A 54,646-nucleotide genomic window follows, 5' to 3' on the forward strand; every position below is an offset into this window, starting at 1 on the left:
CGTCCGAACCGGCGGTCAACGCAGAAGCCGTGGTGGACGAGGAAGCGGAGAATGCCGCCGGTGCCACGAACACGGCGGGCACGGCCGAGGCGTCCGCGGCATCGGACCCGGTCTGCGCCGCGGCGGGCGTTTCGAACAGATGGTTGAATTCCACGGCGCGCGACTGGATCTTCTGCGCGTAGGCCATCGACCCGCCATAGCTCTTCATGGCAGCGGTCAGGTCGCCGCCGGCTGCCCGCTTGTAGCCGTAGAGAATCGACGAACCGATGTCGATGTTCACGTCGGGCTTCGTGAGGTCCTTTACGTTGTGCAGCAGATTGCGATGCGCCGACGGCACCACCTGCATCAGACCTGTCGCGCCGTTGGCGCCATGCGCCTTCTCGCGAAAGCGCGATTCGATCGAGATGATGGCGAGGAGAACCGCCGGGGGGAGCGAATATTTTTCGGCAGCCGTCGTGACCGCCATGGAGATCGTGCTCGCCTTTTCCTTCGCCACGCCGAAGCGCTGCATGAGATACGCGGAGATCGTGTCGTTGCCCGCAGGGGCGTTCGCGGCGACCGGGGGGCTTTGCTGGGCCCACGCCTGCGCATGCAGGCCCGGCAGCAGGACGATCAGGCAGAGTAATCGCCTCATGGCCAGTGCGTGTCGAGAAAAGGGGAAGGGGCAAGTATAACCGCACGGGCGGCGGTGCACGCAGTTGCGTATGCAGGCACTTTGCTGCAGTGCAAGGCGAGAGCGGGGCGCGGGCGGAACCGGAAGCTCTGGCGGCCCCTGCATGCCCCCCGGCGCATGCCGTGCCGAAGCAACGCCGGAGCCACCTGCCTCATCAGCCCGTCAAACCTTCTGAACCGACGCCTTCCAGATCTCGTCGATGCTCCCGGCGAGCGCGGCATCGAATTCGGCGTCCGTCATCGACTGCGTGAGATCGTTGATGAGCGCCCGCGAAAAGCTCGCGATCATGCCGTGGTCGTGAGCCAGACGCTCGCAGGCGTCGCTGCGCGAGTAACCGCCCGAAAGCGCCACCACCCGCACCACGCGCGGGTGCTCGATGAGCGGAAGGTAGAAGTCGGGCGTCGTGGGGATCGAGAGCTTGATCATGACGTCGCGCGAGGCGGGCAGTGCGTTTAGGCCCTTGAGCAGTTCGTCGCGCAGCAGGGCTTCGGCTTCGGCCTTGTCGGGGATCTTGATCGAGACTTCGGGTTCGAGAATCGGCACGAGACCGTGGGCGCCGATCTGTTCGCCCACTTCGAACTGCTGGGCCACGATCGCCGCAATGCCCGTGGGCGAGGCGTGCTCGATCACCGAACGCATTTTGGTGCCGAAGATGCCGGCCTTGACCGCGCGGGCGAGCAGGGCGTCGAGACCCGGAATCGGCTTCATGAGGCGCACGCCGTCCGCTTCGGCTTCGAGCCCCTTGTCCACCTTCAGGAACGGCACCACGCCCCGGTCGTTCCACAGGAAGGCCGGCACGGGCTTGCCTTGCGCGGTGCCGTCCATGGTGGCTTCGAAGAGGATCGCGCCGATCACCTTCTCGCCCGTGAACGCCGGAGCGGTGATGATGCGCACGCGCATTTCGTGCATGAGCCGGAACATTTCCGCGTCGCCGTGGTAGGCGCTCTCTGGGATGCCGTACTGGCGCAGCGCGCCCGGCGTCGAACCGCCGCTCTGGTCCAGCGCGGCGATGAAGCCGGGTTTCGAGCGCATTTGCGCGAGCATCGTTTCGTTCGGCATGACCGTTCCTCCGTAAATGGGCGCCGGGTGGCGCGATCGGGTGGGCCCCATGCGGGCCGATATCGACGAGTTTACTTGCGTCCGTGGCCGTCGTCTTTTCCGTGGCGCACGGTGCGTGCGGCGGGGCACCCAGGGCGGCGCCCAAGGTGACGCCGAAGCCGATCGGCCGCCGCCCGATTCTGCATAACAGAATATAATTCCAGCAGCGCTGGCTGCCCGGTGAAGACGTTCGCGGACAGCCTGGAAGGCGGCGCCGCAGGGAGGCGCCATTCGAACGCACATTCTCTATTCATGATGGCTGACATCGAGCACAAAACAGACCGGCCCACGGCCCACAAGGAAGACCGGCATTTCGTGACTGCGCTGGCACGGGGGCTCGAAGTGCTGGCGTGTTTCCGCGGCGGCGACACGGCGCTGACCAATCAGGAAATCGCGCAGCGCTGCAAGCTGCCGCGCTCCACCGTCTCGCGTCTCACCATGACGCTCACGAAGCTCGGCTACCTGATTCATCTGGAGGATAGCGGCCGCTATCGTCTTGGCACGGCGTGTCTCGCACTTGGCAGTTCGATCCTCGCGCGTCTGGACGTGCGCAAGATGGCGCGTCCGCTCATGCAGGAACTGGCCGAGTTCTCGGGCGGCACCGTTTCGCTCGGCATGCGCGACCGCCTGTCCATGCTCTACATCGAAAGCTGCCGCGGGCCGGGCGCGCTCGCGCTCACGCTCGACGTGGGCTCGCGCATTCCGCTCGCCACCTCGGCGATCGGGCGCGCGTGGCTCGCGCTGGCGAGCGCGCGCGAACGGCTCGACGCGATGGAGCAAGTGCGCGAACTCGACGACGTGGCCTGGCCGCAGATCCGGCGCGGTATCGAAGAAGGCATCGAAGATCACCGCGCGCTCGGCGTGACCTGCTCGTTCGGCGACTGGCAAAAGGACGTCAACGGCATGGCGCGCGCGTTCCAGCCCGGCGGCGGCCTGCCCGTCATGGCGATCAACGTAGGCGGTCCGTCGTCGTCGCTCTCGAAGGAATTTCTGCTCGAAGAGGTGAAGCCGCGCCTGTTGCGCGTGGTCGCGCAACTCGAAGAGGGCAACGTTTCGCTGCGCTGAGGCGCGGGACCGGGGCCCGCCGTCCTGGGTCTTCCTTCAATCCGCAAGCGGCAGGAACGTGCCGCTCGCGTGCAGCACCTCGCGCTCGCCCACCCTCAGCGAACATTGAGCAAACACGATGCGCCGCCCGTTGCGGCGCACGCTCGCATGAGCCTCCAGCCAGTCGCCCACGCGTGCGGCCGCCAGGAATTCGCTCGTGAGCGTGGTCGTCACCGTCGCTTGCGTGCCGCTCGCGGTGGCGCGCAGGAGGTTCAGGTTGATGCCCATCGCGCCGTCGGCGAGCGTCATCAGCATGCCGCCATGGGCGATGCCGAGCGAGTTCGCATGGGCCTCCCTCACCCGCACCGCGACGATCAGGCCGCCGTCGGCGGCCGGCCGCGCATAGAGCGGACCGAGCGCGCGGAAGTACGGACCGCCGCGCTCGATGGGCGCATAGCCTTCCGGCACTCCGTTCTCCGCTTCGTGGCCGCTTGTCGGGAGGGCATCGCAGAGCAGGTCGGGTTTCTTCATGACTTGTCGTTCGTTCTAGAACCAGTCGGGCGCCATGGCGAGCGCCGTATCGTCGAGCCGGCGCAGCAGCGCGTGCTGCACGTTCGTGCGCGGCAGTTCGTGGCGGAAGAACCAGCGGCAGGTTTGCAGCTTGCCGCGATAGAACGCCACGTCGCCGGTCGCCGGCGATCCGGCCAGCGCGCGCGTCGCGACCAACGCCTGGCGCAGCCATAACCACGCCATCACCGTATGGCCGAACGCTTCGAGAAACGCATTGGCCAGCGCCAGCGCTCGCGTCGCGTCCTCCTTCAACGCGGGCCGCAAGACGGCGAGCGTCGTCTCCATTTCGCTCCACGCCGCGGTCAGTGCCTGCGCTTCCTCCTCGAGCCCGGTCTGCCCGGCCGCCTGCCGCAGCGTGGCGTCGATCTCGCGCGCGAGCAGCGCGATCGCGCGCCCTTCGTCCATCGTCGCCTTGCGGCCGAGCAGGTCGAGTGCCTGGATGCCGTGCGTGCCCTCGTGAATCAGGTTGAGCCGGTTGTCGCGGTAGAACTGCTCGACCGGATACTCGCGCGTGTAGCCGTAGCCGCCGTGAATCTGGATCGCGAGGCTATTGGCTTCCAGACACCACTGCGAGGGCCAGGACTTCACCACGGGCGTGAGCAGATCGAGCAGCAGGGCGGCATCGGCGCGGGCGGCGGGATCGTCGGCCGTCCGTTGTTCGTCCACGAGGCGCGCCGCGTAGAGGCAGAGCGCATAGCCGCCCTCTACCGAGGCTTTCTGCGCGATCAGCATGCGGCGAATGTCGGCGTGGCCGATCAGTGCGACGGGTGGGGCGTCGGCGCGTTTTTCGGTGGGCGCGCGGCCCTGGCGGCGCTCGCGCGCGTAATCGAGCGAGGCGAGATAGCCGCGATAGCCGAGCATGACCGCACCCATGCCTACACCGATGCGTGCCTCGTTCATCATCTGGAACATGCAGGCGAGGCCGCGGTGCGGCTCGCCCACGATCTCGCCGATGCACGCACCGCGTTCGCCGAACGACAGCATGGCCGACGTGGTGCCGCGCCAGCCCATCTTGTGGATGAGGCCGGCGAGCGCGACGTCGTTGCGCTCGCCGAGGCTGCCGTCGTCGTTCACGTGGAATTTAGGCACGGTGAAGAGCGAGATGCCTTTGACGCCGGGCGGCCCGCCGGGAATTTTCGCCAGCACCAGATGGACGATGTTCTCGCTCAACTCGTGGTCGCCGGCCGAAATGAAGATCTTGCTGCCGGTGAGCGAGTAGGTGCCGTCCGCATTCGGCACCGCCCGCGTGGCGATATCGGCGAGGCTCGAACCGGCCTGGGGCTCCGTGAGCGCCATGGTGCCGAAGAACCGGCCGTCGAGCAGCGCGCGCAGATACTTGCGCTGCTGCGCGGGCGACCCGAACCGCTCGATCACGTTCGCATTGCCGAGCGTGAGCCCGACATAGGACGACGTGGCGATATTCGCGCTCTTGAAGAGCGACTGGCAGGCATGCGCGACCAGCGCGGGCAACTGCATGCCACCTAGTTCGTAATCCTTAGAAGCGGCCAGCATGCCTGCCTCGCAGTATGCGCGCACCGCCGCGCGAACCTCGGGAATGAGGGCGACGCGCTCGCCGTCGAAGCGCGGTTCGTGCTCGTCGCTCAGGCGGTTGTGCGGGGCGAAGCGTTCCTGCGCAATGGTGTGGGCCGTGTCGAGGGCGGCGAGAAAGGTCTCGCGCGTGTGGTCCGCATAGCGGGGGCGCCGGGTGAGGGTCTCGGCCTCGAACAGTTCGAAGAGCTGGAATTCGAGGTCGCGTCGGTTGATCAGCAGCGAGTCGGTCATCGGAAAGTCGAGCTTCGTAATTTGCAGAATTATAGTCTGCATAGTGGAATTAACAATCGCGAAACCCGACACCCGGTTGGCCTCTAGTAGCCAGGAATCCCGACGATGCGGGCTCTCGATGCAATTCCCAGGGTTTTCCCCGTCCAGCGAGATCGTAGTGCCGTTTGCATGTTGAACGACAAGGCGTTAGCATTTCTGCATTGCAGAATAAACATCTGCAAAGTGGAATGATTCATTGGCGGGCAAGGCGAGGGATACGGCAATGGGCATAAGAGAGCGATTCAGGCTGGACGGGCGCGTCGCGCTGGTGACGGGCGGCTCGCGCGGCCTTGGCCTGCAGATGGCCGAGGCGCTGGGCGAGATGGGGTGCAAGGTGGTGATCTCGGCGCGCAAGGCCGACGAACTCGACGAAGCCCAGACGCATCTGAAGCGGCACGGTGTCGAGGCGAAGACGGTCGTAAGCGACCTGCAGCAGATCGAGCGCATTCCCGCACTCGTGGACGACGTGCTCGCCGCGCATGGCCGCATCGACATTCTCGTGAACAACGCGGGTGCGACCTGGGGCGCTCCCACGGAAGATTATCCCGACGCCGCCTGGCACAAGGTCATGAACCTGAACGTGAACGCGCCGTTCTTCCTCACGCGCGAAGTGGGCCGGCGCAGCATGATCCCGCGGCGCGGCGGCAAGATCGTCAATATCGCCTCGATCGCGGGACTGCGCGGCATGGGGCGCGGCGTGCATACGATCGCCTACAACACCTCCAAGGCCGCGATGATCAATTTCACGCGCGCGCTGGCTTCGGAGTGGGGACGTTACGGCATCAACGTCAATGCGATCTGCCCGGGGTTCTTTCCTTCGAAGATGTCGGCCGGGCTGCTCGACACGATCGGCGACGAAGTGATCCGCCGCACGCCGCTGCAACGCCTCGGCGACGACGACGACCTGAAAGGCGCGCTCGTGTACTTCGCCTCGGACGCGTCGCGCCACGTCACGGGCCAGTACCTCGCGGTGGACGGAGGGCGCTCGGCGATATGAAGATCGATTTCCAGAGCAGCTTCAGCGGCACACGCCCCGTGGCCGATGCGCATGCCTTCGACCTCGTGCGCCTCGGCGCATGGATGCGCGTGCATGTGGAGGGTTTCTCGGGGCGCCTGCGCGCCGAGCAGTTCAAGGGCGGTCAGTCCAACCCCACCTTCCTGCTCGAAGCGGACGGGCGCCGCTACGTGCTGCGCCGCAAGCCGCCCGGCACGCTGCTGCCCTCCGCGCACGCGGTGGAGCGCGAGTATCGCGTGATTCGCGCGCTGGCCGGCACGGCGGTGCCCGTGGCGAAGACCTATGCGCTGTGCGAATTCGCGGACGTGCTGGGCACTCCGTTCTACCTCATGGAGTACGTGGAGGGCCGCATTTTCTGGGACCCGGCGCTGCCGGGCATGACGCCCCCGGAGCGCAGCGCGATCTTCGACGAGATGAATCGCGTGCTGGCCGAACTGCATTCGGTCGATCCGGCCGCAATCGGCCTTGCCGACTACGGTAAGCCGGGCAGTTATATCGCGCGCCAGGTGGCGCGCTGGACCAGGCAGTACCGCGCCTCCGAAACCGAGCGCATCGAGGCGGCCGACTGCCTGATCGACTGGCTGCCGAGGCATGTGCCGCCCGGCGACGAAAGCCGGATCGTGCACGGCGATTACCGGCTCGACAACGTCGTGTTCCATCCGTACGAACCGCGCATTCTCGCCGTGCTCGACTGGGAGCTTTCCACGCTCGGCCATCCGCTGGTCGATTTCGCGTATCACTGCATGATCTGGCGCATGACGGCAGGGGAGCGGCGCGGACTCGTCGGTCTCGATCTCGATTCGCTTGGCATTCCTGACGAACGTAATTATCTGCGACGTTATCTGGCGCGCACCGCACGCGGCGCCGGGGCCGATGTTTCGCCCGCGGACTGGGGCTACTACCTCGTTTTCAACATGTTCCGGCTCGTCGGCATCCTGCAGGGCGTCATGGCACGCGCGCTGCAAGGCAATGCGTCGAGTGCGCTCGCGCTCGAAACCGGGCGGCGCACGCGGCCCCTCGCCGAACAGGCCTGGGCGCTCGCACAGCAGGTCGATGCGCTGCGCTAGGCGCGCCGGGGCAAGCGGCGCGCCCGTTCCCACACCCCCCGCACTGCGCCCGCCCGGCGGCCCGGTGCCTTTCTGATAGAAGGAATCACACGATGAACTTCGAGCATTCGGACAAAGTGAAGGACCTGCAGGCGCGTCTTCAGGCGTTCATGAAGCAGCACGTTTATCCGGCCGAGGCGCAGTTCGAGGCCGAAATGGACGCGGCCCGCCGCGCGGGCAACGCCTGGCAGCCGGCGCCGGTGATCGAAGGGCTGAAGGACAAGGCGCGCTCGGCGGACCTGTGGAATCTGTTCCTGCCGGAGTCGCAGTACGGTGCGGGTCTCACGAACCTCGAATACGCGCCGCTGTGCGAGATCATGGGCCGCTCGGGCATCGGTTCGGAGCCGTTCAACTGCTCGGCGCCGGATACCGGCAACATGGAAACACTCGTGCGCTACGGCAGCGCCGCGCAACAGGACGAATGGCTCAAGCCGCTGCTGGAAGGCAAGATTCGTTCGGGCTTCGCGATGACCGAGCCCGCCGTGGCGTCGTCGGACGCCACCAACATCGAGGCCCGCATCGAGCGCGACGGCGACCACTACGTCATCAACGCGCGCAAGTGGTGGACTTCGGGCGCGAACGATCCGCGCTGCAAGATCCTGATCTTCATGGGCAAGACCGATCCCGATCACGCCGATCCGCATCGTCGCCAGTCGATGATTCTCGTGCCCATGGAGACGCCGGGCGTCACGGTCCTGCGCCATCTGCCGGTGTTCGGCTACGACGATGCGCCGCACGGCCACGCCGAAGTGCTGTTCGAAAACGTGCGCGTGCCGGTTTCGAACGTGCTGCTGGGCGAGGGGCGCGGCTTCGAGATCGCGCAGGGGCGTCTCGGGCCGGGCCGCATTCATCACTGCATGCGCCTGATCGGGCGCGCGGAGCGCGCGCTGGAAGCCATGTGCCGGCGCAGCGTGCAGCGCACCGCATTCGGCCGCAAGATCGCCGATCACGGCGTCACGCGCGAGCGCATCGCCAACGCACGCATTCTGATCGACCAGGCGCGTTTCCTCGTGTTGCATGCGGCCTGGAAGATGGATACGCTCGGCAACAAACTCGCGCGCAAGGAGATCGCGATGATCAAGGTAGCTGCGCCTTCGATGGCCTGCCAGGTGATCGACTGGGCCATCCAGGCGCACGGCGGCGGCGGGGTCAGCGACGACTTCGGCCTCGCGCGCGCTTATGCGAGCGCACGCACGCTGCGTCTTGCCGACGGTCCCGACGAAGTGCATCGCAACGCCATCGCGAAGATGGAACTGGGCACGTACCTTTGAACCGGAAAGGAGTACGAAAGTCATGACGGGAACCTCCGACACGGCGCTTGCGCCGTTCGTCAGCTTGCCCGACGAGATCCGCCAGTTGGCCCGCACGCAAGGGGGCCACGCGGCGCTCGTGTGTGACGGCGAGACGGTGAGCTACGCGGCCTTCGACGCGCTCGTCGACCGTTGCGCTGCCGCGCTGCAACGCGACGGTGTGGCGCCGCGCGACGTCGTGGCCATTTGCGCGCAGGGCTCGATCGCCTATGCGGTGGCGTTCGTCGGCGCGCTGCGCGCGGGCGCCGCGGTCGCACCGCTATCGCCCACGGCGCACCCCGATAGCCTCGCGGGCATGATCGCGAATGCCGGTGCCGCCCTCGTGTTCGTCGATGCCGAGGTCCGAAAGGCACTGGCCACGGCTTCGGCGCCGCCTGACGTGCGCACGGTACGGCTCGACGCGCAGACGGGCCCTGAGGCATTCGACACCTGGCTCGCGCCCGCAGGCAGCATGCCGGCGCCTGTCGAGATCCAGCCCGAATGGGCCTTCAACCTCATCTATTCGTCGGGCACCACGGGCATGCCGAAGGGCATCGTGCAGTCGCACGCCATGCGCTTTGCCTACGCACATCGCAGCGTTTCGCGCGGCTACGGGCCGGGGGCCGTGACGCTGATCTCCACGCCGCTTTATTCGAACACCACGCTCGTGAGCTTCTTCCCGACGCTCGGCCTTGGCGGCACGGTGATCCTGATGCCGAAGTTCGACGCCCGGCGCTATCTGCAACTCGCGCAGCAATACCGCGCGACGCACACGATGCTCGTGCCGGTGCAGTACCGGCGCCTGCTCGCCGAGCCCGATTTCGACCGCTACGATCTCACGAGCTTCCAGTCGAAGTCGTGCACGAGCGCGCCGTTTGCCGCCGACCTCAAGGCCGAAGTGGTGCGCCGCTGGCCGGGCACGCTCACCGAGTTCTACGGCATGACCGAGGGCGGGGCGTCGTGCGAGCTGCGCGCCGAAGAACATCCCGGCAAGCTGCACACCGTCGGCCAGCCGATGCCGGGCCACGAGATGCGGCTGATCGATCCCGAAGGGCGCGAACTGCCGCCGGGCAGCATCGGCGAAGTAGTGGGGCGCTCGCCGACCATGATGACGGGCTACTACCGGCAGCCCGGGAAGACCGCCGAAGCCGAGTGGTACGACGCCGCGGGCGAGCGCTTTATCCGCACGGGCGATATCGGCCGCTTCGACGAAGACGGCTTCCTCGTCCTCATGGACCGCAAGAAGGACATGATCATTTCGGGCGGCTTCAACATCTATCCGAGCGATCTGGAACAGGTGATCGTAGATCATCCCGAGGTGATCGAGGCTGCCGTGGTGGGCGTGGCTTCCGGGCGCTGGGGCGAGACGCCGGTGGCCTTCGTCACGCTGCGCGAGGGTGCGGTGCTGGAGCCGACGGCGCTCATGGCTTGGGTCAACGAACGCCTCGGGAAGATGCAGCGGCTGGCCGCGGTAGTCGTTGTCGATGCGTTGCCGCGCAGCGCCATCGGCAAGGTGCTCAAGCGGGACCTGCGCGACCAGTTCGGACAGGTGCTTGCGTAATCGTGTCATTCAGCACTGCAAAGTGACAGGAACGGGGCCGGCTGGCCCCGTTCGCTCAGGGCAGGCCCGCGTGCGGTACCGTTACGCGCGTGAACTGAATGCGGCCGCCCTTGCGCACCATGTTGTCCTCGCCGATACCCGGCGCCGTGCAGAGGAACAGCGTGCGTCCGTCGTCCCCGCCCAGCATGCACGCGTAACAGTTTTGCTCACCTGTGCCGATCGTATCGACGATGCCGTCCGCCTCGGTCACGCGCAGCACGCGGTTGCCGCGCGCGTCGGCCACCCATACGGCACCTTCGGCGTCGAGGCAGAGGCCATCGGGGTAACGACCCGCCAGGTCGGCGAACACGCGGCGGCGCGACAGCGTGCCGCTGGCATCGACATCGAATACGGTGATTCGCTCTCCGAACGTTTCCGCCACGATCAGGCGCCGGCCGTCGGGCGTGAGCGCCATGCCGTTGGGAAAGAGCAGATCGCGGGCGGCCACGCGTACGCTGCCGTCCGGCTCGATGCAGAGCAGGTCGGTGCCGCGGGGTTCCTCTCCGGCGTACAGATTGAAGCCGAAGTTGCCCACCCATGCGCGGCCCGAGCTCTCGACCAGCATGTCGTTGCACGGCCCCGGCACCCACGGCGCGAGGTCGGCATAGGTCTGCAGGTCGCCGCGCCGCGCGCGCAGCACGCGGCAGTCGTTCATCGAAACCACCAGCAGCGAGCCGTCCGGCCGCCAACCCAGGCCGCTGGGATTGGCGGGGACGTCGGCCACCACCTCCACGATGCCGAGCATGTCGGTGCGCAGCACCTGGCGGCGGTAGAAGTCGGAGAACCAGAGCCGGCCCTCGCGCCAGCGCGGCGCTTCGGGAAAGCACAGCCCATCGACCAGAATCTCGAGCGAGGGATACGCGCTCATACGGCACTCCCGTTGAATGGACCGGATGGACTCACTTCGACGCGTTCAGCTCGCTGCCCGGCAGCGGCTTGATGCCGCCGCCTTCCACCACGGCCACCACGGCGCGGCCCATCGTGAAGCCGCCGCGCGCATCGACGCCGGAGAGCCCGTCGGGGTTGTTGTCGGTCGCCAGTGCCTTGATGGCCTGGTCGAACGACTTGCGGATCGCGGCCGCGTCGCTCGTCGTGCCGGCCTGCTTCATGGCCAGCGCCGTGGCCCAGACGGCCGTGTAGTTGAGCGATGCTTCCTGGGTGGGCATGCGGCCGTCGTGCGTCTTTGCGAAGCGGGCGACGAACGACTTCGCCGAGGGCGAGGGATCGTCGGCGATGGGCATCACGCCGATCGCACCTTCGAGCGGGCCGTAGCCGCCTGCGATCTTCGCGACTTCATCGAGCTTCGCCTGGTCCATCACCGCGAAGCCGCCCTTGTAGCCCAGTTCGCGCGCCTGGCGGATGATGAGGCCGGTAGGCTCGGACGGGCCGCCGAGGAAGATCACATTCGGTTTGGCGGCCAGCACGCGGCTCACGCCGCTGTAGAAGTCGGTGGCGCGGTTATACGACATGGGGTTGTCGGCCACGACGGTGCCGCCCGCGGACTGCCACGCCGGCTTGAATGCGGCGACCCAGGCCTTGCCGTAGTCGGTGTCGGTATTGGCGAGTGCGACGGCCTTGCCGTACTTGTCCATCTCGTACTTGACAAACGATCCGGTGTACGAGGTGAATTCGGGCGGGATGCGCAGCGTGAGCGGATTGCCGCGCGCGGCGAGCTGCGGCACGCTCGTATAGGCGAGCAGCAGGAGCTTAAGCTGCTCGTTGATGGTTTGCACTGCATAGCAGCCGCCCGAGTGCGGCACGAGCACCACGGCGGCGCCGTCTTCCTGCACGAGGCGGCGCGCGTTGATGGCGGTCTCGCTCGGGTTGTACTGGTCGTCCAGCGCGACGATATCGAGCTTGACCTTCTTGCCGCCCACCGTGAGCCCGGCCTGGTTGACCTCGTCCACGGCCATCTGCATGCCTTCGAGCACCTCCTTGCCGTACTTCGCAGCGCCGCCCGAAAGCGGGCCGGAGTAGCCGATATGAACGGTATCGTCGGCGAAGGCGGGGTGGGTCACGACGAGGGCGGCAACCAGTGCCAAGGACAACTTACGGAGTGTCATTGTTTGTCTCCTGAACGGGGTGTGGTGATGAGTGGAGCGGTGCCGTGCGCTCAGCCGCCTACGTAGGCGCGCCGTACCGCTTCGTTGCCGGCCAGGCTTTCGTAGGTGCCTTCCAGTACGATGCGCCCGGCTTCTACCACATAGGCGCGGTGCGCGATTTTCAGCGCCGCATGGGCGTTCTGTTCCGCGAGCAGCACGGTGGTGCCGGCGCGGTTGATGCGCGCGATCACTTCGAACATCTGCTTGACCACGAGCGGCGCAAGGCCCAACGAAGGCTCGTCGAGCAGCAGCACGCGTGGCCGGCTCATGAGCGCGCGGCCGATGGCGACCATCTGCTGCTGGCCGCCGGAGAGCGCGCCCGCGGCGTCGTCCTTGCGTTCGGCGAGCGCCGGGAATAGCTCGAACACCTCGTCGAGCCGGGTGCGATTGCCCGTGCGGTCGCCGCGATGGAGGTAGGCGCCGAGCATCAGGTTCTTCAGCACCGACATGCCCGGAAACAGCTTGCGGCCTTCCGGGCAGTGAATCACGCCGGCGCGCACGACATCGGCCGGTTTTTTGCCTGCGAGATCGACGTTCTTCAGGCGGATGTGCCCGGCGCTCGCACGCGTGAGCGCGCTGGCCGCGCGAAAGATCGAGCTCTTGCCGGCGCCGTTCGCGCCCAGCAGCACCACGAGCTCGCCTTCGCCCGCATGCAGAGTGATGCCATGCAGCGCGCGAAAGCTGCCGTAGTCGAGGCTCACGTCATTGAACGTCAGCATGGTCGCTCCCGAGGTAGGCGTCGATCACCGCCTGGTTGGCGCGGACTTCCGCAGGCGTGCCTTCTGCAATCTTTTCGCCGTGGTCGAGCACCATGATCTTGTCGGCGAGATTCATGATCATGTTCATCTTGTGCTCGACGAGGCATACCGTCATGCCCGCACAGGCGATCTTGCGGATCAGTTGGGCGAGGCCATCGGTTTCCTCGGGGTTGACGCCGCCCGCGGGTTCGTCGAGCAGCAGCAGTTCCGGTTCGGTTGCCAGCGCGAGGGCGATCGCCACGCGCTTTTTCTCTTCCTGTGTGATGTCGCCCGCGGCCCGCGCCTCTACGTTTGATAGGCCGACGAAATCGAGCGCCTCGCGCGCCTTCTCGCGGCAGATGTGCTCCTCGGTCTTGCAGCGTTTCGTGCGCAGCAGCACGTCCCAGAGGCCCGAGCGCGTGCGCAGCCGGTGGCCCACGATGAGGTTGTCGAGCACCGTCGCGCCTTCGAAGAGCGCCGTGGCCTGGAAAGTGCGTGCGACGCCGAGGCGCGCCATGCGGTCCGCGCGCAAGCCCGTCACGTCCTCGCCGCGCAGGCGGATCGAGCCGCTCGTCGGTCGGTACATGCCGCTGATCAGGTTGAAGAACGTAGTCTTGCCCGCGCCGTTGGGACCGATGATCGCGTTGACCTTGCCCGGCTCGATCCGCGTGCTGATCCCGCTCACGGCGCACAGGCCGCCAAAGCGCTTGCTGAGGTTGTCGATCTCAAGCATGGCCGTCTCCTCGCGAGGCCTGGTGCACGCCCGCCGGCGGCAGGCGGCGCAGCCAGATGCGTTTGCGTGCACTGTGATAGAGGCCGACGAGGCCGTTGGGCAGGAAGATCAGCAGCACGATCAGAAGCGGCCCGAAAACGAGGAAGCGATAGTCCTGCATGAACTGCAGATACTGCGTGAGCCACGGCAGCGCGAGCGCGCCGATCAGCGGGCCTGCCAGCGTGCCGAGGCCGCCCACCACCACGTACATCGTCATGTCGAAGGTATGGTCGATGCTCGCGAGGTCGGGTCCGAGAAAGCGGACGAAGCCCGCGTAGAGGCCGCCCGCGATGCCTGCATAAAACACAGAAACGAGAAACGCCAGCAGCTTGTTGCGCATGAGATCGATGCCGAGTGCTTGCGCGAGGTTCTCGCTGTTGCGGATCGCGATGAAGGTGTGGCCGAGCAGCGAATCGACGATGCGGTGCATGAGCCACATGCCGACGGCGAGAAAGGCGAGGGTGAGGTAGTAGAGCGAGCGCGGGCTGTCGAAGGTGACGGGGCCGATGCCGGGCGGCGCGGCGATGCCGATGATGCCGACCACGCCGTGCGTGAGGCTGTCCCACTTCTCGATGACGAGGAAGATGATGTAGCCCACGCAGAGCGTGAAGATCGAGAAGTAGTTGCCTTTGAGGCGCAGCGAAAGAATGCCGACGAAGAAGCCCAGCACCACGCACACCACGCCGGCGAGCGCGAAGGCGATCCAGAACGGCACCTGATGATCGACGGTCAGGATACCTACAGTATAGGCGCCGATGGCCATGAAGCCGCCGTGCGCGAGGTTGAACTGGCCCGTGTAGCCCGTGAGGAGGTTCAGGCCCACGGTGGCGAGCGCGAAAATATAGGCCGTGGCCATGACCGTGAGCGTGTAGTCGTTGCGCACGAAGAACGGCAGGGCGAGGCCGAGCGCGAGCGCCGCGAGCCAGCCGAGCGGGCGCGCAGCCAGGGGGCGTGAAGTCTTCATGATGCGCGCGCCTCCCGGGCGAAGAGGCCTTGCGGACGCAGCGAAAGGATCGCGACGAGCAGCACGAAGGCAATGAGATCCTGGTAGTCCGAAGAAACGTAGAAAGCGCCGAAGCTTTCCGCGAGGCCGATGATGAGGCCGCCCACCACGGCGCCGGGCACGCTGCCCATGCCGCCGAGGATGATGATGACGAAGGCCTTGAGGATCACGAGCTGCCCCATCGCCGGATAGATCAGGTTGATGGGCGCGTAGAGCGTGGCGGCGACGGCGGCGAGCGCTCCCGAGATCGCGAACGTGAGCATGCCCACCTTGCGCGTATCGATGCCCATCAGCGCGGCGCCTTCGCGGTTCTGCGCGACGGCCAGTATCGTCGAGCCGGCCACGGTGTGATGCAGGAAAACCTGCAGCACGAGCACGAGGCCGAACGCGCCGCCGATGATCAGAAGCCGCTGGATGGGTGCGATCACGCCGGACCATTCGACCACGCCGCCCCAGGGCGGCGCCATGCGCTGAAAGTCGGTGCCCCAGAGCGCCTGGGCGCCGGCCTGCAGAAACAGCATGAGGCCGATGGCGGCGATCATCGGGGAAAGGCCCGGCGCATTGCGCAGCGGGTGGAAGACGAGCCGTTCGGCCAGCATGGCCAGCACGGCCACGCAGACCGCGGCGGCGGCCATGGCCGCCCAGTAGTTCAGGCCGAAGCGGGTGGAGAAGAAGAACGCGGCGAAGGCGCCCACCATGTAGAACGCGCCGTGCGCGAAATTGGGCACCGCCATGATGCCGTAGACGAGGGTGAGACCCAGGGCGACGAGACTGTACACGCCGCCTAGCGTCAAGCCGTTGAGCACCTGCTGCAAAAACAGATCCACCATGACCCTCCTGAATGCGGGAAACCGGTGTCGTGCCGCGGCCGTCGCCGCGCGATGCGCGCCCGGAAAGCGGCGGCGAAGCGGTAAGACGAGAGCGCGTTTCAGGCCGTAATTTGGCAATGAATTCTGCTATGCAGTCACCCTAGGGGAAATACCGAATGATCGTGCGTTTTATGCGAAAACGCTAAAAACCCGATGCTGTTCGGACTCTTGGGGCCTGCGTGACGAGCCATCGACGAACCACCGGGGCGAACCCCGGGTTGACCCCGCCGGCTCCCTTGGATAGATTCTGCAATGCAGACGTAAATTCTGATTAGTGGAATGATCGTATCGAGGGCGCAGCGGCCGGACTCCCTGCCGTCGCTCCTCCGGAGGCCGGCTCTTGAAAATCTTCGGGCAACTTGGCGAACTGCAGGCCCATGTGGGCGAACCGCTGGGCGTGGGCGAATGGATGACCATCGATCAGCCGCGCATCAACGAGTTCGCACACGCCACCCACGATCATCAATGGATTCATGTTGATCCCGGGCGGGCGGCGGTCGGCCCGTTCGGCGCGACCGTCGCCCACGGCTTTTTGACCTTGAGCCTGTTGCCCGCGCTGTGCGCGACTGCATTTCAGGTGGACGGCACGCGCATGGGCGTCAACTACGGGCTCAATCGCGTGCGCTTTCCGGCGCCCGTTCCTGTCGGCAGCCGCATCCGCGCGGCCTGCCGGCTGCTCGAATACACGCCGCTCGACAGCGGTGCGCAACTGACGATCGAGGCGACCGTCGAGCGCGAGGGTTCGGAAAAGCCCGTCTGCGTGGCGCAGATGGTGTCGCGCCGTTATTGCTGAGCCAAACGCTTTCGAAAAAGGAGAGGCCATGCGCTTTACCGACCGGGTAGCGATCGTGACGGGGGCCGCGAGCGGCATCGGCCGGGCGACGGCAAAGCGCCTCTACGACGAGGGCGCGGCGCTCGCGCTCGTCGACCGCAACGAGGAGGCACTCGCCGCCGTTGCCGATGGCATGGACCGCGCGCGTGTCTGGTACGCGGGCCTCGACGTCGCGTGTGAAGACGATGTGGCGAGTTGCATCGATCGGGTGCTGCAACGCTTCGGCGCCCTCGACGTGTTATGCAACAACGCCGGCATTGCGGGCGGCGACTATTCGCTGGTTTCCGAAACGAAAACCGCGGTCTGGCAGCAGATTCTCGGTGTGAACCTGATGGGCGTCGTGCACTTCACCAAATGGGCTTCGCGCAGCATGATCGAGCGCGGCCGGGGTGCCATCGTCAATACGGCCTCGGTGGCGGGCGTGCGTTCGGGGGCGGGCGGCAATGCGTACAGCGCATCGAAAGCGGCGGTCATCAACCTCACGATGACGAGCGCGTGCGATCTCGCGCCCTGGCATATCCGCGTGAACGCGGTGTGCCCGGGTCTCATCGAAACGGGCATGACGGCGCCTGTGTTTGCGCGTGCGCGCGAGCAGAACAAGGAAGACCGGCTCGGCTATCGCTGCGAGTTGCGCCGCCCGGGGCGCCCCGAGGAAGTGGCCGCGGCGATCGCGTTTCTTGCGAGCGACGACGCGAGTTATGTGACGGGCCAGGCGCTGCCGGTGGATGGCGGCAATACCGCCTCGCTGAATTTGCCGGGGATGAAGGTGTGAGGGCATCGACACTTCGCCCTGACCCGAACGAGACGGTTTCGCACGCAACGGCTTGCGTTTCGCTTTCGGTTCGAGCGGCCGTTTGATTCATCCCGGATAACCGGAAAGAGCGTCCCGAATATTTTGTCGTTTTCGGCTCGCTTGATCTTCCCCTTCAAGGGGCGATTGATTACTCTTGTGCTCGCCAGCCCGGCTGCCGATAAACGATAGCGCGCGAACCGAATCGCCGCGCCGGCTCGTCGAGGCTCTTTTTGCACTCGCCCCATGAAAATCCGATACACCGCATTCGTCCCGGTTCTTGCGCTGGGACTGGCCAGTTACGCGCCTGTGGGTCACTGCTCGAGCGATATCGCTTCGCTGGCCGGTGTCTATAGTTCGGCGCACCCCGTCACGATCGACGGCGTGAGGACGCTGACGCATGGCTATGTCGAAATCGATCGCGACGGGCGCATCACGGCTTTTGAACAAGACGGCGAAGGCCCTGGGTCCATCGGGAGCGGATGCTACCGGATGGCGGACGGAACGGCGACCAACGCGGGACTCCAGCAGCGCATCCTGACACCCGGCGTTTCGCCACGCGGCGACGCCGTTTATCAGACGCTCGCCGGCGAGAGCGATACGTTTGGCATACTGGTCAAGCCCGGCACCAACGGGGCCATGCAATGGTTTTTCCATTGGGGTGCCGCGAACAGCACGGTCACGATCAATGGCAATACCAATGTCGTCAGTTCGCAGCAGGGGGCGTCCTATTCCATCAGCGGGCCTGCGTTAGCCACGCCGACCCCGGAGCAGTTGCGCGGCATGCTGTGCCACCCGGCAACGCCGGATTTACCGCATACCGATTCCGGTCAGGCTGGCCCGGTCCAGGAATCGCATGCCGATGCAGTCCTCGCGGCCCAGAATGTCGCGGCGGCGGCGAGTGGTCCGGTCGCCGCCGGTATCGTCCACCAGCCCTCGCTTCCCGCGAGCGGCGGCATGGATCCGTCTTCTCTCGCGCCAGGCTTGCCGTTCGTTATCGCGAAGGACGTCACGAAGCCGATCGACGCGACCGCACTCGCGAAGTTCGGTGTTTCGCCCGATTCGCCGCAGGAGAGGATATTGAAGGACTGGGCCCAGAAGGTTGTTTCGGATTCCGATATAAAAGGGTATTTTCTCGCCGCTCCGGATCCCGCGTCCGGACCTGCAGTTGGCCTTTCCCGCGCATTGGGCTTGATGGACGGCATGGCGAGAATTTCGCCGCAGGATCGTGAACAGCTGGCCGGCATGACAACCCGCGCTCTTGAGAACGCGCCGCCGGATTGCGGCGGCGCCCGGAGCGTGCAGGCCATCACGTCGCGCTACCTGTCGCTGGGCAGCGAGAGCGACGAATTGCTGGAGGCCCAACTTCAGGCGATATTCGATCTGCTCAAGCAGTCGACCCAGACCGCGCCGCCGCCGCAGATCACGGCAGCCCAGCAGTTGCAGGGGCAACTTGCTCTTTCTTCGTCGATTGCGGAAGCGCTGAAGCATGACCCGTCCGAAGCGGACGATCTCGGGCTATTGCTGACCGGCAAGCAGGCGATGCTTTCTCCAGAAGCCTGGTGCAAGGCCACACGTCTTTATCAGGCCGCCCTCACAAAAGTCCCGCAACCACAACGCGACTGGATCATGCTGGCCGACCTCGAAAAGCAGAGACGTCTTGCATCAGTGTTCGTGGCGGTCATGACGCGTGCGGCTTCGATGCCCCGGACCTCTCCGCAGGCGTCCGGTGCCCCGGTGGTGTTCGACTATGCGGAGAGGGTTCGGCAACGCGTGCGGCCGCTTATCGTCTGGAGCGGAAAAGCGATTCACGGCGAAACCGTAGTCGAAGTGCATTGCAAGTCTTCGGGCAACCTCGAATCAGCGAGGATTGTGCGCTCGAGCGGCGACAAGGAGTGGGACAGTGCGGCCCTGAGTGCGGTCAGACGAGCCGATCCCATGCCGGTCGATGAAAACGGCGAAGCACCCCGGACATTCGAGATCACGTTGAGGCCAGGCATCTGACCGGCAAGCGGACCTCGCAATACCGGAAGTCAGGAGTCCATGAGGCCTCGGGCATGCATCCCTCGCATGCCCGGATACCTGTCTCCGTTCAGAAGGTTTCCCAGTCCGACGATGCGCCGACGCCGGTTTCGATACTGCGCCAGGCGCGGCACTGTGATCAGACAAAATCACGCTGGAATCAAGGTCTTGAAGAGGTATACGGCAGGCCTGCGCGCGACCTCAGCGAAATAAATCGTGGCCGAACGCGTGAGGTCAAACACGCGTGCGATTCGAACGACCGCAAGCCTATGCCGTCGCATACATAGACTTCATGGCGTCTAAGGGATGGGACGCGGCCGCGCGTCTGGCTATCGTTGCGTACAGCCGGTGCGATTCGATCGAAAAGCCGGATACGCCGCAATGACCCCATACGAATCAGGAGACGCGCATGAGCCAGCCACAAGTGGTGACACTGACCCGGTCGAAGTCGCCCGCCATTCCCCGCAACTGCACCTTCGACTCCCGCGACTGGGAGATCCTGAGCCGCTACTGGCACCCCGTCGCCTTTTCGGGCGACTTGCTCGACAAGCCGCTCAGCGTAACGCTGCTCGACGAGCCGCTCGTCGTCTATCGCGCCCACGGCCGCGTGGTCGCCGCGCGCGACGTGTGCCCGCACCGCGGCGCGCCGCTCAGCCGCGGCTGGGTGCTCAACGATCAGCTCGTTTGCCCGTATCACGGCCTCGAATACGAAGCCAACGGACGCTGCAGCCATATTCCTTCGCAGCCCGAAGGACCGATTCCGGAGCGTCTGTGCCTGACCACCTATGCGGCGCAGGAAGCCTATGGTCTCGTGTGGGTGTCGCTCGGCGGCGGCGAAGTGCCGCTGCCCGATTTCCCAGCCTGGAATAGCGAAGGTTTTCAGCAGATACTGCCGCCCTCGATCGATATTCGCGCCTCGGCAGGGCGGCAGACCGAAGGCTTCATCGACGTCGCGCATTTCGCGTGGATCCATCACGAAAGTTTCGCCGACCGCCGCAATCCGGTCGTGCCTCAGTACTCGGTCGAGCGCCGCGAGAACGGCCTGCGCGCCGAATACGTGAGTACGGTCAGCAATTTTCCGAAGTTCATGCAGCACCGCGCGCCCGAAGGTTATCTGTGGCGCCGCGTGTTCGAAGTCGACGTGCCGTTCTTCGCGCGGCTTACGGTGCATTTTCCGGAGCATGGCCGGCTCGCCATTCTCAATGCGGCAAGCCCGGTGTCGGCACGGCACACGCGGCTCTTCGTGCCGATCGCCCGCAACTTCGACCATGACTTGCCGCTCGACGACGTCTATGAGTTCAACCGCCAGGTGTTCGAAGAGGATCGCGCCATCGTCGAACTGCAATGCCCGGAAGACTTGCCGATCGACCGCTCGCTCGAAGCACCGATCCTGGCCGATCGCTCGTCGGGTGCCTACCGGCGCGCGCTGGGCGAGATCGGCCTCGGCCAGTCGTACGTGCGTTGAGCGAACCGCGGGAGACACATCATGAAAATCTGGGAATGCGTGATTTGCGGGTTTCGCTACGACGAGGCCGAAGGTCTGCCGCACGAGGGCATCGCGCCCGGCACGCGCTGGGAGGACGTACCCGAAGGCTGGGTGTGCCCGGACTGTGCCACGGGCAAGCACGACTTCGACATGCAGGTGGTGCCGGCATGAGCGCGCAGACACAAGCTCAGGGTGGCCCGCAACCGCTCGTGATCGTCGGCACGGGGCTCGCGGGATATACGGTCGCTCGCGAGTGGCGCAAGCTCGATAGCGAAACGCCGCTCGTGCTGCTGAGCCGCGACGATGGCCGGTTCTATTCGAAGCCCGCGCTTTCCAACGCGCTGGCGCAGAAGAAGGAACCCGATCAGCTCGCCACCTTCGACGCGGCTGCAATGGCCACGCAATTGCGTGCCCGGATCGTGACGCATTGCGATGTGCGGCGCTTGCTGCCCGAGGCGCATTCGATCGAGCTCGATAGCGGCGAAGTGCTGCGCTACCGCGCGCTCGTTCTCGCCACGGGCGCCGATGCGCGGCGCGTGCCGATAGACGGCGACGGAACGGACGACGTGCTCTCGGTCAACGACCTTGCCGACTATGCGCGCTTTCGCGAAACGCTGCGCACGTGCCGGTCGGTGGCGATCCTCGGCGCAGGGCTCATCGGCTGCGAGTTCGCGAACGATCTGGTAGCGGCGGGGCACGCGGTCACGCTTGTCGATCCGGCCGATGCGCCGCTCTCGCGACTTCTGCCGTCCGAGGCAGCGGAGGTGTTCGGCCGTGCGTTGGCGGCGGCGGGCGTCGTCCTGCGGGCCGGTGTGAGCGTCAATTCGATCGCGCGATGCCAGCGCGGCTACCGGCTGCTGCTCTCGGACGGCACGCGCCTCGATGCCGATGTCGTGCTCTGCGCCATCGGGCTCGCGCCGAGAGTCGCGCTGGCGCGGGAGGCGGGGCTCGAAGTCGCAGACGGCATCGTGACCGACGCCTGGTGCCGCACGAGTGCGCCCGACATTTACGCGCTGGGCGACTGCGCGGCCATCGACGGCCGTGTGCGTCCTTACGTACTGCCAATCATGTATGCGGCGCGTGCGCTCGCGCAGGGTCTGGCCGGCAAGCTCACACGCGTGGAATTCCCGGCCATGCCGGTGATCGTGAAGACGCCCGCGATCCCGGCCGTGGTGGTGACGCCCGCCGCACAGGGACGCTGGTCCACCACGGTCGGCTTGGGAGATGCACCGCGTGCCATACGCGCGATTTGCGAGGATCCGGGAACGGGTCGCATGACCGGCTTCGCGCTGCTCGACGCGGCCACTGCGGAGAGGGCGGCGCTGCTCAAGGCGATGGCTGCTGCATAGGTCAGCGCATCGATCAGCGTATCGATCGACTGAACCCGGCATAAACCGGTGCGCGGATAACATCGTCCGTTCCGCGCATCGCCCCTCGACAGGCAGCTTTTTCGCTGACCGACACCTGTTGCGGATCGATGGCCATGGGGTTCTCCTGTCTTGCTCCATGGATCTCGACCGTTTGCCGCCGCGAGCGAGGGCTCGCGGCTTTTTTTATTCCGCCTTGCCTATTGCCTTGCGTGTCCTGCGAACCATCAAGGCACGAGACTTTTCGCCACGCCCGCCACCAGTCGCCTTAGCCAGACCACGGCCGCGCTGCGATGGGTGCGATCATGCCAAAGCTGATAGTAGGTGAGCGCCCGGGGTTCGCAGGGAATGGGCTCGATGCGCAGCGGCAGCAGGCTGCAGAAATGCGTGGCGAGGGCGCGCGTGGTGGTGAAAAGCAGATTCGAGCGCAGCAGCACATACGGTGCCATGCCGAAGTAGGGCATCGTTGTGGTCACGTTGCGCGAGAGGCCGCCGCGCGCGAGTTCGATGTCGATGGTGCCGAGCCCGGTCTCGTGGTGCGTGGTGACGCCCAGATGATCGGCCTCCTGGTAGATCGCGCGCGTGAGATTGCCGCGCTTGACGGGGTGGTCCTCGCGCATCACGCAGACCAGATCGTCCCGGCACAGCGGCTGGAGATGGAGCAGCTCGGGCGGCGTGCTCCAGTTGCCGATCACGAGATCGAGCGTGCCGCTTTCCAGCGCATGTTCATAGCCGCCTTCCACGGTCATCAGATGCCGGAAGTCGATGCGCGCGCGCGGCGCTTCCTGCTTGAATGCATCGACGATGGCGGGCAGAAAGAACACGTCCAGATAGTCGGGCGAGCCGATGCGAAACGTCCGTTGCGTGGTCGCGGGATCGAAGCTGACGGTGGGGTTCAGGACCGCCGAAATGCCGGCGAGCGCCTGATCGAGCGGCTCGATCAGCGTCATGGCGTGACTGGTGGGCACCATGCGGCTGCCGCTGCGTACGAGCAGGGGATCGCCCGTCATCGCGCGCAGCTTGCGCAGCGCGACGCTGATGGTCGGCTGCGATTGCCCAAGCAGTACGGCCGTGCGCGAAACGCTCGATTCCGTAATCAAGGTATGAAGAATCTTGAGGAGGTGGGAGTCTATGACTTGTCTATGCATGGGGCCGCCATCGGATTGCCGGGGTGTTTCGATGCGTCTTCGAGGCGCTTGTTTTATCGATTTCCACGATGTATACGTAGCGATATTTCGTGCGTCAATCGATGCGCAAAGCGAATGAATGCTGAAAGCCTTGCGATTCAGGCTTTATAACGGACCGAATATCGTGTTCATGTTCGCCGCGCCATGCCGATTGCAGGGCGCATGGCATGATGGCGATTCGCCCGACTGCCTGCATTGCAATCCTGTTTCGCGTGCGCAGTCCACTGGAGACACACGAGACTTTCCCTGTTGCAGACGATGAACATACGAAAACGCGTTGCGGCCGACAATCCGGTATTGCTTGAAATCTGGCATCGCTCCGTGCGCGTGACGCACACATTCCTGAGCGCGCAGGATATCGATGCACTCTATCCGCAGGTCAGGGACCTGTATTTGCCTGCCGTGGAGATCTGGGTGTGCGAGGACGAAGCCGGCCAGATCGCCGGATTTATCGGCACGCACGAAGCGCAGGTCGAAATGCTGTTCGTCGATCCGGCGTGGTTCGGTCGAGGCGCCGGCTCAAAGCTGCTCGATCATGCAAGCGCGCTGCGCGCGAAGCTCACTGTGGACGTCAATGAACAGAATCCGCAAGCGCATGGGTTCTATCGGCACTACGGCTTCGAAGAAGTCGGCCGTTCCCCGGTCGATGCCGCGGGCAGGCCGTTTCCGCTGATACACATGGCGCTGCGCGATTGAACCGGCGCCGCGCAACCTTTATTGCCGCAACGAGGGAGATCCGATGATCCGCTTACCGGCAGTGGCACATTCACACTCGCATTCATACGCGTTGCGTCGTCTTGCGCAGGCCTTGATGCTGGGCGCACTCGTGCAGATCTGGGGCTGTGCGTTGCAGGGGCACAGCGGCCAGGCCGACACCGGCCCGGTTGCACTCGACGCCCGCCCCAACGGTCTTGCGGTTCGTCCGGACGACGGCGCCGTCTACCTGACCGACGACGCAACGAGCAGCGTGCTGCGTTCGTCCGATGGCCGTTCGTTCAGCCGCTACGCGGGGGTTCCCATCGGTGCGGGCCAGGCCGCGAGCCTCAGCCAGATCGCGTTCGATGCCGAAGGGAATCTGCTCGTCGAGCGTTTCGGATTCGGCACGGCGGGGGGCCTCTTCAGCATCGCCGGTGCGGACCACGTGGTGGCCCTGGCCGGTCTGGATCCCACGCGGCGCAGGCTGGGTCTCGCGTCCGCCGGGGCGCACCGCGCGCTTTCGACATGGTTCAAGGGCGGCGGCGAGGGCGCTGCCACCGGTGGCCTGAGCCTCGTGACCTACGACGCGGCCACGGGCGAAGCCCGCGAGCGCGACCTGGTCACGGGACTCGGCAAGCCGGTGGGCGTGGTCGTGCTGGGCGACAAGGTCTTCATTGCCGACCAGGCGCGCAACGCGATCGTCAGCGCTTCGCTGCCGGCGCTCGTCGCCGCGGCGCAGCCGGTTTCGAACCTCGACGTGTTCGCCAGAATCGCGCATCCGGATCTGATGGCAGGCGATCCCGCGACTGGTGCGCTCTATACGCGCTGCAACGCGGCATCGGTTTGCCGGATTGCCGCCGATGGCACGGTCAGCGAGATCGCGAATGGCTTTCACGACGCGCGTGGGGTCGCGTTGAATTCCGCGCGGCGCGTGCTTTACGTGGTGGATCGCGCGGCGTCGGGCGGCACCAGCTATCTGCGCAGCGTGCCGTTGCCCTGACCGTTCGCTCGCACCGGCAGGCGGCAAACTCAGACCTGGATCACGCGTGCCTCGATACGCGCAAGCCGCTTGAGGTGGCGTGGCGCCGGCACGAGATCGGCCCCGGAAAAGAGGACCGGCGCGCCGTTTTCCTCGCTCAGCGTCCTGCCGCCGCATTCGTAGGCGATGATGGCCTGTTGGCCCACGGGCGTGTTGAACAGTTCGTGCCACGAGAACATCACGGCATAGCCGTCGTGGCCGATCGCAACGAAGATCATCCGCTTGAAATCGCCCGGCGTATCGCAGTGCACGCCGGCGTGCTGGATGAGATCGGTGAGCAGGACGCCCCGATAGGGTTCGACGGTGCGAATGAACCGCTGGGTCGTGTAGCAGCGCAGATCGAACGGCGCGCAAGTCACCGCGGGGAACGCCCGGAGCTCGTCGAGCGAGAGCGCAAGGGGGCGCGTCAGGCTGCCCGTGATGTGCAGCGCGACGGCGCGATCCGGGGCGCCGTGCACAGCGGCATGGGCTGCGGGCGGCACTACGGCGGCGGTAGGGGCGGTCTGCGCGGTATCCATCGTCGGGTCTCCTGGCCGGTTGGGCCAGTCTCGGTCGCGATATAGTCATGCGTATATTACGCGGTGTGCGCTCGCCGATCCAGCCTGACCCGAAGCATGTCGGTCATATCGCTGCCGCCATGCCCCGATAACGCTGCAACCGGGTCTTAGGGGGACGGATTGTCTGCGGGACCGTCGGGCGCGGCGGAGACCGCGGAAACCGCCATTTCTCCCGGAACCCTGTCGAACAGTCGCACCAACCGGTTCACAACCTGCGAGACTACGAAGAGGCCCAGCACGCCGATCAGCACGGGGCAGAGCAGAAAGCTCGCCGATCCGGCGCCGCTCAGCATGATCACGAGCGGGTCCGCGCCGGCGGGCGGATGGATCGAGCGGGTGATCTGCATGGCCGCAATCGCGAGGCCGGTGGCGACGGCCATCGCCCATACGCCGTTGCCCGCGAGCCGGAATACGGCCAGGCCCACGGCGGAAGCGATCAGGTGGCCCAGTATCAGGTTCTTCGGCTGAGCGAAGACGCTCGCGGGCGCCGCGAACAGCAGAACGCTCGATGCTCCGAACGGCGCGATCAGAAGCGGCAGTCCGGTGAGCTTCGCGAGCGAGCCGAGGAGGGCGATGGCGGCTGCGCCACCCAGCAGGCCGCGCAAGACCTCCGGGCCAAAGAGGAAGCGCGGCGGGGTGGTCGCCGTTCTATCGAGTTCTCGCATGAAAATATTATGGATGACTAAATGAAAGAAGCCGCGCGCTTCGGGCAGAGGCGCGCGGCGCAGCGACTTATGCCGCCGTGTAGCGGCTCGCTTCTTCCGAGCCTTCCGTTGCGTTGCCGGCGCTATACGAGTGCGCGCCTACGCCGGCCAGCTTGCCGCCGTCCACGATCAGGTACTCGTCGCGAATGGGCTTGCCCGCGAACCAGCATTCGAGAATCTCGCGCGTGCCCGCGGCATAACGCGCCTGCGCCGAAAGCGTCGTGCCGGAGGTGTGCGGCGTCATGCCCTGATGCGGCATGCTGCGCCACGGATGATCGCGCGGCGCCGGCTGCGGGAACCACACGTCGCCGGCGTATCCGGCCAGTTGTCCGCTTTCCAGCGCACTCACGATCGCATCGCGGTCGCAGATCTTGCCGCGCGCCGTATTGATGATGTACGCGCCGCGCTTCATCTTCGAGATCATCTGCTCATTGAAGAGGTGCTCGGTCTCGGGGTGCAGCGGGCAATTGATCGTCACCACGTCGCAGACCTTCACCATCGACTCCACGGTGGGGTGCCACGTGAGGTTCAGTTCGCGTTCGACCTGCTCGGGCAGGCGGTGACGGTCGGTGTAGTGGAGCTTGACGTCGAAGGGCTTGAGACGGCGCAGCACCGCCGTGCCGATGCGGCCCGCAGCCACGGTGCCCACATGCATGCCTTCGAGGTCGTACGCGCGCTCCACGCAGTCGGCGATATTCCAGCCGCCTTTCTTCACCCACTCGTGCGAAGGCAGATAGTTGCGCACCTGCGAGAGGATCATCATCACCACGTGCTCGGCCACGCTGATGCTGTTGCAGTACGTGACCTCGGCCACCGTGATGCCGCGCTCGATCGCCGCCTGCAGATCGACGTGATCGGAGCCGATGCCGGCCGTGAGCGCGAGCTTGAGCTTCGGCGCCCGGGCAATGCGCTCGGCGGTGAGGTAAGCCGGCCAGAACGGCTGCGAGATCACGATTTCGGCGTCGGCGAGCTCTTTCTCGAAGCGCGAGTTGGGGCCGTCCTTGTCGGACGTGACCACGAGCGTGTGGCCTTGCGATTCGAGAAAGCGGCGCAGACCCAGTTCGCCGGAAACGCTGCCCAGCAGCTCGCCCGGCGTGAAGTCGATTGCCTTCGGGGTGGGCGCGGTCTGCCCGTCGTGATAGCGCTCGATGGTGGGAACGGTGTCGCGCGCATAGCGTTTGGGCATGCCGTTGACCGGATCGTCGTACAGCACGCAAAGAACCTTGGCCATGAATCTCACTCCATTTTTGAAAGAGAGGAACGGGGCGGACCGGCGCTGCACAGCGGCGCCATTCTGCCCTTGCTACGATCGTTCGGTACGCGAAGGATCGATGGCCAGAGTGTTGTCGATGACGCGGGGTCGGGTCCAATCGTTTGGAGGGATCGGCTGATAACTGCCGCTTATCAACACGCGCAAATGAGGGCGCGGCGCACCGTGCGTCGGCGTTTCAGGGCGCGCAGAGCAGGGCGTCGAAACGGCCCTGCAGATCGAGGCGCTGCGCCGCTTCCCACAGCGCCGAAACGAGCGGCGGCATCACCGGCGCATTGCGCGTGATGAGGCCGATCTCGCGCGTGAGTTCGGGCTTGAGCAAGGTGGCCGCGAACGGTCCCTGGCCATGCACGCTGCCAAGCAGGCTATGCGGCAGCACGCTGTGCACCTGCACGTGCTGCACGGTGGAGAGCAGCGTGAGCAGCGAGTCGGCCTCTGCAACCACGGTGGGCTGCACGCCCGCGCGCCGGAACGCCGCGTTGATGACCTGGCGGTTCTGCATCGACGCATTGAGCAGGCAGAGCTGCAGGCCGCCCAGATCGGCCCAGCGGTCGATGCCGGTACAGGCGCCTTCGCCGCTGCCGGCGGGCGACATCAGGATATAGCGCTCGCGATAGAGCGGCGAGACCGCGAAGCCGGCCTGCACGTCGTGGTCGAGATAGGTGAAGCCGATGTCGAGCTCGAAGTCGTCGAGCTGGCGCAGGATGTCGTTCGAACTGAGCGAGCGCAGCGAAAAGCGGATATCGGCGTGCTCGGCGCGGCAACTCGCCACCAGCAGGCTCACCACGGGCAGCGTGGTGGGAATCACGCCGATCCTGAGCGTGCCGCTCAGGCGCACGCGCGCCGCGGATGCATCCTGACGCATGTGTTCGAGCGTCGCGAGCGTCTGGCGCGCCCAGCCCAGCACGCGCTCGCCTTCTTCGGTAAAGCCGAGAAAGCGCCTGCCGCGCCGCACGATCACGAGGCCGAGCTCGTTCTCCAGATTGCGGATGGCCGACGAAAGCGCCGGCTGCGAGACGTTGCAGACCTCGGCCGCGCGCGCGAAATGCTGCTCGCGTGCGAGCGTGACCAGATAGCTGAGTTGGCGAATGAACATCGCGGGCGCACGCCGGGCCGATGCGCGAACGCATCTACGCGAGCAGGTCCTCGTAGAACGCGCCGAAGGGCCGCGTAGGGTGGGCGATCTGGATTTCGAGGATCCACAGTCCTGCCGCGGGCGCCGCGTCGAAGTCGCCCAGGTTGCCGGCCTTGTAGATCGCGTGGGGAAAGTCGCTCACGCGATGGCCCTTGATATCGACGTTCAGGCGCCAGCCATGCGCCTCGGCCCGTTCGGCCGCGTAGTCGTAGAGCGCGATGCCGCTGCATCCGGTGGCGCGCCAGTGGGCTTCCACTTCGTCGAACACGGTCTTGGCGGCGCGTGCGCAATCGTGCATCGCCGGATCGCTCCCTGTGACGAAGGTTGCGCCGGCGTCGCCCTCGTGGCCGCCCCAGACCACGCCCAGATCGACGAAGAAGATGTCGTCGTCGCCGAGCACGGGGTCGCCCGCGGAACGCTCCTTGAAGGTACGCAGCGTGTTTTCGCCGAAGCGGACCAGCACCGGGTGCCAGATACGGTCCATGCCCAGCGTCTCCAGGATTGCCTTGCCCTGCAGGCTGGCTTCGGACTCGCGCATGCCGGGCCGCACGGCTTGCGCAATCTGCTCGACCGCTTTCCAGGTCATGGCCCGCGCATGCTCCATGGCGGCGAGCGAGAAGTGCTCGCCCACCGCCTGCTTCGAATGGCTGTTCACCGCGTCGTCCTCCAGTGGGGATTTGTTTTATCGATATATTCTCTCGTATACTTCGATCGGTTGCCATGCTCGCCTGCGACGAGCAGCGCAGCACGGAAGGCAAAGCGGAGCCGGTCGATCGTTGATCCGGCTGCTGGCGTAGCTTTAGTCGGCGGCCAGGTTTGCTTCAACCTCAACTACCGCAAGCCCGGCGTTTTCCTCTGCCTGCGCCTTTGCCGCCCGCGCGGCCGCGGACGGCATCAGCAACACGGCCACCGCCACCGAAATGAGGCAGCCCGCCACTACTTCCTCGATGCGCAGCTTCGCGAGCGGCACGATCGCGAAGCCCAGTTGCCCATACACGAGGCCCACGAGCATCGTGATGAAGAACACGCCGCGCGCATAGGCGTGAAGAATGAAATAGGCCCACCCGAACACCGATAGCGCCATGGCCGCGATGAGGACGCCGGCCGCGTGCGGGAACGCGATCACGAGAAGCGCGCTGACCGCCGCGCCCGCCAGCGTGCCCGCGAGCCGTTTGGCCACGCGCGCAAGCGTGTCTTCGCGCGAGTGGGTGCCGAGGAACACCACGAACGTGCTGATGACCGCCCACATCGAACGGTCTTCCGACAATTCGCTTCCCGCCAGCATGGCCAGCAAGGCAGAGATCGTCGCCAGGGCGGCCGTTCGCCAGGCGAGGTGCCGATGTCCGCGGGTGAGTGTGGCGACGTCGGCCAGCCGGGGCAAACGCAGCCTCGCGCAAAGGCGGCCGGCCCCGCGCGCGGCGGCGCCGGCGCGGGTTCTCGCGCTCGACGCGCCATGGTAGAGCGCCCGCGCGAACGCGCGCCATTCCCCATCGCGCGGCGCCATCGGCAGGACGACGCGTCCCACGACGGCTACCACGAGCGGTGCGCTCGCCATCACACCCAGCATCGCCAGCAGTTTTTCATGCGAAGGGTGCAGGTAAAGACCCAGGTAGAACGCCACCAGCGCAAGCAGCGCGCTGCCTACTGCACGCGGTCCGAGCGGCTGGCAGAGCATGCCGACGAACACCACCAGCAGCAGTCCCGCATAGCGCAGCTCCGGCTGCGACGCGATCAGCGCCGACGCGGCAAACGATGCGCAGGCGCAGCAGTAGAGCAGGAACAGCGAAACGAGCCAGCTCGACAGACGGCTTTCGCGCAGAAAGAGCGGCGCGATCATGGCGAACAGCGTGCCGGGCGCGGCGAGGGTGATGTCCTGATGGTGCTGGAGCGTCCACCACACGTCGAGCGTGGCGGTGACGAGGCAGGCGAGTGTCGAGCGGCCCGCATTGCGCAGACGCGAGAATTCGGGGTCCTGGGCGAGCGCGCGGTCGAGCACGCGGGAACAGGCGGCGGCAATCATCTTCGATGCGATCCGTACAGATCGGCGACCCGGCTTGTGGCCTTGCGCCGAAAACCGGGCATGACGGCCCGGCATTGAATGGACGCCGCGCGCGCGTCCCGGCCGGGATCTCCGGCGAGGCGTGCGTCTGGCGAGGCTTGACACCCGGCCCGGCGGGGCGCGCCAGGGTAAGGGCGCGCGAATCGTGGGCAGGGTTTTCCCGAATGATAGCCGAACAAAATTACGGGAATATCCCAATGCCGGGCTGGCAGGGAGACTTTTCGTGACGAATGCGACTGACTATCCCATCGAAGGCGGCTGCGATTGCCGGTTCGTGCGCTATCGCCTGCTGTCTGCGCCGCTCTTCGTGCATTGCTGCCATTGCCGCTGGTGCCAGCGCGAGACCGGCGCGTCGTTTGCGCTCAATGCGATGATCGAGAGCGACCGCGTCGAGCGGCTGGCCGGCGCGCCGGTGCTCGTCGATACCCCGTCGCAGAGCGGGCGGGGGCAGCGGATTGCCCGCTGCCCGACCTGTTCGGTGGCGCTCTGGAGCCACTACGCGGGCGCGGGGCCAGTGCTCTCGTTCATCCGCGTCGGCACGCTCGACGATCCCGACCGGCTGCCCCCGGACATTCATATTTTTACGGCCTCGAAGCAGCCGTGGGTGGTGCTGCCCGAAACGATGCCCGCCGTGCCGGAGTATTACGACCGCGAGCAGTACTGGCCGCGGGAAAGCCTCGCGCGGCGCGAGGCGCTGCTGCCGCGTATCGAAGCGTGGCGGGTTTCGCAGCGAAATGGCCACTAGAGCGCACGCGGTCGCATCCGGGGTATTTCAGTAATTTTTTATAAATTACTGAAATTTCCACCTGCGCGGTCCCGAGGCGGTCGTTTTTCAGTAAAATTCAAGAAATTACTGAAAACGGCCGGACCATGGAAGGCTTCCCCCTCTATCAGCAGCACGAGCAGGCGTACTGCGTCCAGTTCTCGAACATCGAGCAGGCGGCGGCTGCGCAGGACCGCGTGCTGGTGGGCGCACCGGGGACGATCATCGAGCACAGGCGCGGCAATGCGATCTACTACGCGCGGCAGTTCATGGACGCCGAAGGCAAGCGGCAGCAGGAGAACCTGGGCGGCCCCGAGGGCGATCCCGAGGTAGACGCGCGTGTGGAGAGCATGCAGGCGCGCATCGATCAGGGCAAGGATCTCGTCGGCCGCATCCGCGAACTCGCGAAGCTGGGTTTCCAGGTGGCCGACAACAAGACCTACGCCACCATGGGTGTTCTCTACAATCATGGACTGTTCCAGGCGGGGGCCGTGCTGGTCGGCTCGCACGCCTACGCCGTGCTGCTCAACAGCCTCGGCATCAAGGCGATCGCCTACCAGACCGACGATGTCGATATCGCGCGCGGGCGCCAACTGGCGCTGCAAAACGTGCCCTCGGGCGGCCTGCTCGACATCCTGAAAGAGACGGGCATCGACTTCGTGCCCGTGCCGCCGTTCAACAAGCGCGAGCCTTCGACTTCCTTCAAGCAGGCGGGCAAGACACGCTTTCACGTCGATCTGCTCGTGCCTTCGGAAGACAACGCGTTTCCCACGGTGGCCGTGCCCGAACTCGGCGCGCATGCCACCGGGCTGCCGTATCTCGCCTATCTGCTCGGTCAGTCGCACATGGGCACGCTGATTTCGCGCCACGGCGCCGTGTCCGTGCGCGTTCCCGATCCGGCGCGTTTCGCGATTCACAAGATCCTGGTCTCGCGGCTGCGCACGAACATGCTGCTCAAGTCGCAGAAGGACGTGCAGCAGGCGTGCGTGCTGCTCGCGATGCTGGGCGAACATCGCAGCGGCGATATCGAAGCGGCCTGTGCCGACTTGCCGGCTTCGGCGCGCTCGCTGGTGCGCCGCGCGTTGCCCGAGGTGCGGCGCGTGCTTCACGCGCACGAAGGCGCGCTCGACGAGTTCGAGAGCGGGGTGGGGGCGGGGCGATAAGCGGCTGGGGCCGCAGCGCATCGACTGTTGGGCTTATTGGTCGCCGGTTACCTGCTGCGAGCCGACTCGCATCGATGCCGGCGGCTCCGGCAGCGCAATATCGGCATGCGTGTCCACGAGCTGGCCCCCGTCTTCGATGCCGACCAGCATGATCTGCGCGAGGGCAACGTGCGGCAACAGGACTGAGAGGCTGAAGGCGAGCAGGGCGAGTTTGCGTCTCATGGCGAGGGCGTTCCGCTGAGGGTATCGTCATAGATATCAATTACTCTCTTGGCAAGGGAAAGCGAGCCGGATGATTCGCTCCGGGTACGCGGCGTGCGGTCAGGCCGCAAGGGTCGGCATTCACCCAGCAAACCAGGAGAGTCAAATGGATCAGAGCAGGGAAGACCGCATCAGGGAGCGCGCGTATCGCCTCTGGCAGGACGACGGCTCGCCCGAGGGCCGTGCAGATGAATACTGGGGCCGCGCCGAGGCGCAGATCGACGCCGAGAGCGGCCCGGACGAACCGGAACTGGCCTCCGCACAATCCGACAAGCATCGCTCGGCCGGTGTGCCGCTGGACGAGGGCGACGATGTCCCCGCCACGGAGACGGCGAGAGAGCGCCGGCGTCGATGAGCGTCAAGTGCATCGCCGCGAATGCGCAGAACCTGAAAAGCAAAGCACAAAAAACCGTTTGTCTTCGCGAAAGTGACCGGTTTTAATGGGCGTTTTGCTTTCAGAGAATCGGCATGGCTGATGTCATTTCTCCCCGCAGCAGCTATGTCGCTTCGAAACGCACGCGCGGTGATGTTCCGAAAGCCGTGCTGTACAGGTGGATTTCCTGGGCCGTCCCAGCCGTCGTCCTGGTGCTCTGGGAAGCGGCGGCACGCGCCGGCCTGATTACCCCGCAGGTGCTTCCCGCACCGAGCAGCGTGATCGAGACCGCGTGGAATCTGGCCAGGACCGGCGATTTGTTCGTACACCTTGGCGTTTCGCTCCTCCGGGCGGCCGCTGGCTTCGTCATCGGCGGAACGATCGGGCTCGTGCTGGGCGTCGCGGTGGGGTTCTCGCCGCTCGCGCAGGCACTCGTCGACCGGCCCATCCAGATGGTGCGCGCCGTTCCTTTTCTGGCCATGCTGCCGCTCGTCATCGTCTGGTTCGGCGTGGGCGAAGCGGCAAAGATCTTTCTGGTCGCGCTCGCGGTCCTGTTTCCCATCTATATCAATACCGTGCTCGGTATTCGCCAGATCGATCCGAAGCTGACGGAGCTCGCCCGGGTGATCGGCATGAGCTGGCCCGCGACGGTGAGGCGCATCGTCTTGCCCGGCGCCATGCCGTCGATTCTCACGGGCGTGCGTTACGCCCTCGCGCATGCGTGGCTCGCACTGGTGATCGCCGAAACGCTGGCTACCACCAAAGGGATCGGGTTTCTTGCGATGGATGCCCGCGAATTCCTCCAGACCAACGTTATCGTGCTGACGATCGTCATCTACGCGATCATCGGCGTGGTGGCGGACGCACTGGTGCGCCTGCTGGAGACGCGCCTGTTGTCGTGGCACGCCAACTATGCCAAAGGAGCACAACGGTGAGCGCGACGATTGCCCTGCAGCCGGGTTCGGATCTCGACCACGCGCCACGCAGCGCGGATCGTCACGGTGCGCCAGGGCTCGCTGTGTCGGTGCGCGGCCTGCGCCGCCGTTATGGCGAGCGTGTCGTCATCGATGCCCTGGACCTCGACATACACAAAGGCGAATTCGTCGCGCTGCTGGGCGAGAGCGGCTGCGGAAAGACCACCTTGCTGCGCGCGCTGGCCGGGCTCGATCAACCCGATGCGGGCGAGATCCTCGCACCCGCGCGGCCTTCCGTGGTCTTTCAGGAGCATCGGCTGCTGCCGTGGGCGACGCTGTGGGAGAACGTCGCGCTGGGTTATGAAACCCGCGTGGGCCGTGCGGGCGCGTCGGGCGCGCTCGCCGAAGTGGGGCTCGCCGGCCGCGAGGACGACTGGCCCCGCAATCTCTCGGGCGGCCAGGCACAGCGCGTGGCCCTCGCGCGGGCGCTCGTCCGCGATCCCGCGCTCTTGCTGCTCGACGAACCCTTCGCGGCACTCGATGCGCTCACACGCATCAAGATGCATGGCCTCGTGCGCGAACTCGTGGCGCGCCATCAGCCGGGCGTGCTGATCGTCACGCACGACGTGGACGAAGCGCTCACGCTGGCCGACCGGATTCTCGTCATGCGCGCCGGGCGCATTGCCGCCGCCTTCGAACCGAAGAAGCACGCACCGCAAGCGCTGCGGCTCACCCTGCTCGAGGAACTGGGCGTTCAGTCGCACTGACTGCCTTTCTGCACTATCCCAAGGACTGCATAAGAATGAACGAATCTTCGCTGACCCGCCGCCGGCTGTTGCGCGCGGCGGGCGGTCTGCTTGCCGGCATCGCCGCAGGCAGCCTGCTTCCCGCGCGCGCTGCCGAGCCGCGCAAGCTCATCCGCAATACCGATACCGTGCGGGTAGGCTGGGGCTACGGCGCCCTGCCGGACATCGCCAAACAACGCGGCGTATTCGAGAAAACGCTTGCTGCGAAGAACATCAAGGTGGAATGGGTCGGACCGTTTCCGAATCATGCGCCGTCCCTCCAGGCCGTGGTGGGCGGCAGCGCCGATTTCGGCTTCTGGGGATCGACGACACCGGCCCTTGCCGCCATGCTGGCCGGCTCGCCGCTCGTCTTCACCGGGTTCGACATCTACTCGCCGCGCTCGACGGCGATCATCGTGAAGAAGTCGAGCGGCATCAATTCGGTTGCCGATCTGGTGGGCCGCAAGGTGGCCGTCAACCGCTCCGGGCTGGGCGAGTTCCTGCTCATCGCGGCGCTGGAAAAGCACCACATCGATCGCGACAAGGTCCAGTTCGTCTATCTGAATCCGCCCGACGCGGCGCCGGCCTTTGCGCAGGGCGTGGTCGATGCCTGGTCGATGTGGTCGCCCGCCGTGGACATCGCGCGTTTCTCGAACAATGCGAAGGACATCTTCAACGAAGGGCGCGACCTCGACTTCCTGATCGACTACAGCTCGCTCGTGACACGCCGGAAATTCACGGAAGACAACTCCGAACTGGTGCGGGCGGTGCTCGACGCCTATTACGCCGACGGCGCCTGGCAGTCGTCGCATCCCGCCGAATCGGAACTGCTGGTGCAGAAGGAAGCGCACTATCCGGACGAGGTGCGCGACTACCTGACCAGCCTCAAGCGCGTCAACCAGTTCCACGAACCCGACGACGCGGCGTTCATGGCGCAATTCCAGCGCGCCGCGGACTGGCTCGCACAACGCAAGATCATCAACGCGCGGATCAACGTTGCCGACTATAGCGTGAAGGTTTGAGGAGGTCGGCGATGACTGCGCAATACTCGCCCTTGTCTTCGGCGCTCGGTTTTTCGGGGAGACTCGAAGCGATCGCTTCGACGGCGGCCGAGCGCGAACTGACCGGACGGTTGCCGTACGACGAGATCGCACAACTGAAGGCGCAGGGGTTCGGCGCGCTGCGTCTCGCCGCCGATGCGGGCGGCCGTGGTGTGTCGTTGACGGAACTGTTCACCGTGGCCCGCGACGTGGCCACGGCCGACTCGAACATCGCCCATGCCTTTCGCAACCATCTGTGGCAGGTCGAAGCGGCGCTCAGGCACCGCGAACATCCTTTTCATGCGCACGTCCTGGCATTGACGGCACGGCACAAGACGATCGGCCTGAGCTTTGCGAAAAGCGACGCGGTGGCGGCCGGCGCGCGACCCGGCAAGGTGCTGAGCCGGCTCGAATGGGACGAGGCAGGGCGGACCTACGTTGGCTCCGGCGAAAAGGTCTATGCGACGGGCAACCTCTATAACGATGCGTTCGTCGGCGTCGCCGTCGAAAGCCGGGAAGAGCGGACCGTGCAATATCTGTTCGAGCGCAGCGACGGCGTGGGCAACGAAGACGACTGGCAGGGATTCGGCCAGCGAGCCACCGGCTCGGGGACGGCGAAGTTTCGCGGCGTGAAGGTGAGCGCGGCCAACGTGTATCCGCTCGATGTCCCGCGATCCGGCGAAGCTGCCCCGTGGCGCTACACGTTTCACCAGGTCTATCTGACCAACTGCATTGCCGGCATCGTGCGGCGCGTGGCGATCGACGCCGTGGAGGTGCTGCGCACGCGCGGGCGCAACTTCTATCACGGCGTGGCCGAACATCCCGCAGACGAGCCCGCGCTGCAATCGCTGCTGGGCCGTATCCGGGCATATGCCGCGAGCGTGGAGGCCACTGCGGACCGTGCCATTGGCGCCTTGCAGCGCGCCTCCGATCGCTACGGCAGCGCCGAAGAGTACGAGAGCACGCTTGCGGCGACGCTCGCGGCAGCCGAGGCGAAGGTCGTGATCGACGACCTCGCGCCTCAGATCGCGAACTGGCTGATCGACCTCGGCTCGGGCTCGGTGGTCTCGCGCGCGCGTGCGCTGGACCGGCACTGGCGCAACATCAAGGTCATCGCCTCGCACAATCCACGGCTCTACAAGGAAAGCCTGCTGGGCCAGAATCTGCTGAACGGGCAGCTTCCGCCCACCGGGGCGTTTTTCTGAGCGCGCGTTTCAAGCCGCCAGCAGGCGGCGAACGCGCGGCACGACTTCTTCGGCAAAACGGCGCATATCGGCTTCGAAAGGCTGGAACTGCAGCATGAAGAGTTCGATGCCGCTGCGGTGAAACGCAGCGATGCGCTGTGCCACTGTGTCATAGTCGCCCACCAGACCGGCCGCCGTGCCGCCGTTCGATCCCACGCGCGGCGATTGCGCGAAGGTCTGGATCATCACCACGTTGGGGTCGATGTTGAGCTTCTGCCTCTCGCGCAGCGGCTTGTCGAGTTCGGCGAGTGCAAAGAGATGCGCCAGATGGGCTTCGGCCTGCGCCTGCGTCTCGCGTGCGATCACGAACGCGGATAGGCCGAAACGCAAGGGCTCTTGTCCGGCAGGGCGTGCCCGGGCAGAAACATCCGCGATCAGGCTTGCAACGTCGTCGTGCGGTTGCCCGTTGATGAACCAGACATCGCCGTGCGCGGCAACGAGCGCGCGCGCCGGTTCCGACTCGCCGCCCACATAGATGCGCGGACGCGCGCGAAACGGGTCCGCGGGCCGCAGCTGATAGCCTTCGAGGTGAAAGTTGTCGCCGTCGTGATCGACGGCCTGGCCGCGCAGCAGCGCATCGACCACCTCGATCCATTCGCGGCCATAGGCGTAGCGCGCGTCGTGCTCGGGAAAGCCAATGCCCGCGCGTTCCAGCTCGGGGCGATTCCATGCATTCACGAGATTGATCGCGAAGCGGCCCCCGCTGATGTGCTCGATCTGCTGCGCCATCTTCGCGAGCACGACCGGATGATAGAGGTAAGGCTTGATGGCGGCGATGATCTCGATGCGCGAAGTCAGCGCGGCGAGTGCCGCCGAGGCCGTCCATGCTTCGAGCTGGTCCAGCGCGGGATCGTGCGGATTGATCGTATGTTGCGCGACGAGCACCGAATCGTAGCCTAGTCGCTCGGCTTCGAGCACCAGCGACTTGTTCCGCGCCCACGAGGCGTCATACGGTTCTTCGGGGTCCTGAAGGGCTGCGCGACTGCCGTGCACGAGTGCCCAAACGCCGAAGCGCGGAAAGGTGGCTGCCATTGCGTCGATACTGGGGAGGAGACGAGGGTGCTCATGCTAACGCCGCGCGAGACCCTGCTTTCCAATTTCTCGTCATATGGAAATTCCCGTGCGTGGTATCTACGCCGGCGTTCCTCAGTTTTCCTGCCTGATTGACGCCAGGTATACGATGGATACCATGGAAAACCCCGGAACCATGAGGCTCAGTCCAATGACCCGGCAGCCGGGTTGAATCCGGCCGGACTGGCCAGATCGCGCAAAAGCATGTCCGGCAATGCGAAGCAACGGGGCGTCGCCTCGCGTCAATCTCGCTGAATCAATCGCGCCGAATCAATCGTGCGGCCAGTCCACCGGGGAGCCCGGGCGCACGACGTCGAGGTGCGGCAGCAGTGTCACGCTCTCCTGCTCGTTCGGATCGGTGCGCGCGATCACGGCCACGCAGTTCTCGGTCTCGCTCGCGTTGTAGGGCAGATGCGGCATGTTCGCGGGAATGTAAAGAAACTCTCCCGCGCGCACCGCCAGGTGCTGCGCGAGGCCTTCGCCGTACCACATGCCCGAGCTGCCGCTGAGGATGTAGATCGCGGTCTCGTGCGTCGCGTGCTTGTGGGCGACAGCGCTGGCGCGCGGCGGAATCGTCGCGAGCTGCAGGTGGATACCCTGCGCTCCACAGGTCGCAGCCGAGACGCCGACCTCGTAGAGCAGTTCCTGTTTGCCGGCGTAGCGGTCGCCCGGCCGGACCACGCGGCAGGTCGGAGCGTCGGCGGACGGGGAATCGACTTCCATGCGTTATCTCCTTGGGTAAGGTGACGGGCGTCGCACGTGTGCCTGCGCTGGCGCGCGCCCACTGGCGATAACGTCTGCAAGCGCCGAATATTCCATGACTGCCGCCATCGCGAACGAGCGTTCGCGGGACATCGAGAGTTCAAGTCAGTGTTTGCCCGCTGGAACGTGCCGGGCGTGGCGGCGAGGCGGCGACGGTAGGCGCGGAGTCCGCCCGGGCAAAAGCTTCAATCCGCGCTTGCGCCACCCGCGAAGCGCCGATAAACGAGCCGCGCCACGCTATCGAGCAGGAACCCCAGCGCGCCGATCACCAGAACGACCGCCATCAGTTCGGAGTAGGCCAGCCGGTCGCGCGTATCGAGAATCAGATAGCCGAGCCCCGAACTCACGCCCAGCATCTCCGCCGGCACGAGCACGATCCACAGCACGCCGACGGCCAGCCGCACGCCGGTCAGCACGTGCGCGGCAATGCCCGGCACGTACACATGCCAGAGCATTTCGAGGCGCGTGGCCGCAAGACTCTCGCCCAGTTGCACCCAGCGCCGGTCGATCTGCTGCACACCGGCCGCGGTGCTCATCACGACCGGCCATACGGCCGCGAAGGCCAGCAGGAAGTACACGGGCCGGTCGCCGATGCCGAGCGCCATCACCGCCACCGGCATCCAGGAAAGCGGCGAGATCATGCGCAGGAATTGCAGTGCGGGAGAGAGCGCCGTTTCGACGGCTTTGACGCGGCCGATCGCGAAGCCGAGCGGCACGCCCACCAGCAGCGCGCAGGCGAGCCCCACGCCGATCCGGCGCAGGCTGGCCGCGACATGGACGAAGAGCCCGTCTTCGGTGACGAGCGTGGGCAGCGTGGCCACCGCGGCAAGCGGCGAAAACTGGGCCGCCAGCGCGTTGTGGCGCGCGAGCAGCGCCACGCCGAGCCACCAGAGTGCGACAACGGCCGCGAGTCCGCCTGCGCCGAGCACGACGCGCCCGAGCCAGCCGCGCGTGCCGGCGGTGCGGCCGGACGGCGTGACGGTCTCGCGCTGCGTTTGTGTGGACGGCGAGGGCCGGGCAGGTACGCTAGACAACGATCGTCTCCGTGCGGGCGTAGCTTTCGGAGAGGCCGAAGGTCTTCATCCCTCCGGCCGCCTCGATGCTCTTCTTGACGAAGCGGTCGTCCACGAGGTCGCGCGCGACGAACGCCGGATCGAGGGCATCGAGAAAGCGTGCATTGCCCTCCACCTGGGTGGTCTTGAGGCGCTGGACAAGTGCTTCGGTGTACTCAGGATAGGGGTAGGGCTGGAAGTCGATGCGCTTTTCGTGCCAGTCGGCATGAAGGATCGCGCGGTCGCCCAGGTAGCGCGCTTCGTCGGAGGGCGGCGGCGCCAGCACACGGCCGAGCAGCGCTGCCGCATGCGGCGTGTAGTGGTTCTCGCCGCTCTTCGAAAGCAGTTGCGCGGTTTCCTGCGGGTGCGCGCGCGTCCAGGCCTGCGCTTTCACGATTGCATCGACCACCTTCTGCGACCACGCGGGCCGCTCGTTCAGATCCTGCTCGTGCATGAACACGACGCAGCAGGCGTGATTGCGCCACACGTCGCCGGTGAATCGCAGCACCTTGCCCACGTTCAGCGCTTCGGCCGCGGCGTTGAACGGTTCCGCGACGATATAACCCGCGATCTGCTTCGACGCGAGCGCGGGCGGCATGTCGGCGGGCGCCATCACGACGAGGTGGACCTCGTTCGGCTTCAGCGCGCTGTCTTTCTTGAGCACTGGCGCGAGGCCCTGCGCGCGCAGCATGTCCTGCACGACGACGTTGTGAATCGAATACCAGAACGGCACGGCGACGGACTTGCCGCCCAGGTCGGCCAGCGTGCCGATCTCGGGGGCGACGGTCAGCGCCGATCCGTTTACGTGGTTCCACGCCACGATTTTCGCCGGCGCCTGGCTGCCGTAGCGCGCCCAGATCGTCATCGGCGAAAGCAGGTGCACGACGTTCACCTGGCCCGAGAGAAAGGCCTCCACCACCTGGGCCCAGCTACGCAGCAGCGTTGGTTTTTCGACGGCGAGGCCTGCTTCCTGGAAGTAGCCGTTGTTGTGGGCAACGAGCAGCGGCGTGGCGTCGGTGATCGGCAGATAGCCGATGCGAACCGGCGCATCGGGTTCGCTCGCGGCGCGCGCCGTGCGTGCGCCAAGGAGCGGCGCGGCGCCCGCGAGGGTGAAGAGCGAGGCGAGCTTGAGCCATTCGCGGCGCGTCATCGGAAGCTGGCACATGCGGTGGGGGTTCCGGTTGTTATGAGGGAGTCGGGGCAGTCACGCGCAGGCGGTGGTGGTGGGCGCGCGCGCCATCGACGCATGCAGCGCTTCCACGAGCAGCACGCGCAGCCGGCCGAGTGTTTCGATCTGCGCTTCGCGCGGTGCGCTTACGTTCACCGCGAGCTGCATCGCCAGACGGCCGTCGCGGCCGAGCAGCACGATGCGGTCGGAGACCAGCAACGCCTCGTCGATGTCGTGCGTGACCAGCAGCGTGGCGGCGCGGGTGTCGCGCACGATGCCCACGAGCAGGCGCTGCATGTCGGCGCGCGTCACTTCGTCGAGCGCGCCGAACGGCTCGTCGAGCAGGAGCGTGCGCGGCGCGCGCGCGAGGCAGCGTGCCAGCGCCACGCGCTGCGCCATGCCGCCGGACAGTTGACGCGGTGCGAGTCCGCCCGCGTGCGCGAGACCCACTGCCGCCAGCGCCTGAGCCACGCGGCGCGCGCGCTCGCTGCGCGCCAGCCTCGGCTGACGCGTAAAACCGAGGCCGAACGCGACGTTGCGCTCGACGGAGAGCCAGGGCAGCAGACACGGATCCTGGAACGCAAGCGCGATGTCGGGGCGCGGGCCGGCGAGCGGCGTGCCTTCCACCGTCACCGTGCCGGCATCGGGTTTCTGCAGGCCGGCGACGATGCGCAGCAGCGTGGACTTGCCCGAGCCGCTCGCGCCGAGGATCGAGACCAGCTCGCCGGGCGCAACGTCCAGATCGACGCCGTCGAGCACCGTGCGCTCGCCATAACGCAGGGCGAGCCCGCGCAACGCGACGTGCGGGGCGCTCATGCGGCGTTGCTGCGCCGGTGTGCGGCGAGCTGGTTTTTCAATTGCACGAGGCTTGGTGTGACGATGGGCACGAAGGCCGCTTCGCGTGCCCGGCGCGCCACGCCGCTGTTTGCCTCGGCGCCGCTCGTGCGCAGGTAGCCGCGTCCGCCGCAGGCCTGCACTTCGAGCTGGACGGCGTCCGCCACCACCTCGGCCAGCCCGATGCGCACCTCGAACGACGCCGCGGGGGCCGCGACGAACGCGCCGCTCGTCATGCCGTCGTAGAGGCGCCGGGTCAGCACGTCGAGCCGCTGGGCGGCGGATGTCGCGTCGTCTTCGAGCGCGGCACGCACGGCGGGGCTGCTCGCGCGCACGGCTTCGAGGGCGCGGCGCGCGAGCCCGATCGACATGCCGCATTGCAGGCCGAGAAAAGCGGGCCGCGCGCGCACGAGGAAGGCGCGGGCATCGGCGGCAATCAGCCAGCCGTCGTCGAGCACGACGTTTTCCAGCTCGAGCGCTGCCGTATTGCTCGCACGCAGCGCGATCAGGTCGAGATCGTCGCTGCGCCGAACGCCGGGTGCGTCGTGAGGCACCGCGAAGATCGCAGGCGGCGCACCGTCACTGCGATCGAATGCCGCCGCGACCACGAAGCCTTCGCGTCGCAGGTTCGTGATCCACGGGAGCGCACCGTTCAGTGCGAAGCGCGTGGGCGTGCCGTCGAGCGGCCGCGCGTTCATCTGCAGCGGCTCGATGGCCGAGAGGTACTTCATCGCGTTCGAGAGTCCCGTCGCGCCCGCGTGCTCGCCGGCCAGCAGCGGCGGCAGCCAGCGCGTGCGCAACGCCTCGTTCTCGCTTTGCAGCAGGTACTCGATGAAGGCGCGCTGGCCCCAGAACACGAACGCGGCGGCGAGCGAATGGCGGGCGACGGCGGCGATGGACTCGACGGCGTCCACCGTCGTGCCGCCCGCTCCGCCGAGCGCGGCGGGCACGCCTACGCGCAGGAGGCCCGCGCGGCCGAGTTGCGGCAGCACCGCGGCGGCGGGCTGCGGGGAGGTGTCGATGGCTTCCGCGTTCTCGTCGAGCCATACGGCGAATCCGGCCTCGGGCGCGATTGCCGGCGCGCCCGTCGTCGCGGCGTTCATGCGGCGCGCGCGCCGGCTTCCCAGCGCCACGGCGCCAGTTGCGGATTCAGCTCGTTCTGCGCGAGGTTGTTGGCGAAGTTGCACAGCGTGGCGAGGCTCACGCCCAGCACGACTTCCAGCGCATTCGCCTCGCTGAAGCCGGCTTCGCGGAAAGCGGCAAGCGCGGCGTCGGACACGGCGCCGCGCGTCGCGATCACCTCGCGCGTGAACACGGCCACGGCGTTCAGGCGTGCGTCCGGCACCGTGTGCTGCTCGCGGATCGCTTCGACGAGCGGCTCTTCGAGTTGCGCTTTCTTGAGCGCGACGGCCGTATGGCCGGCGACGCAGAAACCGCAGCCGTGGATGGCCGCCGCCGTGATCTGCACCGTTTCGCGCTCGGCGAGCGTGAGGCCGCTGCGGCCGTTGATTTCGCCGACGGTCAGATAGGTTTCGAGTGCGGTGGGGGCGTTGGCCAGCGACGCGACGAGGTTCGGCAGGAAGCCATTCGCGGCCTGCGAACGTTCGAGGTAGGGGCGGCTCGCGGCGGGGGCACTCTCGGGGGTATGCAGCGGTAGACGGCTCATGGGGTTCTCACATCCTCGCGGGATCACGAAAGGGACACCCCGATTGTGGGTGAAGACCGGAAACGGAACAATGCGGCGGCGTCCGCGAATTCTGCGGATTTGTCTCGCGCGGACCGGTGCCTATAGCGCTGTGGTGACGCCCGTCGCGTGGCGGGCGGCGTGGTGCCTCGCGCGATCGTCCCCGTCGTGGCCCGCTTCGCGTGCGCGGCGCCAGGCGCCCGGCTGCACGCCGGTCACGCGCTTGAACGCCTGCGCGAATGCGGACTCGGACTGGTAGCCCACGCGGTCGGCGGCATCGGGCAGGGTGGCGCCCGAGCGCAGCATGGCCGCGGCCAGTTTCATGCGCACGAGGGTCACGAACTGCGCGGGCGGCTGCCCCGAAAGTTCGACGAACTGTTTGCAAAAGCGCGAACGCGACATGTGGACGAAGTCGGCCATCCGTTCGGTCGTCCAGCGGTCCGCGGGCGTTTCGATGATGGCGGCGACGAGCGGTGCGAACTCGGGGCGGCGCAACAAGGACCAGAACGAGGGCGCGAGGTCTTCGGGCTGGTCGAGCGCGCGCAGGGCATAGACGAACAACAGGCCGGTGAGACGCGCAATCATCGGCGACGGCGCGTGCGTGTCGCGCCGCGCTTCGGCAAGGATCAGGTCGAACAGCGTGCGCGCCGCGCCTTGCGCCGGATGATCGTGCCGCGCGACGACGTGGTCGGGCAACAGGCCCAGCAGCAGGCCGTCGAGCGCGGAGCGAAATTCGAAGAAGCCGCACGCGAGACCGACGCCCTCGGCCGGATCGCCGGCATCGAGCGGGACCATCGCGCCCACGCGCGCGCTTTCGTGGCCGGGCGCGGGCGGTTGCGGGTCGGGCGACAGGCAGTGCGGCAGGTCGGCGAGCAGGAACACCGCGTCGCCCGCGGAAAGCGCCACGCTGCGCGCGGGGCTCCCGGCCTGCGCGGGCAGATGAAGCCAGCACCGGCCCTGCAGGACGACGTGAAAGCTTGCACGCTGATGGCCGGACGTGGAGGCTTGCCACGTTCCGCAGTACCGGCCGACGTGAAACGTGGTGCTCTTCAGTTCGAGGCTGTCGAGCAGCCAGTCGGCAACCTTATCGACGTGGGACGGCATGAGTGGACCAGGACGGATGACAGGTGTGGCGAGCTTCTTACCTTAATCGGTGGCTCGCGCGACGCAAGCAATTTATCGTTGGATGCTTATACGTGTTCACGTATAAGGTGCGCCTTGGCGAACGGGTTTGCGCCTGCGCGCGAGATTTGAATAGCTGAACAAATTGGTTCGCTCCACCCCGCGCCGCGCTCGACAATGGCCGACGGCAGTCCGGCGTGCCGCGCCGGCCCACGAAGGATATCGGACCATGACCACACTGAACGAATACCTCACGCACAAGCGCGCCGCCTGGCTCGCGAAGAAGGAAGCCGCTCGCGCGAACCCCGACCTCAAGGCCACGCCGCTCAAGGCGAACGTGCGGGCGCTCGGCCGCAGCGGCGTGCGCGAAATCCGCATTCGCGACTTTCAGGTGATCAGCGACAGTCCGCCCGACTTCGCCGGCTACAACCTGGGGCCGGCTTCGCCCGAATTGCAGCTGGGCGTGCTGGGCAGCTGCCTCACGCACATCACGTTGATTCAGGCGGCGGAGCGCGGGCTCGCCATCGATGCGATCGAAGTTGAAGTGACCGGCGAGCAGCACCCGCTCGCGCAGCAGCCGGGCTTCGAGCACATTCCGATTTTCCCGCACAATATTCGCTATACGCTCGATATTGTTTCGCCGGAGTCGCCGGAGACGATCCGCGCGCTGCACGAAGCCGTCGAGGCCGTGTGTCCGATCTTCAACCTGCTCAAAGAGCCGCAGACCGTCGAGGGCGAGTTGCGCCATACTGTGCCCGAAACGCGCGACGACGTGGCCGCGGTCACGGCGGCTTGATCTGCGGAACCGGCCGTCGAGCGATAACACAAGAACCGGAGAAGTCTTGCCCATGAATCCCATCGACCGCCGGCGCACGCGGGCCAATCCGGCGCGGCCGCGCGCCCTTTATGTCGCCGCGGCGCTGATCGCGCTTACGGTTGCCGGCTGCACTGCGCCGACGCAGTCGGCGCCGCAGGTCTCGTCCGCGGCCGCAGCTTCGCTCGATGCCGCGATCGACGGTCCGCAGCGCAGCCAGCCGGCGAGGGCGCGCGATGTCTATCGTCATCCGGAACAAACCCTGCAATTCTTCGATCTCGCGCCCACTCAAACGGTGCTGGAGATCGCGCCGGGCGGCGGCTGGTACACGGATATTCTTGCGCCCTGGCTGCACGACTCGGGCCACCTGTACGAAGCCGAGTATCTCGGCCCGACCGGTGCGCCCGATGCCGAAGAGCGCGCGACCGACATTGCCTATCGCCACAAACTCGCCGCTGCGCCGGCCATTTACGGCAACGTCGTGGTCGGCACGTTGCAGGCGGGCACGTTCTCGGGCTTCGATGCGGACGGGCGCTTCGATCACGTGCTTACGTTCCGCAATATCCACAACTGGATCAAGGACGGCCAGCTCGATGCGAATCTGCGCGCGTTCTATCGGGCACTGAAGCCTGGCGGCGAGCTTGGCGTGGAGGAGCATCGCGCCTCGCCGGGCACGTCCTTGCAGCAAATGATCGATACGGGTTACGTGACCGAGGCCTTCGTGATCGAACATGCGCAGGCGGCGGGCTTCGTGCTCGCCGGGCGCAGCGAGATCAACGCGAATCCCCGCGATACGAAAGATTATCCGCATGGCGTCTGGTCGCTGCCGCCGACCTATGCCGGCGGCGACGCCGACCGGGCACGCTATGCCGCGATCGGCGAATCGGATCGCATGACCCTGAAGTTCGTGAAGCGCTGAGCGCCCGGTCGGGATTGCCCGCGGCCTGCACGAAGCTGCGACGCTGCGCAAGCCCGGCGCACTGGAGGACGCGTAGGCGGGGACGGGCGCTTCAGGTCGCCCCAGGTGCAAGACAGGCGCCGGTCGATGAGCCCATGCGGCTGAGCTTGCCGCTACGCCGACTCATTCCCTCTCGTATTTGCGGATTGCCTCCGGGCTGACCGGCGTAAAGAAGTTGACGAGGTTGCCGTCCGGGTCCCGAAACAGCAGCGAGCGATTGCCCCATGGCTGGGTGGTCGGTGTCTGGACGACGTCCTTGAGGCGTGCTTCGAGCTTGCGGTATGTCTCGTCGACATCGTGCACCCGGAATTCGAGAATGAGCGAACGATTGCTTTCCGGTGTCGCCGCGCCTGCACCAAACATCTCCATGGTGCGCTTGCTGCCAATCGCAAGCGTGCAGGTCTCCGTCGATAGTTCGGCGAATTCCTCGGTGTACCAGGTCGCCTGCAGCCCGATGTCTTCATAGAAGCGGACGAGCCGTTTGATGTCGTTGGTGATAATGCGGGCGGAGACGAAGTCCATTCTTGTCCTTGAGTAGTTGAACCAGTAGCCGGGCGGGGCCTTGGCAGCCCGAAACCCGGCGATAGCGTCACCGCCAAAGCGGTAGACACACTTCTGGCATCCTACGAAAGGTCTGCTGCCACCGTGCTGTCAGTAGCGAAGCTCCTTCACGTTCGCCGAACAACAGCACGCTGGCTTGACGTGCACTTCGGTCTGATGCACGCCGAAGCTTGCACCCCTCCGCCTGTTTTTGGGCGGGCGTGACTGATCCCAACGAATCAGGGTTGGCGTTTGCCGCGGCCGCCGGCGGATTTGCCAGCCGGCTTGGGCGAGCCCGCAGCGGGCTTGCTGGCAGGTTGGCTGCGCGGCTTTTGCACGCTGAACGGACTGCCGCTGGACAAGCTCGTGCCTTTACCCGTGGCCACCGCGCGCGGCGCCGCGGGTTTGCCTTTCTTCTCGCCACTTTGCGGCCGCGGTTTTTTGCCGGGCACCGGCGTGCCGCCAGGCGCAGCTTGTGGCACTTTGGGTTTCTTGGGCTTTTTGGGTTTCTTGACGATCTCACCCGTCGCGCTGGTCTGCGGCACGCGGTGTTCGGCTTCAAAACCCGGCTCTTCTTCACGGCGCAGCGTTTGCCGGATCAGCGCTTCAATCGCCGCCAGTTGCGGCGCTTCATCGGCGCACACGAGGGAGACCGCCACGCCGCTGGCGCCCGCGCGGCCGGTGCGGCCAATACGGTGCACATAGTCTTGCGCCACGATCGGCAGATCGACGTTGATCACCAGCGGCAGGTCGTCGATATCGAGTCCGCGCGCCGCCACATCGGTGGCGACCAGCATCTGGACTTCACCCGTCTTGAAGCGCTCCAGCGCACGCAGGCGCGCGGGCTGCGGTTTGTCGCCGTGGATGGTTTCGACCGCGTAGCCCGCCTTGTCCAGCATGGCCGCCAGGTAATCCACGCCGCTGCGGGTCTTGACGAACACCAGCGCGTGCTTCCAGTTGTTTCCGGCCACCAGGTGCATGAAGAGTTCGGGCTTGTTCCTCTTGTCCACCGTCACGACCCACTGCTTGATCTTGCTGGCCGTGGTATTGGGCGGGCTGACGCTGATATTGACCGGGCTGCGCAGAATGCCCGCTGCCATGGCGCGAATATCGTCGGTAAACGTGGCGGAGAACAGCAGGGTCTGGCGCTGCGCGGGCAAGGCGGCAAAAACGGCGTTGAGCTCGCGCGCGAAGCCCAGATCCAGCATGCGGTCGGCTTCGTCCAGCACCAGCGTTTGTACTTGATCGAACTGCACTGCGTTCTGGCGGTTGAGATCCAGCAAGCGGCCTGGCGTCGCAACGAGCACATCCACGCCTTTACGCAACTTCATCATCTGCGGGTTGATGCTCACACCGCCATAGGCGGCGAGAAACCGCAAGTCGAGACCTTTGCCGTAGGCGATGAAGCTCTGCAGCACCTGCTCGGCCAGCTCGCGCGTGGGCACCAGCACCAGAACCCGCGCACGGTTGCTGGATACCGCCGGGCCGTGCTGCACCAGCCGTTGCAGCAGCGGCAGCGCAAAACCCGCCGTCTTGCCCGTGCCGGTCTGCGCCCCAGCCATGACGTCCTTGCCACCGAGCACAGCAGGAATCGCCCTGGCCTGCACCGGAGTAGGTGTCTGGTAGTTGAGGTCCTGCAGATTGCGCAGCAAGGGATCGATCAGGCCGAGCGAGGCAAAAGACATGGGTGTATTCCGGGCCAAAAGTGCAATTCTAGCTGTCCTGTCGACCCGTTGCGGACCTGCGTCGCTTGCGCTTGAGCCGTTGCGGCCCACGTGGACGGCGCGATTCGGATAGGCTTGGCGAAGGTGAGGGCGTTTGCGCAGCACGTCGTCGATGCGCTGGCCGGTGCGGTGCTTCGCCCATGATGAGCCGCATTGGATGGAAACAACGCTCATTCGCGCCCAAACAATGATCGGCCGCCCGCCTCAAACATTCGCCAGTGCATCGGAGCTCGGCTACGACGCCATCACGAATGCGAGCGCACGCGGGAAAGTTGTGGTGGACGTTGCGTGAGGTGGCAGGGCGGCCTTGCTGCTGAGTTGCGTGCCCGGGGTATCGCGCGAGCGAATGGCTGAATCTGGCCCGCTAGCCCTCACGCTTGCATGGCCGCTAACACTGGTTGAACCGCCAGATCGCGCCGGCGTACATCAAAGATCGCGCAGAAACTCGATCAATGCCGCGTTGACGAAATCCGGCGCCTCCTGTTGCAGCCAATGCCCTGCTTGCGGAACGACTCGCGTGGCCGACAGCTTCGGCACGATCTGGGGCATGCCGCCGATAATTTCGTGCATGCCCGGCATAGCCAGACCTGTGTCTCGCTCGCCGACAAGGTACAGGGCGGGAACCTCGACGAGCAGGCCCTCGAAGGCCGACTGCACTTCCCAGTTGCGGTCGAGATTGCGGTAGTAGTTCAATCCGCCGCGAAAGCCGGAAATGCGGAATGCCTGCACAAATTTGTCAAGGTCGGCGGGTGCGAGCCACGCCGGCAACGACGGGGGATCGATCAGCGAGTCGAGGAGTCCACCACTGCGCGGCACAAGTCCAAATGGATTGGGCGTATTCGCGTCGCGGGCCCCAACGTCTCCCGATGCGGAAAAATAGATTTTGCGCAATGTCGTGGCGACGTCTCGCTCAAGTTCGGCTTCGGCCAACCCAGGTTCGGAAAAGTAATGCGTATAGAACCTCGCCTGATCGGTCTGCGGAAAAAGCCGGCTCGGCGCCATCGGCGCGCGGCCCATCATCGGCACCCCGAGCGCAACGACAGCGCGAAAACGGTCGGGCCGAAGCAACGCGGCTTGCCAGGCAATGGTTGCCCCCCAATCGTTTCCGACAACGACTGCGTCGCGTTCTCCGAGAGCGTCAACGAGCGCTACGAGGTCACCGACAACATCTAGTGTCGTGTACTGCCCGATTGCCGCTGGACATTCACTTGATCCGTAGCCGCGCAGATCGGGTGCCATTGCATGGAAGCCGGCGTGCGCAAGTGCCGCCAGCTGATGGCGCCAGGCATGCGAGGTCTCGGGAAAGCCGTGACAAAGCAGCACCAATGGGCCGTCGCCTTGTTCAGCGACGTGCAGGCGAATTCCGTTTGCTTCAATAAAGGTTTGACGGTATGCGGTCATGGTTGCGCAGGCAGAGACGGTTGCACACAAGCAGCGAGAGATAGCGTAACATCAAAAGTTGCGAATTACCACGCTTCCGACCATGCAACGCGACACCCGACTGGCTCGACTTCTGCACGTCCTCATCCACATGCATCTGCGCGGAGGCGCGAGCACCTCGGAGACGATTGCGCTGATGCTGCACACGAACCCCGTCTTTGTTCGCCGAACCATGGCCGCGCTACGCGAATCGGGGTATGTAAAGTCGACGGGGGGGCCAGGCGGAGGCTGGGCGCTCGCCTGTGACCTCAACGATCTTACGGTGAGGGACGTCTACCAGGCCATTGGGCATACCGCGCCGTTTGTGATCGGTCCAGCCGACGACAATCGCACTTGTCCGGTCGAGGCGGCGGTCAATCATCACCTCAACGAGACGTTGGGTTCGGCAGAAAATGCGTTGCTCCAATTACTTGGTGAAAAGCGACTCTCCGAGATCGCGCACGACGTGACGTCGTTAAAGTCGCGCAAAACGATGAAGCGATCTCGCGGAACGACGGAATAGGTCACGATGGAGGCAAGCATCGCGTGCCTGGACGATAGCGATTTGCGGCATGAATGCGTGCAGTTTCCCGCACGCCCGCACGGACCTACCCAGGGCTCAAAGCGGCCGGCCCGTCTACGCCACTCGCAACCCCCACAACACCTCCAGCACGTGCTGCGTAGCACGTTCGACGTACCCCGCACGATGTGCAATACCCAGCCGGCGCCACAACGCCGGACGCAGCGGTCGCATGACAATGCGCGTATCGGGTAGCGGCGTCGTGGCCTCGTGGGGCAACAGCGCCGCGCCGTAACCTGCCGCCACCAGACTCTTGATCGCGTCGTTGTAATTGAGCTGAATGCGCGGCGCGGGGTGGTGCCCGGCGGCCGCGAACCACTCCGCAGTCAGACGCGAGAGACGCGTGGTCGCGTCATTGAGAATGAGCGGCTGCGCAGCGAGCCATTCAGGCGTGACACGCGCCGGGCAGCGCCAATGCGCCGGTACAAAAGCCATCACGGGGTCGCGCCGCCACGGTTTGATGACCAGTCCCGCCACCGGAGGCTGGGGTACGGCGACGAGCCCGACATCGAGCGTCCCGTCCATCAGCCGCGACAGCGTTTCCTGGGAGGTGAGCACGGCAACCTGAAGGTCGATGGCGGGATGATGCTGGCGCAGTACCTCGAGCGCTTGCGGCAACAGGTGCGCGATCGCGCCCGTCGAGGCACCGATCCGCACACGCCCCTCGAGCCCCTGCACCTGGCGCTCGATATCGTCCAGCGCGCGCTCCGCGTCGGCCAGCAACCGGCGGGCGCGCTCCACCAGCACCTCGCCGATCGCCGAGGGCCTGACCTGCCCGCGCTTGCGTGACAGCAGCGGCGCCCCAATGCGCGCCTCGAGCTCGGCAATGTGGAGGCTGACCGTCGGCGGCGCCAGATGCAAGGCACGCGCCGCATCGGCAAACGAGCCGCGGTCGACAATGGCGACCAGGGTGCGCAGGCGGTCCAGGCTGATCTCTCGCATATCGGCGTCCAGATTCAGAAAAACTGAATGTTCAGGTTGTGAAATTCAACTTTCCCTATTCTAGCGGCCGATGGAACATAGGGGCTCGCTTTATCTGTTCCCACCCATATTCCGCGGAGTATTCCCCTATGAGCTCCCCCGTTGTTTTCATCGATGGCGACCAGGGCACCACCGGGCTGCAAATCCACGAGCGGCTGCGCGACCGGACCGATCTCAGGCTCTTTACGCTCGGCGCCACGGACCGCAAAGACCCGCGGCGCCGCGCCGAAGCGATCAACGCCTGCGACATCGCCATCCTCTGCTTGCCCGATGCCGCCGCGCGCGAGGCCGTGAGCGCCATCGTCAATCCTGCCGTCCGCGTTATCGACGCCAGTTCCGCCCATCGCACCCAGCCGGACTGGACCTATGGCTTTCCGGAGATGGCGCCGGGACAGGCCGCGCGCATCGCGAGCGCGCGCCGGGTCACCAATCCCGGTTGCTATCCCACCGGAGCGATTGGCCTGCTGCGCCCCCTGTCGCAGGCCGGGCTGCTGCCTGAGAGCTATCCGCTCGGCATTCACGCCGTCTCCGGCTACTCGGGACGCGGACGTGCCGGCGTGGAGGAGCACGAGGGGCAGGGGGCCGCGAATGCGCCGGCCTACCAGGTCTATGGCCTGGAGCTCGCGCACAAGCACACCCCGGAGATCCAGCAGCATGCCGGGCTCGCGCAGCGTCCTATTTTCGTTCCGGCGTATGGTGCGTTCCGCCAGGGTATCGTGCTGACGGTGCCGCTGGCGTTGCGGCTGCTGCCGTCCGGCGTGGATGGCGCGACGCTGCACGCCTGCCTGGCACGCCACTATGCCGGGGCGGCGCACGTACGCGTCTTGCCGCCGGAAGAATCGGGCGCCATGAAGCAGCTGGATCCGCAAGTGCTGAACGGCACGAACGACATGCACTTGAGCGTCTTTTCCAATGCGGAGCACGGGCATGTTCTGCTGTCCGCCGTTTTCGATAATCTGGGCAAGGGCGCATCCGGCGCCGCGGTTCAAAATCTCGACCTCATGCTCACGCAGCAATAGGCGCCGACGCTCGGCGCAGCCATGGGCATCGGCGTAGATCCGGATCTTGCGATGCTGGCCCGAGACGCTATTCTGCTCGTTACCGGAGGAGGCATAGATGGCAGAAACATGGCAATTCCAGATTCGCATCACCGTCGCACCGGAACTGGCCGATGCGTTGCGCTCGGGCGGGGACGATGAGGGGCGCGATTTGCTCGAGGCTGTTCTGCGTGAGCGCAACGCCGCGTTGAAGTGTCAGTTCGACGCGTTCGCCGACTATGTCGAAGAGGCCGAACGCGTAGGACAAGACCAGTACCCGCTGTATCAATGGACCAGGGATACGATCGGCAACCCGGAGAAGAAGGCGAAGTATCTGAAGTCGTTTACGGTGTACGTGTGCGGCGAACAGGTCTACGAACAGGAGACGGCCGACTGGCTGCATGCGCGGCTCTCGGCCCTCGTCGGCAAGGCTGGCATCGAAAGCGTGAGCCGGTTCGATACGAATCCGGCCAACAATCCGCAGCCGCCTGCGCGGAAGTGAGTTAGCGGGAGCGTTTCTCCAGGGACCGGGTGTGCTGCGTCGCACCATTGCCGCGAATCCGCTGCCGTTGCCAAATAACGCATCCGTGCCCCAGGTTTGCGGCCGCTTTCGTTAGAATCTGTCTTCGTCGAGGCAAAGCAGCCTGTTTGCATTGTTGCAGCGGCATCAAAGCGCAAATACGGCTCACAGTATTCATCTCTTATTGGAGGCGAGCGTGCCAGGTCTTCTTCCCGATGTCGACCGCGAGGGACTCCTCGAATATTCAGTGGTTTACACCGACCGCTCGATCAATCATATGTCGCAGCTCTTTCAGGGCGTCATGCGCGACATTTCCAGCGCCCTGAAAAAAGTCTACAACGCGAAGGCGGTCGCGATCGTGCCGGGCAGCGGGACGTTCGGCATGGAAGCCGTGGCCCGCCAGTTCGCGACGAACAAGAAGTGTCTGGTCATCCGCAACGGCTGGTTCAGTTTCCGCTGGTCGCAGATCTTCGACATGGGCAGCATTCCGTCCGAATCGATCGTGCTGAAGGCGCGTCCGGTCGAACCGGGAAGGCAGGCCGCGTATGCGCCGGCTCCGATCGATGAGGTGGTCGCCGCGATCAAGGAAAACAAGCCGGATCTGGTCTTCGCGCCGCATGTCGAAACCGCCTCCGGCATGATGCTGCCCGATGCGTACCTGCGTGCAGTGGCCGATGCCGTGCACGCCGTCGGCGGCATGTTCGTGCTCGATTGCATCGCCTCCGGGACGATCTGGGTCGACATGGAGGCCACCGGCGTCGACATCCTGATCAGCGCGCCGCAAAAGGGATGGAGTGCGTCGCCGTGCTGCGGGCTTGTGATGCTGAGCCCGCTTGCCCGCGAAAGAATCGACGCCACCACCAGCACGAGTTTTGCCTGCGATCTTCGCAAGTGGCTGCAGATCATGGAAGCCTACGAGAGCGGTGGGTTCGCTTATCACGCCACGATGCCCACGGATGCGCTCGCGACGCTGCGCGACGTGATCAAGGAAACC

Annotated in this window: 57 protein-coding genes (2 of these 57 running past the window's edge); 26 read left to right on the forward strand and 31 right to left on the reverse strand. The window is 65.9% G+C overall.

Annotated features, from left to right (window positions below; all coding sequences use genetic code 11):
- A protein-coding gene (locus U5760_RS12605; protein WP_322012134.1) for a transglycosylase SLT domain-containing protein crosses the window boundary here: on the reverse strand, nt 1–634 show its 5' portion. Its footprint begins 35 nt before the window's first position; 634 of the gene's 669 nt are visible here — the first part of the coding sequence; its start codon is at nt 632–634; its stop codon lies off the left edge, out of view.
- A gap of 201 nt (nt 635–835) precedes the next feature.
- Nucleotides 836–1,732: a fructose bisphosphate aldolase gene (locus tag U5760_RS12610; RefSeq protein WP_322012135.1), complete on the reverse strand. Its 897-nt coding sequence runs from the start codon at nt 1,730–1,732 to the stop codon at nt 836–838.
- A 291-nt stretch (nt 1,733–2,023) separates the two neighbouring features.
- Here U5760_RS12610 and U5760_RS12615 point away from each other — a divergent pair, with 291 nt between their 5' ends.
- Nucleotides 2,024–2,836 carry an IclR family transcriptional regulator gene (locus U5760_RS12615; protein ID WP_322012136.1) on the forward strand — a complete coding sequence of 271 codons (813 nt, stop codon included), beginning with the start codon at nt 2,024–2,026 and terminating at the stop codon, nt 2,834–2,836.
- A gap of 36 nt (nt 2,837–2,872) precedes the next feature.
- Here the strand turns inward: U5760_RS12615 and U5760_RS12620 are convergent, their stop codons facing one another.
- Both U5760_RS12620 and U5760_RS12625 read right to left on the reverse strand, forming a co-directional pair.
- Nucleotides 2,873–3,346 (reverse strand): PaaI family thioesterase, encoded by a 474-nt coding sequence (locus tag U5760_RS12620; protein ID WP_322012137.1) that lies wholly within the window; start codon nt 3,344–3,346, stop codon nt 2,873–2,875.
- A gap of 15 nt (nt 3,347–3,361) precedes the next feature.
- Nucleotides 3,362–5,167 (reverse strand): acyl-CoA dehydrogenase, encoded by a 1,806-nt coding sequence (locus tag U5760_RS12625; RefSeq protein WP_322012138.1) that lies wholly within the window; start codon nt 5,165–5,167, stop codon nt 3,362–3,364.
- Nucleotides 5,168–5,429: 262 nt separating this feature from the next.
- Here U5760_RS12625 and U5760_RS12630 point away from each other — a divergent pair, with 262 nt between their 5' ends.
- The 4 genes from U5760_RS12630 (at nt 5,430) to U5760_RS12645 (ending at nt 10,177) form a co-directional block, all read left to right on the forward strand.
- Nucleotides 5,430–6,203, forward strand: a complete 774-nt coding sequence (locus U5760_RS12630; RefSeq protein WP_322012139.1) for an SDR family oxidoreductase — start codon at nt 5,430–5,432, stop codon at nt 6,201–6,203.
- Nucleotides 6,200–7,288 carry a phosphotransferase gene (locus tag U5760_RS12635; protein ID WP_322012140.1) on the forward strand — a complete coding sequence of 363 codons (1,089 nt, stop codon included), beginning with the start codon at nt 6,200–6,202 and terminating at the stop codon, nt 7,286–7,288. Before U5760_RS12630 ends, U5760_RS12635 begins: the two co-directional genes overlap by 4 nt.
- Nucleotides 7,289–7,380: 92 nt before the next feature.
- Entirely contained in the window at nt 7,381–8,598 is a 1,218-nt protein-coding gene (locus U5760_RS12640) for an acyl-CoA dehydrogenase family protein (protein WP_322012141.1), read from the forward strand.
- A gap of 22 nt (nt 8,599–8,620) precedes the next feature.
- Nucleotides 8,621–10,177: a class I adenylate-forming enzyme family protein gene (locus U5760_RS12645; protein ID WP_322012142.1), complete on the forward strand. Its 1,557-nt coding sequence runs from the start codon at nt 8,621–8,623 to the stop codon at nt 10,175–10,177.
- 55 nt (nt 10,178–10,232) lie between these two features.
- On the opposite strand, the gene U5760_RS12650 is transcribed toward U5760_RS12645, so the two are convergent.
- Genes U5760_RS12650 through U5760_RS12675 form a run of 6 tightly spaced genes read right to left on the reverse strand, consistent with a single transcriptional unit; the run spans nt 10,233 to nt 15,657 of the window.
- Nucleotides 10,233–11,084: an SMP-30/gluconolactonase/LRE family protein gene (locus U5760_RS12650; protein WP_322012143.1), complete on the reverse strand. Its 852-nt coding sequence runs from the start codon at nt 11,082–11,084 to the stop codon at nt 10,233–10,235.
- A 31-nt stretch (nt 11,085–11,115) separates the two neighbouring features.
- On the reverse strand, nt 11,116–12,279 hold the full coding sequence (locus U5760_RS12655) for an ABC transporter substrate-binding protein (protein ID WP_322012144.1): 1,164 nt from the start codon (nt 12,277–12,279) through the stop codon (nt 11,116–11,118).
- Nucleotides 12,280–12,329: 50 nt separating this feature from the next.
- Nucleotides 12,330–13,037 carry an ABC transporter ATP-binding protein gene (locus tag U5760_RS12660; RefSeq protein ID WP_322012146.1) on the reverse strand — a complete coding sequence of 236 codons (708 nt, stop codon included), beginning with the start codon at nt 13,035–13,037 and terminating at the stop codon, nt 12,330–12,332.
- Entirely contained in the window at nt 13,021–13,788 is a 768-nt protein-coding gene (locus tag U5760_RS12665; protein ID WP_322012147.1) for an ABC transporter ATP-binding protein, read from the reverse strand. The genes U5760_RS12660 and U5760_RS12665 overlap by 17 nt, the downstream gene beginning before the upstream one ends.
- Complete coding sequence (locus U5760_RS12670; RefSeq protein WP_322012148.1) at nt 13,781–14,791, reverse strand: branched-chain amino acid ABC transporter permease; 1,011 nt, start codon at nt 14,789–14,791, stop codon at nt 13,781–13,783. The genes U5760_RS12665 and U5760_RS12670 overlap by 8 nt, the downstream gene beginning before the upstream one ends.
- Nucleotides 14,788–15,657 carry a branched-chain amino acid ABC transporter permease gene (locus U5760_RS12675; RefSeq protein ID WP_322012265.1) on the reverse strand — a complete coding sequence of 290 codons (870 nt, stop codon included), beginning with the start codon at nt 15,655–15,657 and terminating at the stop codon, nt 14,788–14,790. The genes U5760_RS12670 and U5760_RS12675 overlap by 4 nt, the downstream gene beginning before the upstream one ends.
- 382 nt (nt 15,658–16,039) lie before the next feature.
- Between U5760_RS12675 and U5760_RS12680 the strand changes: the two genes are divergently transcribed.
- From U5760_RS12680 to U5760_RS12705, 6 genes are all read left to right on the forward strand, one after another.
- Nucleotides 16,040–16,492, forward strand: coding sequence for a MaoC family dehydratase (locus tag U5760_RS12680; RefSeq protein ID WP_322012149.1), 453 nt, complete (start codon nt 16,040–16,042; stop codon nt 16,490–16,492).
- A 28-nt stretch (nt 16,493–16,520) separates the two neighbouring features.
- Nucleotides 16,521–17,303 carry an SDR family NAD(P)-dependent oxidoreductase gene (locus tag U5760_RS12685; protein WP_322012150.1) on the forward strand — a complete coding sequence of 261 codons (783 nt, stop codon included), beginning with the start codon at nt 16,521–16,523 and terminating at the stop codon, nt 17,301–17,303.
- 264 nt (nt 17,304–17,567) lie between these two features.
- Nucleotides 17,568–19,325: an energy transducer TonB gene (locus tag U5760_RS12690; RefSeq protein ID WP_322012152.1), complete on the forward strand. Its 1,758-nt coding sequence runs from the start codon at nt 17,568–17,570 to the stop codon at nt 19,323–19,325.
- Between the two features lie 427 nt (nt 19,326–19,752).
- Entirely contained in the window at nt 19,753–20,808 is a 1,056-nt protein-coding gene (locus U5760_RS12695) for an aromatic ring-hydroxylating dioxygenase subunit alpha (protein ID WP_322012153.1), read from the forward strand.
- Between the two features lie 21 nt (nt 20,809–20,829).
- On the forward strand, nt 20,830–21,000 hold the full coding sequence (locus U5760_RS12700) for a rubredoxin (protein WP_322012154.1): 171 nt from the start codon (nt 20,830–20,832) through the stop codon (nt 20,998–21,000).
- Nucleotides 20,997–22,178, forward strand: a complete 1,182-nt coding sequence (locus tag U5760_RS12705) for an NAD(P)/FAD-dependent oxidoreductase (protein ID WP_322012155.1) — start codon at nt 20,997–20,999, stop codon at nt 22,176–22,178. The genes U5760_RS12700 and U5760_RS12705 overlap by 4 nt, the downstream gene beginning before the upstream one ends.
- A 13-nt stretch (nt 22,179–22,191) precedes the next feature.
- On the opposite strand, the gene U5760_RS12710 is transcribed toward U5760_RS12705, so the two are convergent.
- Nucleotides 22,192–22,314: a hypothetical protein gene (locus U5760_RS12710; protein ID WP_322012157.1), complete on the reverse strand. Its 123-nt coding sequence runs from the start codon at nt 22,312–22,314 to the stop codon at nt 22,192–22,194.
- 109 nt (nt 22,315–22,423) lie between these two features.
- Nucleotides 22,424–23,344: a LysR family transcriptional regulator gene (locus U5760_RS12715; RefSeq protein WP_322012158.1), complete on the reverse strand. Its 921-nt coding sequence runs from the start codon at nt 23,342–23,344 to the stop codon at nt 22,424–22,426.
- A 297-nt stretch (nt 23,345–23,641) separates the two neighbouring features.
- On the opposite strand from U5760_RS12715, the gene U5760_RS12720 reads away from it, so the two are divergent.
- Both U5760_RS12720 and U5760_RS12725 read left to right on the forward strand, forming a co-directional pair.
- Nucleotides 23,642–24,079 carry an acetyltransferase gene (locus U5760_RS12720; protein WP_322012159.1) on the forward strand — a complete coding sequence of 146 codons (438 nt, stop codon included), beginning with the start codon at nt 23,642–23,644 and terminating at the stop codon, nt 24,077–24,079.
- Nucleotides 24,080–24,122: 43 nt separating this feature from the next.
- Entirely contained in the window at nt 24,123–25,079 is a 957-nt protein-coding gene (locus tag U5760_RS12725; RefSeq protein ID WP_322012160.1) for a hypothetical protein, read from the forward strand.
- Between the two features lie 29 nt (nt 25,080–25,108).
- On the opposite strand, the gene U5760_RS12730 is transcribed toward U5760_RS12725, so the two are convergent.
- The 6 genes from U5760_RS12730 to U5760_RS12755 form a co-directional block, all read right to left on the reverse strand.
- Nucleotides 25,109–25,636, reverse strand: a complete 528-nt coding sequence (locus tag U5760_RS12730) for a molybdopterin-dependent oxidoreductase (protein ID WP_322012161.1) — start codon at nt 25,634–25,636, stop codon at nt 25,109–25,111.
- A gap of 146 nt (nt 25,637–25,782) precedes the next feature.
- Complete coding sequence (locus U5760_RS12735; protein WP_322012162.1) at nt 25,783–26,340, reverse strand: HPP family protein; 558 nt, start codon at nt 26,338–26,340, stop codon at nt 25,783–25,785.
- A gap of 67 nt (nt 26,341–26,407) precedes the next feature.
- Nucleotides 26,408–27,610 carry an NAD-dependent formate dehydrogenase gene (locus U5760_RS12740; protein WP_322012163.1) on the reverse strand — a complete coding sequence of 401 codons (1,203 nt, stop codon included), beginning with the start codon at nt 27,608–27,610 and terminating at the stop codon, nt 26,408–26,410.
- Nucleotides 27,611–27,827: 217 nt separating this feature from the next.
- Entirely contained in the window at nt 27,828–28,745 is a 918-nt protein-coding gene (locus U5760_RS12745; protein ID WP_322012164.1) for a LysR family transcriptional regulator, read from the reverse strand.
- A gap of 34 nt (nt 28,746–28,779) precedes the next feature.
- On the reverse strand, nt 28,780–29,439 hold the full coding sequence (locus tag U5760_RS12750; protein ID WP_322012165.1) for a M24 family metallopeptidase: 660 nt from the start codon (nt 29,437–29,439) through the stop codon (nt 28,780–28,782).
- 144 nt (nt 29,440–29,583) lie between these two features.
- Nucleotides 29,584–30,804 (reverse strand): FUSC family protein, encoded by a 1,221-nt coding sequence (locus U5760_RS12755; protein WP_322012166.1) that lies wholly within the window; start codon nt 30,802–30,804, stop codon nt 29,584–29,586.
- A gap of 262 nt (nt 30,805–31,066) precedes the next feature.
- On the opposite strand from U5760_RS12755, the gene U5760_RS12760 reads away from it, so the two are divergent.
- Complete coding sequence (locus tag U5760_RS12760) at nt 31,067–31,588, forward strand: GFA family protein (protein ID WP_322012167.1); 522 nt, start codon at nt 31,067–31,069, stop codon at nt 31,586–31,588.
- A gap of 125 nt (nt 31,589–31,713) precedes the next feature.
- Entirely contained in the window at nt 31,714–32,769 is a 1,056-nt protein-coding gene (locus U5760_RS12765) for a GSU2403 family nucleotidyltransferase fold protein (RefSeq protein ID WP_322012168.1), read from the forward strand.
- Nucleotides 32,770–32,802: 33 nt separating this feature from the next.
- Here U5760_RS12765 and U5760_RS12770 read toward each other — a convergent pair whose 3' ends face one another.
- Nucleotides 32,803–32,991 (reverse strand): hypothetical protein, encoded by a 189-nt coding sequence (locus U5760_RS12770; protein WP_322012170.1) that lies wholly within the window; start codon nt 32,989–32,991, stop codon nt 32,803–32,805.
- Between the two features lie 145 nt (nt 32,992–33,136).
- Between U5760_RS12770 and U5760_RS12775 the strand changes: the two genes are divergently transcribed.
- From U5760_RS12775 to U5760_RS12795, 5 genes are all read left to right on the forward strand, one after another.
- Complete coding sequence (locus tag U5760_RS12775) at nt 33,137–33,385, forward strand: DUF2934 domain-containing protein (protein WP_322012171.1); 249 nt, start codon at nt 33,137–33,139, stop codon at nt 33,383–33,385.
- A gap of 113 nt (nt 33,386–33,498) precedes the next feature.
- Nucleotides 33,499–34,338, forward strand: coding sequence for an ABC transporter permease subunit (locus tag U5760_RS12780; RefSeq protein WP_322012172.1), 840 nt, complete (start codon nt 33,499–33,501; stop codon nt 34,336–34,338).
- Nucleotides 34,339–34,421: 83 nt separating this feature from the next.
- A complete protein-coding gene (locus U5760_RS12785; protein WP_415914098.1) occupies nt 34,422–35,084 on the forward strand; it encodes an ABC transporter ATP-binding protein in 663 nt (220 codons plus the stop codon).
- A gap of 35 nt (nt 35,085–35,119) precedes the next feature.
- Nucleotides 35,120–36,124: an NrtA/SsuA/CpmA family ABC transporter substrate-binding protein gene (locus U5760_RS12790; protein ID WP_322012174.1), complete on the forward strand. Its 1,005-nt coding sequence runs from the start codon at nt 35,120–35,122 to the stop codon at nt 36,122–36,124.
- 11 nt (nt 36,125–36,135) lie between these two features.
- Nucleotides 36,136–37,347 (forward strand): acyl-CoA dehydrogenase family protein, encoded by a 1,212-nt coding sequence (locus tag U5760_RS12795; protein WP_322012175.1) that lies wholly within the window; start codon nt 36,136–36,138, stop codon nt 37,345–37,347.
- A gap of 9 nt (nt 37,348–37,356) precedes the next feature.
- On the opposite strand, the gene U5760_RS12800 is transcribed toward U5760_RS12795, so the two are convergent.
- The 8 genes from U5760_RS12800 to U5760_RS12835 form a co-directional block, all read right to left on the reverse strand.
- Nucleotides 37,357–38,418 (reverse strand): LLM class flavin-dependent oxidoreductase, encoded by a 1,062-nt coding sequence (locus U5760_RS12800; RefSeq protein WP_322012176.1) that lies wholly within the window; start codon nt 38,416–38,418, stop codon nt 37,357–37,359.
- A 309-nt stretch (nt 38,419–38,727) separates the two neighbouring features.
- The gene (locus tag U5760_RS12805; protein WP_322012177.1) at nt 38,728–39,180 is read right to left on the reverse strand and encodes a cupin domain-containing protein; all 453 of its coding nucleotides are present in this window, start codon (nt 39,178–39,180) and stop codon (nt 38,728–38,730) included.
- Between the two features lie 224 nt (nt 39,181–39,404).
- Nucleotides 39,405–40,253, reverse strand: coding sequence for an ABC transporter permease (locus tag U5760_RS12810; protein ID WP_415914090.1), 849 nt, complete (start codon nt 40,251–40,253; stop codon nt 39,405–39,407).
- Nucleotides 40,246–41,436: an ABC transporter substrate-binding protein gene (locus U5760_RS12815; protein ID WP_322012179.1), complete on the reverse strand. Its 1,191-nt coding sequence runs from the start codon at nt 41,434–41,436 to the stop codon at nt 40,246–40,248. The genes U5760_RS12810 and U5760_RS12815 overlap by 8 nt, the downstream gene beginning before the upstream one ends.
- A gap of 39 nt (nt 41,437–41,475) precedes the next feature.
- Nucleotides 41,476–42,255, reverse strand: a complete 780-nt coding sequence (locus tag U5760_RS12820) for an ABC transporter ATP-binding protein (RefSeq protein WP_322012180.1) — start codon at nt 42,253–42,255, stop codon at nt 41,476–41,478.
- Nucleotides 42,252–43,376: an acyl-CoA dehydrogenase family protein gene (locus U5760_RS12825; protein ID WP_322012182.1), complete on the reverse strand. Its 1,125-nt coding sequence runs from the start codon at nt 43,374–43,376 to the stop codon at nt 42,252–42,254. The genes U5760_RS12820 and U5760_RS12825 overlap by 4 nt, the downstream gene beginning before the upstream one ends.
- Complete coding sequence (locus U5760_RS12830) at nt 43,373–43,939, reverse strand: carboxymuconolactone decarboxylase family protein (protein WP_322012183.1); 567 nt, start codon at nt 43,937–43,939, stop codon at nt 43,373–43,375. The genes U5760_RS12825 and U5760_RS12830 overlap by 4 nt, the downstream gene beginning before the upstream one ends.
- A gap of 120 nt (nt 43,940–44,059) precedes the next feature.
- Nucleotides 44,060–45,061, reverse strand: coding sequence for an AraC family transcriptional regulator (locus tag U5760_RS12835; protein ID WP_322012185.1), 1,002 nt, complete (start codon nt 45,059–45,061; stop codon nt 44,060–44,062).
- 247 nt (nt 45,062–45,308) lie between these two features.
- Here U5760_RS12835 and U5760_RS12840 point away from each other — a divergent pair, with 247 nt between their 5' ends.
- The gene (locus U5760_RS12840; RefSeq protein ID WP_322012186.1) at nt 45,309–45,875 is read left to right on the forward strand and encodes an OsmC family protein; all 567 of its coding nucleotides are present in this window, start codon (nt 45,309–45,311) and stop codon (nt 45,873–45,875) included.
- A 52-nt stretch (nt 45,876–45,927) separates the two neighbouring features.
- Nucleotides 45,928–46,812 carry a methyltransferase gene (locus U5760_RS12845; protein WP_322012187.1) on the forward strand — a complete coding sequence of 295 codons (885 nt, stop codon included), beginning with the start codon at nt 45,928–45,930 and terminating at the stop codon, nt 46,810–46,812.
- Between the two features lie 162 nt (nt 46,813–46,974).
- On the opposite strand, the gene U5760_RS12850 is transcribed toward U5760_RS12845, so the two are convergent.
- The 3 genes from U5760_RS12850 to U5760_RS12860 all read right to left on the reverse strand — a co-directional run bounded on the left by U5760_RS12850 (nt 46,975) and on the right by U5760_RS12860 (nt 50,516).
- Nucleotides 46,975–47,373, reverse strand: coding sequence for a VOC family protein (locus tag U5760_RS12850; RefSeq protein ID WP_322012188.1), 399 nt, complete (start codon nt 47,371–47,373; stop codon nt 46,975–46,977).
- Between the two features lie 257 nt (nt 47,374–47,630).
- Nucleotides 47,631–49,076 carry a DEAD/DEAH box helicase gene (locus U5760_RS12855; RefSeq protein ID WP_322012190.1) on the reverse strand — a complete coding sequence of 482 codons (1,446 nt, stop codon included), beginning with the start codon at nt 49,074–49,076 and terminating at the stop codon, nt 47,631–47,633.
- 465 nt (nt 49,077–49,541) lie between these two features.
- Nucleotides 49,542–50,516, reverse strand: a complete 975-nt coding sequence (locus tag U5760_RS12860) for an alpha/beta hydrolase (RefSeq protein WP_322012191.1) — start codon at nt 50,514–50,516, stop codon at nt 49,542–49,544.
- 82 nt (nt 50,517–50,598) lie between these two features.
- Here U5760_RS12860 and U5760_RS12865 point away from each other — a divergent pair, with 82 nt between their 5' ends.
- Nucleotides 50,599–51,057: an Rrf2 family transcriptional regulator gene (locus tag U5760_RS12865; RefSeq protein WP_322012192.1), complete on the forward strand. Its 459-nt coding sequence runs from the start codon at nt 50,599–50,601 to the stop codon at nt 51,055–51,057.
- A 114-nt stretch (nt 51,058–51,171) separates the two neighbouring features.
- Here U5760_RS12865 and U5760_RS12870 read toward each other — a convergent pair whose 3' ends face one another.
- Nucleotides 51,172–52,056, reverse strand: coding sequence for a LysR family transcriptional regulator (locus tag U5760_RS12870; protein WP_322012193.1), 885 nt, complete (start codon nt 52,054–52,056; stop codon nt 51,172–51,174).
- Between the two features lie 128 nt (nt 52,057–52,184).
- Between U5760_RS12870 and argC the strand changes: the two genes are divergently transcribed.
- From argC to U5760_RS12885, 3 genes are all read left to right on the forward strand, one after another.
- Nucleotides 52,185–53,114: an N-acetyl-gamma-glutamyl-phosphate reductase gene (argC, locus tag U5760_RS12875; RefSeq protein ID WP_322012194.1), complete on the forward strand. Its 930-nt coding sequence runs from the start codon at nt 52,185–52,187 to the stop codon at nt 53,112–53,114.
- Nucleotides 53,115–53,211: 97 nt separating this feature from the next.
- The gene (locus tag U5760_RS12880) at nt 53,212–53,634 is read left to right on the forward strand and encodes a hypothetical protein (RefSeq protein WP_322012195.1); all 423 of its coding nucleotides are present in this window, start codon (nt 53,212–53,214) and stop codon (nt 53,632–53,634) included.
- 214 nt (nt 53,635–53,848) lie between these two features.
- On the forward strand, nt 53,849–54,646 hold the 5' portion of the coding sequence (locus tag U5760_RS12885) for an aminotransferase class V-fold PLP-dependent enzyme (RefSeq protein ID WP_322012269.1). Its footprint extends 330 nt past the window's final position; the window shows 798 of its 1,128 coding nt (coding positions 1–798); its start codon is at nt 53,849–53,851; the stop codon falls past the right edge of the window.

The sequence above is a fragment of the Paraburkholderia sp. J12 genome, assembly GCF_905220215.1.
Lineage (GTDB): Bacteria > Pseudomonadota > Gammaproteobacteria > Burkholderiales > Burkholderiaceae > Paraburkholderia.

Bases quoted from the DNA above. Each gene is read 5' to 3' on its own strand.
- U5760_RS12865 (WP_322012192.1), top strand. From the start codon at position 50,599: ATGCAACGCGACACCCGACTGGCTCGACTTCTGCACGTCCTCATCCAC.
- U5760_RS12620 (WP_322012137.1), bottom strand. From the start codon at position 3,346: ATGAAGAAACCCGACCTGCTCTGCGATGCCCTCCCGACAAGCGGCCAC.
- U5760_RS12665 (WP_322012147.1), bottom strand. From the start codon at position 13,788: ATGCTTGAGATCGACAACCTCAGCAAGCGCTTTGGCGGCCTGTGCGCC.
- U5760_RS12815 (WP_322012179.1), bottom strand. From the start codon at position 41,436: ATGTGCCAGCTTCCGATGACGCGCCGCGAATGGCTCAAGCTCGCCTCG.
- U5760_RS12870 (WP_322012193.1), bottom strand. From the start codon at position 52,056: ATGCGAGAGATCAGCCTGGACCGCCTGCGCACCCTGGTCGCCATTGTC.
- U5760_RS12880 (WP_322012195.1), top strand. From the start codon at position 53,212: ATGGCAGAAACATGGCAATTCCAGATTCGCATCACCGTCGCACCGGAA.
- U5760_RS12695 (WP_322012153.1), top strand. From the start codon at position 19,753: ATGAGCCAGCCACAAGTGGTGACACTGACCCGGTCGAAGTCGCCCGCC.
- U5760_RS12820 (WP_322012180.1), bottom strand. From the start codon at position 42,255: ATGAGCGCCCCGCACGTCGCGTTGCGCGGGCTCGCCCTGCGTTATGGC.
- U5760_RS12645 (WP_322012142.1), top strand. From the start codon at position 8,621: ATGACGGGAACCTCCGACACGGCGCTTGCGCCGTTCGTCAGCTTGCCC.
- U5760_RS12690 (WP_322012152.1), top strand. From the start codon at position 17,568: ATGAAAATCCGATACACCGCATTCGTCCCGGTTCTTGCGCTGGGACTG.
- U5760_RS12685 (WP_322012150.1), top strand. From the start codon at position 16,521: ATGCGCTTTACCGACCGGGTAGCGATCGTGACGGGGGCCGCGAGCGGC.
- U5760_RS12855 (WP_322012190.1), bottom strand. From the start codon at position 49,076: ATGTCTTTTGCCTCGCTCGGCCTGATCGATCCCTTGCTGCGCAATCTG.
- U5760_RS12830 (WP_322012183.1), bottom strand. From the start codon at position 43,939: ATGAGCCGTCTACCGCTGCATACCCCCGAGAGTGCCCCCGCCGCGAGC.
- U5760_RS12740 (WP_322012163.1), bottom strand. From the start codon at position 27,610: ATGGCCAAGGTTCTTTGCGTGCTGTACGACGATCCGGTCAACGGCATG.
- U5760_RS12805 (WP_322012177.1), bottom strand. From the start codon at position 39,180: ATGGAAGTCGATTCCCCGTCCGCCGACGCTCCGACCTGCCGCGTGGTC.
- U5760_RS12640 (WP_322012141.1), top strand. From the start codon at position 7,381: ATGAACTTCGAGCATTCGGACAAAGTGAAGGACCTGCAGGCGCGTCTT.
- U5760_RS12775 (WP_322012171.1), top strand. From the start codon at position 33,137: ATGGATCAGAGCAGGGAAGACCGCATCAGGGAGCGCGCGTATCGCCTC.
- U5760_RS12720 (WP_322012159.1), top strand. From the start codon at position 23,642: ATGAACATACGAAAACGCGTTGCGGCCGACAATCCGGTATTGCTTGAA.
- U5760_RS12710 (WP_322012157.1), bottom strand. From the start codon at position 22,314: ATGGCCATCGATCCGCAACAGGTGTCGGTCAGCGAAAAAGCTGCCTGT.
- U5760_RS12700 (WP_322012154.1), top strand. From the start codon at position 20,830: ATGAAAATCTGGGAATGCGTGATTTGCGGGTTTCGCTACGACGAGGCC.
- U5760_RS12860 (WP_322012191.1), bottom strand. From the start codon at position 50,516: ATGACCGCATACCGTCAAACCTTTATTGAAGCAAACGGAATTCGCCTG.
- U5760_RS12715 (WP_322012158.1), bottom strand. From the start codon at position 23,344: ATGCATAGACAAGTCATAGACTCCCACCTCCTCAAGATTCTTCATACC.
- U5760_RS12650 (WP_322012143.1), bottom strand. From the start codon at position 11,084: ATGAGCGCGTATCCCTCGCTCGAGATTCTGGTCGATGGGCTGTGCTTT.
- U5760_RS12835 (WP_322012185.1), bottom strand. From the start codon at position 45,061: ATGCCGTCCCACGTCGATAAGGTTGCCGACTGGCTGCTCGACAGCCTC.
- U5760_RS12735 (WP_322012162.1), bottom strand. From the start codon at position 26,340: ATGCGAGAACTCGATAGAACGGCGACCACCCCGCCGCGCTTCCTCTTT.
- U5760_RS12790 (WP_322012174.1), top strand. From the start codon at position 35,120: ATGAACGAATCTTCGCTGACCCGCCGCCGGCTGTTGCGCGCGGCGGGC.
- U5760_RS12635 (WP_322012140.1), top strand. From the start codon at position 6,200: ATGAAGATCGATTTCCAGAGCAGCTTCAGCGGCACACGCCCCGTGGCC.
- U5760_RS12755 (WP_322012166.1), bottom strand. From the start codon at position 30,804: ATGATTGCCGCCGCCTGTTCCCGCGTGCTCGACCGCGCGCTCGCCCAG.
- U5760_RS12615 (WP_322012136.1), top strand. From the start codon at position 2,024: ATGATGGCTGACATCGAGCACAAAACAGACCGGCCCACGGCCCACAAG.
- U5760_RS12630 (WP_322012139.1), top strand. From the start codon at position 5,430: ATGGGCATAAGAGAGCGATTCAGGCTGGACGGGCGCGTCGCGCTGGTG.
- U5760_RS12780 (WP_322012172.1), top strand. From the start codon at position 33,499: ATGGCTGATGTCATTTCTCCCCGCAGCAGCTATGTCGCTTCGAAACGC.
- U5760_RS12705 (WP_322012155.1), top strand. From the start codon at position 20,997: ATGAGCGCGCAGACACAAGCTCAGGGTGGCCCGCAACCGCTCGTGATC.
- U5760_RS12725 (WP_322012160.1), top strand. From the start codon at position 24,123: ATGATCCGCTTACCGGCAGTGGCACATTCACACTCGCATTCATACGCG.
- U5760_RS12655 (WP_322012144.1), bottom strand. From the start codon at position 12,279: ATGACACTCCGTAAGTTGTCCTTGGCACTGGTTGCCGCCCTCGTCGTG.
- U5760_RS12670 (WP_322012148.1), bottom strand. From the start codon at position 14,791: ATGAAGACTTCACGCCCCCTGGCTGCGCGCCCGCTCGGCTGGCTCGCG.
- U5760_RS12730 (WP_322012161.1), bottom strand. From the start codon at position 25,636: ATGGATACCGCGCAGACCGCCCCTACCGCCGCCGTAGTGCCGCCCGCA.
- U5760_RS12610 (WP_322012135.1), bottom strand. From the start codon at position 1,732: ATGCCGAACGAAACGATGCTCGCGCAAATGCGCTCGAAACCCGGCTTC.
- U5760_RS12745 (WP_322012164.1), bottom strand. From the start codon at position 28,745: ATGTTCATTCGCCAACTCAGCTATCTGGTCACGCTCGCACGCGAGCAG.
- U5760_RS12770 (WP_322012170.1), bottom strand. From the start codon at position 32,991: ATGAGACGCAAACTCGCCCTGCTCGCCTTCAGCCTCTCAGTCCTGTTG.
- U5760_RS12840 (WP_322012186.1), top strand. From the start codon at position 45,309: ATGACCACACTGAACGAATACCTCACGCACAAGCGCGCCGCCTGGCTC.
- argC (WP_322012194.1), top strand. From the start codon at position 52,185: ATGAGCTCCCCCGTTGTTTTCATCGATGGCGACCAGGGCACCACCGGG.
- U5760_RS12660 (WP_322012146.1), bottom strand. From the start codon at position 13,037: ATGCTGACGTTCAATGACGTGAGCCTCGACTACGGCAGCTTTCGCGCG.
- U5760_RS12800 (WP_322012176.1), bottom strand. From the start codon at position 38,418: ATGGCAGCCACCTTTCCGCGCTTCGGCGTTTGGGCACTCGTGCACGGC.
- U5760_RS12625 (WP_322012138.1), bottom strand. From the start codon at position 5,167: ATGACCGACTCGCTGCTGATCAACCGACGCGACCTCGAATTCCAGCTC.
- U5760_RS12765 (WP_322012168.1), top strand. From the start codon at position 31,714: ATGGAAGGCTTCCCCCTCTATCAGCAGCACGAGCAGGCGTACTGCGTC.
- U5760_RS12825 (WP_322012182.1), bottom strand. From the start codon at position 43,376: ATGAACGCCGCGACGACGGGCGCGCCGGCAATCGCGCCCGAGGCCGGA.
- U5760_RS12850 (WP_322012188.1), bottom strand. From the start codon at position 47,373: ATGGACTTCGTCTCCGCCCGCATTATCACCAACGACATCAAACGGCTC.
- U5760_RS12795 (WP_322012175.1), top strand. From the start codon at position 36,136: ATGACTGCGCAATACTCGCCCTTGTCTTCGGCGCTCGGTTTTTCGGGG.
- U5760_RS12845 (WP_322012187.1), top strand. From the start codon at position 45,928: ATGAATCCCATCGACCGCCGGCGCACGCGGGCCAATCCGGCGCGGCCG.